40 protein-coding genes, 2 tRNA genes and 2 pseudogenes (1 of these 44 running past the window's edge) are annotated in these 57,671 nt (G+C 59.6%); 17 read left to right on the forward strand and 27 right to left on the reverse strand.

From position 1 onward, the window contains the following. Nucleotides 1-300: 300 nt before the first annotated feature. Together treZ and treS are read right to left on the reverse strand one after the other, a co-directional pair. A complete protein-coding gene (gene treZ / locus WG78_RS06730; protein WP_083458831.1) occupies nucleotides 301-2,232 on the reverse strand; it encodes a malto-oligosyltrehalose trehalohydrolase in 1,932 nt (643 codons plus the stop codon). 45 nt (nucleotides 2,233-2,277) lie between these two features. After that, the gene (gene treS, locus WG78_RS06735) at nucleotides 2,278-5,667 is read right to left on the reverse strand and encodes a maltose alpha-D-glucosyltransferase (protein ID WP_053937049.1); all 3,390 of its coding nucleotides are present in this window, start codon (nucleotides 5,665-5,667) and stop codon (nucleotides 2,278-2,280) included. Between the two features lie 288 nt (nucleotides 5,668-5,955). Here treS and WG78_RS06740 point away from each other — a divergent pair, with 288 nt between their 5' ends. Continuing rightward, a complete protein-coding gene (locus WG78_RS06740) occupies nucleotides 5,956-6,732 on the forward strand; it encodes a mechanosensitive ion channel family protein (RefSeq protein ID WP_053937050.1) in 777 nt (258 codons plus the stop codon). A 38-nt stretch (nucleotides 6,733-6,770) separates the two neighbouring features. On the opposite strand, the pseudogene WG78_RS23240 reads toward WG78_RS06740, so the two are convergent. The 9 genes and pseudogenes from WG78_RS23240 to ppsA all read right to left on the reverse strand — a co-directional run. Beyond that, nucleotides 6,771-7,424 (reverse strand): annotated as a pseudogene (locus WG78_RS23240) (fimbrial biogenesis chaperone); the annotation flags it as partial. Beyond that, a complete protein-coding gene (locus WG78_RS06750; RefSeq protein ID WP_053937052.1) occupies nucleotides 7,421-8,728 on the reverse strand; it encodes a fimbrial protein in 1,308 nt (435 codons plus the stop codon). The gene WG78_RS06750 and the pseudogene WG78_RS23240, both read right to left, overlap by 4 nt. Continuing rightward, a complete protein-coding gene (locus WG78_RS06755) occupies nucleotides 8,725-11,166 on the reverse strand; it encodes a fimbria/pilus outer membrane usher protein (protein ID WP_053937053.1) in 2,442 nt (813 codons plus the stop codon). Before WG78_RS06755 ends, WG78_RS06750 begins: the two co-directional genes overlap by 4 nt. Continuing rightward, entirely contained in the window at nucleotides 11,117-11,890 is a 774-nt protein-coding gene (locus WG78_RS06760) for a fimbrial biogenesis chaperone (RefSeq protein ID WP_083458834.1), read from the reverse strand. Before WG78_RS06760 ends, WG78_RS06755 begins: the two co-directional genes overlap by 50 nt. Continuing rightward, nucleotides 11,871-12,398, reverse strand: coding sequence for a fimbrial protein (locus tag WG78_RS06765; RefSeq protein WP_053937163.1), 528 nt, complete (start codon nucleotides 12,396-12,398; stop codon nucleotides 11,871-11,873). The genes WG78_RS06760 and WG78_RS06765 overlap by 20 nt, the downstream gene beginning before the upstream one ends. A 292-nt stretch (nucleotides 12,399-12,690) precedes the next feature. Beyond that, a pseudogene (locus WG78_RS06770) lies at nucleotides 12,691-14,729 on the reverse strand (S46 family peptidase). Nucleotides 14,730-14,900: 171 nt separating this feature from the next. Next, a complete protein-coding gene (gene typA / locus WG78_RS06775; RefSeq protein ID WP_053937055.1) occupies nucleotides 14,901-16,715 on the reverse strand; it encodes a translational GTPase TypA in 1,815 nt (604 codons plus the stop codon). A 231-nt stretch (nucleotides 16,716-16,946) separates the two neighbouring features. Continuing rightward, nucleotides 16,947-18,149: an aspartate aminotransferase family protein gene (locus tag WG78_RS06780; RefSeq protein ID WP_053937056.1), complete on the reverse strand. Its 1,203-nt coding sequence runs from the start codon at nucleotides 18,147-18,149 to the stop codon at nucleotides 16,947-16,949. 117 nt (nucleotides 18,150-18,266) lie between these two features. After that, nucleotides 18,267-20,693 carry a phosphoenolpyruvate synthase gene (gene ppsA / locus WG78_RS06785; protein ID WP_083458835.1) on the reverse strand — a complete coding sequence of 809 codons (2,427 nt, stop codon included), beginning with the start codon at nucleotides 20,691-20,693 and terminating at the stop codon, nucleotides 18,267-18,269. Between the two features lie 363 nt (nucleotides 20,694-21,056). On the opposite strand from ppsA, the gene ppsR (WG78_RS06790) reads away from it, so the two are divergent. From ppsR (WG78_RS06790) to WG78_RS06835, 10 genes are all read left to right on the forward strand, one after another. After that, nucleotides 21,057-21,875, forward strand: a complete 819-nt coding sequence (gene ppsR, locus WG78_RS06790) for a posphoenolpyruvate synthetase regulatory kinase/phosphorylase PpsR (RefSeq protein WP_053937057.1) — start codon at nucleotides 21,057-21,059, stop codon at nucleotides 21,873-21,875. Between the two features lie 35 nt (nucleotides 21,876-21,910). Then, on the forward strand, nucleotides 21,911-22,729 hold the full coding sequence (gene ppsR / locus WG78_RS06795; RefSeq protein ID WP_053937058.1) for a posphoenolpyruvate synthetase regulatory kinase/phosphorylase PpsR: 819 nt from the start codon (nucleotides 21,911-21,913) through the stop codon (nucleotides 22,727-22,729). A 125-nt stretch (nucleotides 22,730-22,854) separates the two neighbouring features. Beyond that, nucleotides 22,855-23,592 (forward strand): septum site-determining protein MinC, encoded by a 738-nt coding sequence (minC, locus tag WG78_RS06800; protein ID WP_053937059.1) that lies wholly within the window; start codon nucleotides 22,855-22,857, stop codon nucleotides 23,590-23,592. Between the two features lie 45 nt (nucleotides 23,593-23,637). Beyond that, entirely contained in the window at nucleotides 23,638-24,447 is an 810-nt protein-coding gene (gene minD / locus WG78_RS06805) for a septum site-determining protein MinD (protein WP_053937060.1), read from the forward strand. A 3-nt stretch (nucleotides 24,448-24,450) separates the two neighbouring features. Then, nucleotides 24,451-24,711 carry a cell division topological specificity factor MinE gene (gene minE / locus WG78_RS06810; RefSeq protein WP_053937061.1) on the forward strand — a complete coding sequence of 87 codons (261 nt, stop codon included), beginning with the start codon at nucleotides 24,451-24,453 and terminating at the stop codon, nucleotides 24,709-24,711. Between the two features lie 141 nt (nucleotides 24,712-24,852). Further along, complete coding sequence (map, locus tag WG78_RS06815) at nucleotides 24,853-25,662, forward strand: type I methionyl aminopeptidase (RefSeq protein ID WP_053937062.1); 810 nt, start codon at nucleotides 24,853-24,855, stop codon at nucleotides 25,660-25,662. Between the two features lie 10 nt (nucleotides 25,663-25,672). Further along, complete coding sequence (locus WG78_RS06820; protein WP_053937063.1) at nucleotides 25,673-28,243, forward strand: [protein-PII] uridylyltransferase; 2,571 nt, start codon at nucleotides 25,673-25,675, stop codon at nucleotides 28,241-28,243. 128 nt (nucleotides 28,244-28,371) lie between these two features. Continuing rightward, nucleotides 28,372-30,108: a sensor domain-containing diguanylate cyclase gene (locus WG78_RS06825; protein WP_053937064.1), complete on the forward strand. Its 1,737-nt coding sequence runs from the start codon at nucleotides 28,372-28,374 to the stop codon at nucleotides 30,106-30,108. 121 nt (nucleotides 30,109-30,229) lie between these two features. After that, complete coding sequence (gene lysA / locus WG78_RS06830; RefSeq protein WP_053937065.1) at nucleotides 30,230-31,465, forward strand: diaminopimelate decarboxylase; 1,236 nt, start codon at nucleotides 30,230-30,232, stop codon at nucleotides 31,463-31,465. Between the two features lie 220 nt (nucleotides 31,466-31,685). Next, nucleotides 31,686-32,672, forward strand: coding sequence for a Ca2+-dependent phosphoinositide-specific phospholipase C (locus tag WG78_RS06835; protein ID WP_053937066.1), 987 nt, complete (start codon nucleotides 31,686-31,688; stop codon nucleotides 32,670-32,672). Nucleotides 32,673-32,780: 108 nt separating this feature from the next. Here WG78_RS06835 and WG78_RS06840 read toward each other — a convergent pair whose 3' ends face one another. Further along, nucleotides 32,781-35,753 carry an autotransporter family protein gene (locus WG78_RS06840; protein ID WP_053937067.1) on the reverse strand — a complete coding sequence of 991 codons (2,973 nt, stop codon included), beginning with the start codon at nucleotides 35,751-35,753 and terminating at the stop codon, nucleotides 32,781-32,783. 227 nt (nucleotides 35,754-35,980) lie between these two features. Between WG78_RS06840 and mdtD the strand changes: the two genes are divergently transcribed. Both mdtD and WG78_RS06850 read left to right on the forward strand, forming a co-directional pair. Next, nucleotides 35,981-37,423 (forward strand): multidrug transporter subunit MdtD, encoded by a 1,443-nt coding sequence (gene mdtD / locus WG78_RS06845; protein WP_053937068.1) that lies wholly within the window; start codon nucleotides 35,981-35,983, stop codon nucleotides 37,421-37,423. A 42-nt stretch (nucleotides 37,424-37,465) separates the two neighbouring features. Beyond that, nucleotides 37,466-38,017, forward strand: a complete 552-nt coding sequence (locus WG78_RS06850) for a DJ-1 family glyoxalase III (RefSeq protein ID WP_053937069.1) — start codon at nucleotides 37,466-37,468, stop codon at nucleotides 38,015-38,017. Between the two features lie 13 nt (nucleotides 38,018-38,030). On the opposite strand, the gene WG78_RS06855 is transcribed toward WG78_RS06850, so the two are convergent. The 4 genes from WG78_RS06855 to WG78_RS06870 all read right to left on the reverse strand — a co-directional run bounded on the left by WG78_RS06855 (nucleotide 38,031) and on the right by WG78_RS06870 (nucleotide 42,624). Beyond that, a complete protein-coding gene (locus tag WG78_RS06855; RefSeq protein WP_053937070.1) occupies nucleotides 38,031-38,885 on the reverse strand; it encodes a CheR family methyltransferase in 855 nt (284 codons plus the stop codon). 98 nt (nucleotides 38,886-38,983) lie between these two features. Next, nucleotides 38,984-40,468 carry a 4-hydroxy-3-polyprenylbenzoate decarboxylase gene (ubiD, locus tag WG78_RS06860; RefSeq protein ID WP_053937071.1) on the reverse strand — a complete coding sequence of 495 codons (1,485 nt, stop codon included), beginning with the start codon at nucleotides 40,466-40,468 and terminating at the stop codon, nucleotides 38,984-38,986. Between the two features lie 126 nt (nucleotides 40,469-40,594). Continuing rightward, a complete protein-coding gene (locus tag WG78_RS06865; RefSeq protein WP_053937072.1) occupies nucleotides 40,595-41,512 on the reverse strand; it encodes a D-hexose-6-phosphate mutarotase in 918 nt (305 codons plus the stop codon). Nucleotides 41,513-41,682: 170 nt separating this feature from the next. Next, the gene (locus tag WG78_RS06870) at nucleotides 41,683-42,624 is read right to left on the reverse strand and encodes a dienelactone hydrolase family protein (protein ID WP_152969101.1); all 942 of its coding nucleotides are present in this window, start codon (nucleotides 42,622-42,624) and stop codon (nucleotides 41,683-41,685) included. A 257-nt stretch (nucleotides 42,625-42,881) separates the two neighbouring features. On the opposite strand from WG78_RS06870, the gene WG78_RS06875 reads away from it, so the two are divergent. Beyond that, nucleotides 42,882-43,682, forward strand: a complete 801-nt coding sequence (locus WG78_RS06875; protein ID WP_053937074.1) for an enoyl-CoA hydratase-related protein — start codon at nucleotides 42,882-42,884, stop codon at nucleotides 43,680-43,682. Here WG78_RS06875 and WG78_RS06880 read toward each other — a convergent pair. The 9 genes from WG78_RS06880 to tig all read right to left on the reverse strand — a co-directional run bounded on the left by WG78_RS06880 (nucleotide 43,663) and on the right by tig (nucleotide 52,714). Then, nucleotides 43,663-43,866: a hypothetical protein gene (locus WG78_RS06880; RefSeq protein ID WP_053937075.1), complete on the reverse strand. Its 204-nt coding sequence runs from the start codon at nucleotides 43,864-43,866 to the stop codon at nucleotides 43,663-43,665. The genes WG78_RS06875 and WG78_RS06880 overlap by 20 nt on opposite strands. A 243-nt stretch (nucleotides 43,867-44,109) precedes the next feature. Further along, the gene (locus WG78_RS06885; RefSeq protein ID WP_152969102.1) at nucleotides 44,110-45,936 is read right to left on the reverse strand and encodes a SurA N-terminal domain-containing protein; all 1,827 of its coding nucleotides are present in this window, start codon (nucleotides 45,934-45,936) and stop codon (nucleotides 44,110-44,112) included. A gap of 187 nt (nucleotides 45,937-46,123) precedes the next feature. Beyond that, nucleotides 46,124-46,200, reverse strand: a tRNA-Asp gene (locus tag WG78_RS06890). Between the two features lie 50 nt (nucleotides 46,201-46,250). Further along, nucleotides 46,251-46,327 (reverse strand) — tRNA-Val (locus WG78_RS06895). A gap of 41 nt (nucleotides 46,328-46,368) precedes the next feature. Then, nucleotides 46,369-46,641, reverse strand: a complete 273-nt coding sequence (locus WG78_RS06900) for an HU family DNA-binding protein (RefSeq protein WP_053937077.1) — start codon at nucleotides 46,639-46,641, stop codon at nucleotides 46,369-46,371. Between the two features lie 83 nt (nucleotides 46,642-46,724). Next, nucleotides 46,725-49,157 (reverse strand): endopeptidase La, encoded by a 2,433-nt coding sequence (gene lon / locus WG78_RS06905; protein ID WP_053937078.1) that lies wholly within the window; start codon nucleotides 49,155-49,157, stop codon nucleotides 46,725-46,727. Nucleotides 49,158-49,338: 181 nt separating this feature from the next. Continuing rightward, a complete protein-coding gene (clpX, locus tag WG78_RS06910; RefSeq protein ID WP_053937079.1) occupies nucleotides 49,339-50,628 on the reverse strand; it encodes an ATP-dependent Clp protease ATP-binding subunit ClpX in 1,290 nt (429 codons plus the stop codon). Nucleotides 50,629-50,708: 80 nt separating this feature from the next. Continuing rightward, nucleotides 50,709-51,335: an ATP-dependent Clp endopeptidase proteolytic subunit ClpP gene (clpP, locus tag WG78_RS06915; RefSeq protein ID WP_053937080.1), complete on the reverse strand. Its 627-nt coding sequence runs from the start codon at nucleotides 51,333-51,335 to the stop codon at nucleotides 50,709-50,711. Nucleotides 51,336-51,403: 68 nt separating this feature from the next. After that, nucleotides 51,404-52,714: a trigger factor gene (gene tig / locus WG78_RS06920; protein WP_053937165.1), complete on the reverse strand. Its 1,311-nt coding sequence runs from the start codon at nucleotides 52,712-52,714 to the stop codon at nucleotides 51,404-51,406. A 581-nt stretch (nucleotides 52,715-53,295) separates the two neighbouring features. Here tig and WG78_RS06925 point away from each other — a divergent pair. Then, nucleotides 53,296-54,486: an acyltransferase family protein gene (locus WG78_RS06925; RefSeq protein ID WP_152969103.1), complete on the forward strand. Its 1,191-nt coding sequence runs from the start codon at nucleotides 53,296-53,298 to the stop codon at nucleotides 54,484-54,486. Nucleotides 54,487-54,675: 189 nt separating this feature from the next. Then, nucleotides 54,676-55,179, forward strand: coding sequence for a GNAT family N-acetyltransferase (locus WG78_RS06930; protein ID WP_053937082.1), 504 nt, complete (start codon nucleotides 54,676-54,678; stop codon nucleotides 55,177-55,179). An 84-nt stretch (nucleotides 55,180-55,263) separates the two neighbouring features. On the opposite strand, the gene WG78_RS06935 is transcribed toward WG78_RS06930, so the two are convergent. Further along, nucleotides 55,264-55,983, reverse strand: a complete 720-nt coding sequence (locus WG78_RS06935; RefSeq protein WP_053937083.1) for an SDR family oxidoreductase — start codon at nucleotides 55,981-55,983, stop codon at nucleotides 55,264-55,266. A 106-nt stretch (nucleotides 55,984-56,089) separates the two neighbouring features. Between WG78_RS06935 and WG78_RS06940 the strand changes: the two genes are divergently transcribed. Further along, nucleotides 56,090-57,019, forward strand: a complete 930-nt coding sequence (locus WG78_RS06940) for a LysR family transcriptional regulator (RefSeq protein ID WP_053937084.1) — start codon at nucleotides 56,090-56,092, stop codon at nucleotides 57,017-57,019. Here the strand turns inward: WG78_RS06940 and WG78_RS06945 are convergent. Beyond that, nucleotides 56,990-57,671 carry the 3' portion of a cation diffusion facilitator family transporter gene (locus WG78_RS06945; protein WP_083458838.1) on the reverse strand. Its footprint extends 14 nt past the window's final position, so 682 of the gene's 696 nt are visible here — the last part of the coding sequence; its start codon lies off the right edge, out of view; the stop codon is at nucleotides 56,990-56,992. The genes WG78_RS06940 and WG78_RS06945 overlap by 30 nt on opposite strands.

Raw genomic sequence — 57,671 nt, forward strand, 5'->3', positions numbered from 1 at the left:
GGTGGGTCGGGACCCACCCTTCAAAGCCAATTGCCACAGACTGGGGTCTTGGCATACCACTCTGAATGGTGGGTCTTGACCCACCCTATCTCGCCACCCAGCGCCAGCACCGTGGTTGCGGCCATCACATACGGTGGGTCGAGACCCACCATCCAAAGCCAATTGCTACAGACTGCGGTCCTGGCATACCACTCTGGCTGGTGGGTCTTGACTCACCCTATGCACTCTGGCTGGTGGGTCTTGACCTCCCCTATGCACTCTGGCTGGTGGGACTCGGCGTCCCGTCCAGGCCCGCCCTGTCTAGCCACCCACCACCGGCACCATGGTCGGCAGTTCCAGCGGCAATTCGGCGCTTTCGTGTGCGCGCGACACCTGCGCCGTCGGCACATCCTCAATCCACGCCACGCAGCTGTTGCCCGGCAGTTCGCCCGTGCTGGCGCTATTGCTGGCGCCTGTGGGCGTTTCGTACAGCATGCGGTTGATGTCGAGCTGGCCGGTGGCGCGCGATGCCCAATCCGGCGCTTGCGTCAGCGCCAGTGGCGCGTCGTCAAAATTGGCGAACAGCGTCAGCGTGCGTTGATCAGCCAGCTTCCATTGCGCCACCAGCGCCTTGTCCGACAATGCCGCTGCTTGCGTAGCGCGTGCGCCGTCCAGCGCCGGCGCGATGGCGTGCTGGCGGATGGCCAATAGCTCGCGCGTCAGATCCAGCCAGGCCGTGGCCTCTTCATCATCCAGCGGCGGCATGCCCGGTTCGGAATCGGTAAAGGTTTGCGGCTCATTGGGGTCCGGAATTTGCGCGCGTTTCTGCTCATCCTTGAAGGCGGCAAAGTGAGCAAACTCTCTGCGCCGCCCGTTACGCACCGCTTCGGCCAGCTCGCCGTGGTGGTCAGTAAAAAACAGGAACGGCTGTTTGCTGCCCCACTCTTCGCCCATAAACAGCAGCGGTATTTGCGGGCACAGCAATTGCAGCACCCGCGCCGCGCGCAATTTTTGTGGAGAAGTCAGCACCGTCAGGCGTTCGCCCATGGCGCGATTGCCGATCTGGTCGTGGTTTTGCAAAAAGAAGATAAACGCGGTCGGTGGCAGTAAACCGCTGCGTGCGCCGCGATGTTCGCCCTCGCGCAAGGGCCACGGTTCGCCTTGCCAGGCAAAGCCTTCGCCCATGCAACGCACCAGATGCTGAATCGGCGTGCGGCCGTCGGGCGTGTGCGCAAAGGCGGAGTAATAGCCTTCGTCTTCGCCGGTCAGCAACACGTGCAGCGCGTTATGCGCATCGTCGTTCCATTGCGCGTCATAGCGCGGATCGTTGGCGATATCGTGACTGCCCTGGCGCAGCAATTCGGCCGAGTTCTGTTCGTTTTCCAGCATCAGATGCACGTGGCGATCGGGCGCGACGCCCGCGCGGATATTGCGCGCCAGATCGGCCAGCCAGGCGTCGTCGGCAATGGCGTGCACGGCATCAAAACGCAGGCCGTCAAAGTGGAAATCGTTAAGCCAGTACAAGGCGTTTTCCAGCCAGAACTGCCCCACTTGTGCCTGGCGGAAATCGATCGCCTGGCCCCAGGGCGTATGCGGGCCGTCGACAAAGAAGGTTGAGGCATACGCATGCAAAAAGTTACCGTCCGGGCCGAAGTGGTTGTACACCACGTCCAGAAACACCTGGATGCCCAGGCCATGCGCCGTATCGATCAGCTGATGCAGTTCGTCCGGCGTGCCCAAGGCTTCATGCACGGCAAACGGCAGCACGCCGTCATAACCCCAGTTGCGATTGCCCGGCGTAGCGGCAATCGGCATCAGTTCGATGGCGGTGATGCCCAGCGCGGCCAGTTCGGCCAGCCGATGGCGCACGCCATTAAAGCCGCCCGAGGTGCCCACATGCAGCTCGTAAATCACTGTCTCGGCCCAGGGCCGGCCCAACCAGGCCGGATGTGGATTGGTCCACGCTTGCGCATCGGTGACCACGCTCCAGCCGTGCGGGCCACCCTGCTGCAGGCGCGAGGCCGGGTCGGGCAGGATGCGCTCGGGCTGTTTAAAGCCGTAACGCGTGCCCGGCTCGGCGTGCGTGGTCAGTTCAAACCAGCCATCGCCCGAGGGCGTCATCGGCTGCGGATCTTGCTGGTAAATAGCCAGTTGCAGTTCGGTTAGATCAGGCGCCCACAACCGAAAACGGGTCTGGCCGTCGCCGATATAACGAGCGCCCCAGTTCGGGCTGTCGGAAACGGATTCGTTCATGCATTCCTCGCAGGGTTTCAATGGTTTGGATAGAAAGTGGCAAGCTCATGGATTGGCCTTTTCGCGCAGGCTGAGCACGCGGTCGGCCAACTGGCCAAGGCGGCGCAAGATGGCTGGGGCCAACTGGATATCGTGCAGCACCGTAATCGCCAGGCTGCGTGCGGCGGCTTCCAGCATCAGCAGATCCAGCACGCCTTCGGTCAGCGCGCGGTCGATTTCGCCGCTGTCACCGTCCCACGCTTCCAGCCATGCGGTCAGCGCAGCCACGCGCAAGGTGCTGCGCACCATCTCGATCAGCCGTTGGCGCTCGGCATGCGGCGTGGGCATGGTGTGCGCCGGATCTTGCGACGCGGTGTCCAGCGCCATGTCCAGCGATTCCAGCAGCCCCGCCACATCGCGCATCGGCGTGGTCTTGATGCGTTTCAGCTCGGGCTCGTTGGCGCCAAAGCCGCCAAACAACACGTCGTTGAGCGCCATCAGCACATTGTCGAAGCTCATCGCGCCATGGATACGCTGCAGCCGTGAGCCGACCGCACGCGTGGCGATCACTTTGCCGGCGTCTTGCAGATCGAGTTGCAGCGCGCTCAGGTTGTCGAGGCGCGCTTGCGCGTCTTCGGGCAATTGATTGCGCAGCAAGGCCAGCGCATCCAGCGCTTCACGCAGCCGCACGTGTGCCCGGTCGGCCCACGCCGTGGTGTCTTCCGTTGTGGCCGGACGTGGGGCAAAGGCTTCGTCGCTGGTATTGGCGGCAAACAGTTTGTGCATTTCGCCCAGATGCAAACCGGCGGCGCGCACTGGTGGCGTCAGGTTGTCGAGCAAATCAACAAACCAGTCGCTTTGTTCCAGCGCCGGGCGTTGTGCGGCCGAGGCATCGGCGGCGGCGGCCACCGACAACAGGTCGTTAAGACTGCGGTTGAGGTTATCGACAATCCATGTGCTGGCGCGGCCCTGGTTGCGCACAAAGCGATGCATGACCAGCAGCGTGTTTTCGTCGCCATTGGCGTCCACGCGAATGCAGTGGCCCAGCCAGTGCGGGATGCGCTCAAAGTTTTGCTCGGCCAGATAGCGCAGCAATTCGGTTTCTTCGTGGATGCCGTGTTCGATCAGCCGGTCCATCTTGATGACGGCCAGATCGTCCACCACCAACAGTCCGCGCATGTCCTGCACTTCCACCCAACGCACCTGGGCATCTTCGGGCAGCGTCAGATCAGGCGTGGGGTCGGGGGTTTCAAAGCGCAGATGGCCGCCGTCGGGTAGAGGGATTTCACGATGGTCGGCAAAGGCTTTGACGAGGCCGCGCGCAAACGAATCGATGCCCACGGCGTCGGTCAGATAACCCAGCTGGCGGCCACGGCGCACGCGGAACAGCGCGCGTTGTTCCACCAGCGCCGGCATGCCCTGCTGCTCCCAGTAAATACCCAGCGGCAGCAACCACGAGCCAGTTTGCTGGCCGTCGCTGACTTCGATTTCGCACAGATAAGTGCCCAGGCCGCCCGGTTCGGTGGGGCGCTCGTCGATGCGTGCCATATAGGCCAGGCGCACGGGCAAGCGTTGCGAGCCCGGATACCAGCGCCGCACGGTCAGATACGCGGGCAGTACTTCGCGTTCCAGTTGCGCGCGATGGCCATCCTGGTCGCTGAGCAGCGTTTCCAGCGTTTGCACCGTATTGCGCACCACCAGCGTGGTCAGTTCGGGCATCGGCGGTTCGGCCACCTGGCTCCATGCCGGACGCTGCGCTACTTCCGAGATTTCGAGCCAGTAAAAGCCGTACGGCGGCAAGGTCAGCGTATACAAACCGCTGCCGATTTCGGGGAACGGCGCACCGCCCATCAATTCCAGCGGAATGCGCCCGGCGTAATCGGGAATATCCAGCTCGACCGCCTGTGCGGTGCGCGCCAGGTTGGCCACGCACAGCAACGGCGCTTCGCCCGGCATCTCACGCAGGTACGCCAGAATGCGGCGGTTGCCGGTATGCAGAAAGTTGATGGTGCCGCGGCCAAACGCGTGGTGGCGTCGGCGCACGGCGATCATGCGGCGCATGCTGTTGAGCAGCGAATGGCCATCGCGGATTTGCGCCTCGACGTTGACAGATTCATAGCCGTACAAGGTGCCCATCACGGCGGGCAGCACCAGTTGTTCGGGGTCGGCCAGCGAAAAGCCGCCATTACGGTCAGGCGACCATTGCATCGGCGTACGCACGCCATCGCGATCGCCCAGATGGATGTTGTCGCCCATGCCGATTTCATCGCCGTAATAAATCACCGGCGTACCTGGCATCGACAGCAACAGGCTGTTCATCAACTCGATGCGGCGGCGGTCACGTTCCATCAGCGGCGCGAGGCGGCGGCGGATGCCCAGGTTAAGCCGGGCGCGGCGGTCGGCGGCGTAGGTTTGCCACAGATAATCGCGCTCGGCGTCGGTGACCATTTCCAACGTCAGTTCATCGTGGTTGCGCAGGAAAATCGCCCACTGACAGTTGTCGGGAATATTGGGTGTCTGGCGCAGGATATCGGTAATCGGAAAGCGGTCTTCACGCGCGATGGCCATATACATGCGGGGCATCAGCGGAAAGTGGAACGCCATATTGCATTCGTCGCCATTGCCAAAGTATTGCTGCATGTCTTCGGGCCAGGCATTGGCTTCGGCCAGCAACATGCGGCCGGGATAATGCTCGTCCATAAACGCGCGCAGTTTTTTCAGCACGGCGTGGGTTTCGGGCAAATGCTCGTTGAGCGTGCCTTCGCGTTCGATCAGGTACGACACGGCATCAAGGCGGAAGCCATCCACGCCCATATCCAGCCAGAAACGCACCACGCGCAAGACGGCTTCCATCACGCGCGGGTTATCAAAGTTCAGATCGGGCTGGTGGGCAAAAAAACGGTGCCAGTAGTACTGGTTGGCCACCGGGTCCCAGGTCCAGTTGGATTTTTCGGTATCCGAAAAGATGATGCGGGTGCCGGCGTATTTCTGGTCGGTGTCGCTCCACACATAAAAATCACGCCAACGGCTATGACGCGGCGCCTGGCGCGCGCGCTGGAACCAGGCGTGCTGGTCGGAGGTGTGGTTGAGCACCAGATCGGTAATCACGCGCAATTTGCGCGCATGCGCCTGCGCCATGAATTCACGCGCGTCGGCCAGCGTGCCGTAGTCGGGATGCACGCCTTTGTAATCCGACACGTCGTAACCGTCGTCCTTGCGCGGCGACGGGTAGAACGGCAGCAGCCAGATCGCATCCACGCCCAGCGAGGCAATGTAATCGAGCTTGGAAATCAAACCTTTAAAGTCGCCGATGCCGTCATTGTTGGCATCCATAAACGACTTGACGTGCACCTGATAAATGATGGCGTCGCGATACCACAGCGTGTCGTTGCCGCCCTCGGCTGGCGGCCATTCCGCCGGGCGCACTGCGTGCTTGCCGCGTGTGTTGTTAGCCATAAATCACCTCCGCAAGGTGACAAACCAGAGAGGCAGAATCGACGCTGTACAAGATATATCCCTCGCGTTGCTTATGGTTGGTCCTACAGCGGGTTCAGTCGCAGGCCGCGGGCCACTGGGGTGCGGCTTACGTACATTGATTTGATCCGCGCACGCCCTGGCGCACTTACCGCTGTTGCTGACCTCATCAGGATAGACAAACCGGCGCGTAAAGCTGCCAGCCAATACGCCATTGCGCGTAGGCCGTGCCCTTCTTTTTGCTCAAGCCTTACCTGATGGAGTAACCCGATGGAGCGATTTCATACTGCGTATGACTGGATAGTGACCAACCTGATGGAATTTGGCGTCAACGTTGGCGTGGCCCTGTTGATATTGGTCATTGGCTGGTGGTTGTCCAACCGCGTTAACGCGTGGCTGAACCGGTCGCTGGCGCGCACCCACGCCGACGCCACCATCCGGCCGGTGCTGGCCAATGTGTTGATGTGGGCAGTGCGGGTGGTGGCGCTGGCGGCGGCGCTGGAACGCTTTGGCGTGCGCACGGCCAGCATCATCGCCGCGCTGGGTGCGGCCGGTCTGGCGATTGGCCTGGCGTTGCAAGGCACGCTGCAGAACATTGCGGCCGGTTTCATGATTCTGCTGCTGCGGCCGTTTCGCGTGGGTGACTACATTGAAGGCGTGGGTAATGCCATCGCCGGGACGGTGGTTGAGATCAACCTGTTCCACACCCGCCTGACGCGCGTCGATGGCGCGGGCATGTTTGTGCCCAATAGCCAGCTGTGGAGCAATGCAGTCAGCAATTACACGGTAAACGGCACGCGTCGCATTGAAACCAGCGTGGCGGTGCCAACGGCGGAGGTGGATCGCACCATCCAGAATCTGCAAGGCCTTGTATCGCACGACGATCATATCCTGCATGACCCCGCGCCGCAGGTGCTGGTCAGCGAGCTGACCGAAACCGGCGCGCGCATTACGGTGACGGCGTGGGCCAATACCGACCATTTTGCCGAGGCGAAAGCGGCCTTACTGGCGCGCGTGCACCCGGTACTGGAAACCGAGCCGGCTTGATCCAGCGGTGGCAAGGGATGCCACAGGCCGTCGTCGTCCAGATAACCGCCACTGAGACGGCCCGGCTGCAGCGGCAACCAGTGCGTGCTGCCGGGCGCCAACAGCACATCGGTCTGGCCCTGCTCCGGGCTGCCTACGCCCACCAGCTGCAAATGAAAGGGGGTCGGGTTGGCGAGCAGCAGTCCGCCGGCCTGCCATCGATGCTGCAACTGCTTGATTGCGTGGTTCGCCGCAGGCAACCCGGCAGGCCGATACAACACCTTGAGTTGCAAGCGCGTGGCCAGTTCGATCCCGGCCGGGCTGGTATCGCCATGTGGAGCGATGGCGTTGAGGTTAAGCCAGTACAGGCTTTCTACGTTCGGCCCGGCTGGGGCCACGCCCGATTCGTTTAGCGTGGGCACCAGCCGTAGATTGATGATTTGGCCCGGCGCTAACCGGAACAGCGCGGGCACCGGCATCACGGGCGCGATGGCGTTTTCCGGCGTGCCATCGGGTGCGCCCCGGTCTACCCACGCTTCGATCAACAGAGGCCAGGTTTCAGCATTGGCCACCTGCAGGGTCATGCTGGCTGCGCCCACCGTGTAGACCAGGCGGGTACGGCTGATGACCAGCCCCGCCGCAGGCGTATGTGCGGCGGCACTGGCGACCAGCGCACTGAGCAGCAGGTGGCGCAACCAGCGCGGCCGGATCATTGCACTTTTACCAGCACATAGGCGCGCGTGCGCACCCGGCCCGCTTGCGGCGTCTGCCCGGGCAGGCGCATTAGCGTGGCGGTAAAGCTGCGGCGATAGCGCCGGGTGGCCCCCAGGTTTTCTTGCTGCACGGCGTCATCAAGCACCGGATACCAACCGCTGCCACCCACCGCATCGCTGGCCAGCAGTTGCAGCGGCCGCCCGCGCGTATCGGACAGGCGGATGCCCACGCCAGTGGCAATATCGGCGGCGCTGCCATAGCCATCCGACAGCAGAAACTGCCGGGTATCCACGCCGGGGATATTGAGTAGCGCCGCAGGCAAAAAGCCCAGCGCAGATTGTCCCTGCACGGTACCGCTGGCAAACGGGAGCATGCCGTTCAAGGACACCGCGCCATGGTTGCAGACCAGTTGCACGTCCCCCGACACTGAACGCGTGCCGCCTGCAGCCAGGCTGGCGGTACTGATCGGCGCAAACAGCAGCGGATGGCCTTGCGTGCTGACGGTGCACGAGGCCGAACGGCGTATCGTGACATTGCCCCATAACCCGATAGCGCCCGGCCAATCCAGAGGCCAGCCCGCGCGATTGCTTGCGGCCAGATCGCCCGCGCGTAGCCCCGCACCGATGCCGCCACCCTGAAACGCCAGATTGCCATTCGGCAAGCTGGATGGCCAGGCGCCGGGGCCGGACCAGCCTCCTGTTTCGGGGCCACGCAGGGCTTCGACCTGAATCGCGCTGAAATGCTTGACCTTGACCAGCAAATAACCCGCGCCGTCGCGCTCCACCGTTAACGGGCGGCGCTGCCAGAAATGGCTGAAATACTGGCCGCTGGCGATGTTGAGCATGCGCAGCAGCATGCCGGTCAACGCGGTTTGGTACGCCCGGGGCAAGCCCACGGTGGCGCCGGCTTCGATCTGGCCAGTGATCTCGTCCTGAGCGTGGGTGGCATAAAACTCGTACAACTTGCCTTCTTCATCCGGCGTGCAGCGATACAGCACCTGGTCCGGATCGAGCATGGGCTGCGCCATCTGGCCCAGCGTGATCACCCCCGACCCCAGCAGCGTACCGATCGGCTGCATCACGCCCTCTTCCAGATTGATAACGGCGGGTAAGCCACTGGCGCCCTGTGCCGAAAATGCGCCGGTCCAGCTCCCGACGCGGCCATAGGCGGGGTCGACATAGCTGAGTGCACTGGGCGCGGGCAACTGCGTGTAACTGACGCGAGCACATTCGGCGAGTGCCGTATGCGCGAGCAGTACCGCGATTGCGCTCAGCAGCAGGCGCGCGTAGCGCAAGACCATCATCGGGCGGCCGCTCCGGTGGCCATGCGGCAGAGTGTGGCGGACGGCATCCCGGCGCGACTGGCCTCGCTGCTCGCGGCGGGCAACTGGACCCGACAACGCGCGCCCGGCTGGTCACCCCACTGCACGCTCAGTTCTGTCACGTCTTCGGCGACGCGCGCATACAACTGGCTTTGCTGCCCCACCAGGCCCAGCAGCTGAGCATCCGGACCGTAGACATCCGCGCCAAACGGCAGCGGCTGTCCATCATCGCGCGCCAGTCGCAGCAACACGGCGCGGCCGCGCCGGGTTTTGAAGCGCAACCGCGGCACCGCGCCTGCATAGGGCGCAACCCGTTGCTGGCTGGACAGCAATTCGGTGGCCGCATCCAGCGCTTGCGTACCCAGCGTGACGTCGTTGTAGCGATACGGTTGCAGGGCCGTGATCAGCGCGTACCCTGCACCGTCGATGGTGGCACCAGAACCATCCCGCACATCTGCTCCGGCCGCGCCCGGCGCTTCGACCAGGCCAAAGGTGTCAGACAACCACGGCCCGGTGGTTACGCCTCCGGCATGCGCCACCACTGCACCGCGCGCGCTCAGCCCGGCCTGCCGATGTGACTTGCCCAGCGCCGCGCTGGCGCCAAGCGTCACGGCGGCCAGATTCTGCTGCAGGCTGACATCCAGCGCCGTATTGCCCTGCCGGGCCTGGGTTGCGGCGATACCATAACTGGCGCGCGTGCCCAGCGTACCGCTGAGCGTGGTTTGCAACTGGCTGATGGTGGACATATCGCTGCCGCTCTGGCGCGTGAGACTGGCCCCAACCGTGCGCTGCTCACCCCAGTTGCCCGAGACCGAGAGCAACGCGGTGTTCCCTTGCGTGCCACGCATCCCGGACTGAGCCGAGCGGCGCTGCCGCGACAACATGGCGGTCAGGCTCAAGCCGGACACCGCCACGCTGTAGCTGAGCTGATAATCCTGGGTGGGCGCTTCATCGCCGCGTCGCAACAGCGCCGAAACATACAACTGACCCCAGCGCCCCAAGGGCTGGTTGCCAGTCACACCCAGTTGCCGGGTCGCGCCGGTACATCTATCGGCGTAGGTCCTGATGCTGGCTGTCAAATCCAGACAACCGGGCGATCTTTGCAGCCATTCAAGGCCCACGTTGGTGTCGGCGCCAGCAAGACGCTGGCTCCAGCGGCCTGCCCACTGCCAGCTGGCGCTGTGCCCGCGCGAGCGCGCCAGCAGCACATCGAAACCAAACGCGCCGAGTGCGGTGGCGAGTACTACGCCGCCCGCGCCCGCAGCGTAACCGCTCGCGCCGCGCACACCCGCGTTTGCCGTCAGCATATTGTTGATACCGGCTTGCCAGTCCAGCTGCGCCAGCGCCGTGTTCGGCACATCGGCAACTCGCCCTGCTGCCCACGCCACCCGCTGCTGGCCGGGCCGCAAGGACTGCGGCAATGCCACGTACGGCATCGTAAAGCGCTGCACCTGGCCATCGGCTTCGGCCACTTCCACCCCCAAATCACCGTTGATGCCCGCGGGGTATAAATCGTCAATGACGAAGGCGCCAGGCGATACCGTGGTCTGGTACAGCAAGACGTCGCCCTGGCGGATGCTGACGCGCGCGTTGCTGGTGGCAACGCCGCGCACCACGGGCGCATAGCCGCGCAATCCATCGGGCAACATCCGGTCATCGGTAACCATCTGCACGCCGCGCACCATAACGCTGCCAAACAGATGGCCAGGCGTGGGCGCATCACCCACCAGCAACTGGCTCCGCCACGCCGGTAAAGGCCGCTGTAACCAGGTGCGGTCGGCGTGCCAGCGCACGCCACCGCTATTGCCCGCAGCGTTAAAGCTGGACTGCTGGCGTAGCTGCCACAATCCGGCGTTGGCTCCGGTTTGTACCGTTGCAAATAGCGAAGGCGCATTGTTTTGAGCGGACTGCGCCCACCATGCGCTGGCGTCATAGTTGGCAAATAACACCGGCACGCCGGCATCCAGTTCAGCCAGCGACACGGCGCCGGTATGCTGCCGCGCCAACAGCGCCTGGGGGACGGCCAGATCGAGCCGGAGCCGCGCGCTATCAAACTTTGCCGTCGCGCCAGGCGCCCAATCGGCCAGCGGACGGCAGGCTGCGGACGGCATCGCCGCAGCCGACAATTGCACGCCCGCCGCGTGCAGCAAGTCGGCGGACAGGCATGGCGCAATTTCATCGTCCGGCATCAACTGAAAAACCACCGCCGCGCGCTGCACAAAGCGCCGTTCGATAAATACATCGACTTCGTACACGCCGGGTGCAGCCCGGTCGGTTTTGGCAAAGCGCGCCAGGCCACCGCGCGGAATGGACTTGCCGACCAGCATGTCTTCATCAAACTCGATACTTTGTTCCGCAAGCACGACGGCGCTATTTGCCATCAGCGCGCTCAGCATCAGGCTGCTCAGCCAGCGCGGCATTAAGGGTAGTTTCTGCCTGGGTAATGCCGCCATAATCGTTGATCAAGGAAAATTGCAAAGGCAGCGGCAACGCTGAAACGGGTAAAGCCCAGGTCCAGCTGCGGCTGGCACCCGGAGCGACCATATCCAGTTCGATTTCGCGCGATTGGCCGGCAATCTGCACCCGCGCCCGCGCCAGTGAGGCAAACCATGGGCCCGGATTAGTCACGATCAATTGATCAGGTGCCCGAAAAGAAAACACCAGTTTTTTGATCAGGTCTGCAGGCTTGCCCACTAATCCCGGCGGTCGATAAAACAATTTAAGCCGGTCGCGTACGATAACCTTCAATTGATTGCTGGCAGCAACATCCGCATTACGCGGCGGCAATTGCACCATATTCAAATAAAAGATTGATTCTTTATCTTGCGGCAATTGGTTTGCATTACCGGAAAACAGGATGCGTACGCTTTGCCCCGATTCAGGCTCTATCCGGAATAGAACCGGCGTAATAATAAAAGGCGCATCGGCTTGCTCTGGCGTGGAAAGCGGGTTATCGATATCGGCCCATAGCTGCACCACGTAGGGCGTATCACCGCTATTGCTCACCTGCACCGTGTGGCCCGCTGCCCCTCCCGGATAAATGACACGCGTGTTGGGCAGGGTTACCCCACTCCAAACCGGCATGGCGGCGGCACACGTCAGCGCCGCCATGCCGAACAGCGCATTACTTATACGAAATCGCATACTGCACGCTGCCCGCAACGCTACCGGCGCCTGCTACGGCGTCGGCCACATACTCAACCGCGTATTTGCGGGTAGCGCTGGTGGCGCCGACGGCCACCTGAACGCCCGTTTCGCCCTGGCCTGCCAGATTGACCACCCTATAAGCATTGACGGGATCCACAATCTGCAGGCTAACGCCCGTGGCGTCGCCCGTATTGGACATGCGACCCGCCGCGTTGGGGGTGGTGGCGATAAATACGGTCTTGATATCCAGCGCTGTGGTGGCCACCGTACAACCGCTCACCTCCATAGAGAACTCAGTACGGCCTGCGGTCATATTGGCGGCGGTGAGTTTGGAAATAGGCGTGGTCGGCAACAGCACGATCGGCATGGTTTTGTTGCCGTTGATCGTCACCTGGCAGGTTTGATTGGTGACTTCACCCTGAAATTGCAGGGTGTTATCACTCAATGCAAAAGCGGCGGCGGGTACAGTAATGGCGGTACAGATAAGCAGGCGTTGAATGAACATGATGGCATCCATAAAGGCTGACAATAAATATCCGGCGAAATCGACCCATTAAAATCGAAAGCAACCGGACTTTTGTTTTCAAGTGCGAGGCACAATTTACGCAAATTAATGCCAACCCTGGATGAGACTAATCGCAAACAAATACGCTATGCCTAAAAAAGCGATCACCATTTTATATATACGCCGAAATTGGTGACGGCAATTAATCCGCCACAGCAATTAGCGGGTGTATATCGCGCAATAAAAAGCCGCCCACAAGGGGCGGCCGGTGTATATCTGCCGTCAATAAAGCTTAATGCGGCGTCGCGCCGGTGCGCATTTCGTTAGCCAGATCGGTGGCGTGATAAACGCGGTCCAGCGCCTGCAGGATGGCCCCGCTGTGCACTGCCACCGAGCGGTTCAGTACCGGATCGTAATAGAACGCGCCGCCCAGGCTATGGATGTTGCCATCAAAAATCAGGCCCACGATCTGGCCTTGCTGGTTGATGACCGGGCTGCCGGAGTTGCCACCAATGATGTCGTTGGTGGTCACAAAATCAAACTTCTGCTGCAGATCAAGCTGCGCTTTGGCGGCCAGCCACGTGCCAGGCAACGCAAACGGTTCGGCGCCGGTGTGACGCTCGAATGCGCCCGCAAAGGTGGTAAACGGCGTGACCGGGGTGCCGCGCTCATCCCAGCCCTTCACCTCGCCATAAGACAAGCGCAGCGTGAAGGTGGCGTCGGGATACACGCTGCTGCCCAGTTGGGCAAACGTGCTTGTGCGATCAATTCGGCATTCTTTTGTTCGACTGCTTCCACGTCCTGTTCGTAACGCTGACGCACCGCACGGGCCGCCGGATCGATCTGGCGCGCCAACTGAATCATCGGATCTTGCGACGCCGCCACCGCAGCCGCGCCACCCTGCCACAAGGCCTGACGCAGCGCGATGTCGCCCAGCCGCGTGCCATCAATCACGCGCGTGGCCACCTGGCGCGGCGATTGTTTGCCCAGCACGGATTTCACAAAGGCGTCATCCGGCCCCAGCAGCTCGCGCATGCGGGTGAGCGATGCGGTGAGCTTGGTCTTTTCGAAATCAGGGTAGATAGGCGCGCTGGAAAACAGCTTTTGCTCACGCTGCGGCAGGTCGGATTCGTGGAATTCCCGCAGCCGTTCGGTATTGGGTTTGGCGCGTTCCGCCGCGCCCCGCACCAGCGTACGCGCGATATCGAAATACTCGCTGTCAAAGCCACCGCCCATTTCCTTGACCACATAATCGGGCTCGATCTGCGTGTAGACGGTCTGCGCCCTCGCGATGGCATCCCATGCGCCGCCGGCCTTGTCTTTCAGTGCCGGGGTGGCGGCAACAAAGGCGCGCAGCGAGGCTTCATCCTGTTGCTTTTGCGCCATCACCTTTGGATCTTGCAACGCTTGCAGCTGGCCGAACATGGCTTTGTAGCTGTTCTCGATATAGAACAGATCGGTATGCGCCACGCGCGCCTGTTCTGCGCCTTCGGTACTGTATTGCCGCAACATGCCGCGCTCTCCCGCCAGCTCCAGCAGGCGGTGCTGCAGGCGGATATCGCGCAGATTGGCCAGTTGGGCCATGGTCAGCAAGCGGCGCGTGGTGCCGGGATGGCCGGTTACAAACGTCAGTTCGCCTGCTTTGGCGCCGTCGGCGCTGAGCGGAAAATAATCGCGGGCCTGTGCGGGCTTGCCGTTCTCGTAAACGCGCATTACCGACATATCCAGCGCGTAGCGCGGAAAATTAAAGTTGTCCGGGTCGCCGCCAAAAAAGCCGATCGCCGCTTCGGGCACAAACACCAGGCGCACATCCTGGAAGCGATGGTATTGATAAAGGTGATATTGCCCGCCGTGGTACAGATCAACCACATCGCAGCGCTGCGTGTCTTTGGCGGTGCCGACACACGCCTGGGTAAGCTGCGCTTTGACCGCGTCTTGCGCTTTCTTGAACGCATTGCCATCCAGCCCTTGCGTAGCGGCTTTGACCTGCTGCGTCACATCGGTAATTTTTTCGAGCCGATTGATCTCGATCTCGGGGCAACGCACTTCGTGCGCCAGGTCGTGCGCCAGAAAGCCCAGTTCGACAAAGTCTTGTCTGGCCGTCGAAAGTTGTTCCACGCAAGACACGGCGCAATGGTGATTGCTTAACACTAGGCCATTCGGCGAAACAAACGACGCTGAACAGCCGTTGGCAATGCGCGCGGACGCATGCATCACCTTGTCCACCCAGGCCGCATCGGGGCTGAAGCCATATTGCTGTTTGATCTGCGCGGCGGGCAGATTGTCCAGCGTCCACATCCCTTCCGCTGCACAGGCAAGCGTGGGCCACATTGCTACTGCCAATAACCACTGACGCACGTTTTGCTCTCCAGGTCTGATTGTTATGCACCTGGAATAATAACAAGCCCATCCGACCACCCGGATAGACACAGACAATAAAAAACCGGGCACAAGGCCCGGTTTTTTGTACAAGCAATCCGCTCAATCGACGAGCGGCGCGCTTTAAGCGCCTGCCTTGTTGGCACGACGACGGTCGTGTTCTTGCAGATGGCGTTTGCGGACGCGGATCGATTGCGGGGTGATTTCGACCAGTTCGTCATCATCGATAAACTCGACGGCTGATTCCAGCGTCAGCTTGATCGGGGTGGTCAGACGCACGGCTTCATCAGTACCCGAAGCGCGCACGTTGGTCAGCTGCTTGCCCTTGATCGGGTTAACGACCAGGTCGTTATCGCGGCTGTGAATACCAATCACCATGCCTTCGTACAGCTTGTCGCCCGGGCTGACGAACATACGGCCACGGTCTTCCAGCTTCCACAGCGCATAGGCAACGGCTTCACCGTTATCTTGCGAGATCAGCACGCCATTGTGACGGCCCGGCAGGTCAGCCTTGACCGGCGCGTAGTCATCAAACACGTGGCTCATCAGGCCGGTACCGCGGGTCATGGTCATGAAATCAGACTGGAAGCCGATCAGGCCACGTGCCGGAATGTGATATTCCAGACGGGTACGACCGCGGCCATCCGATTCCATATTGGTCAGTTCGCCACGGCGACGACCGATTTCTTCCATGATGCCGCCCTGGTGTTCATCTTCCAGGTCGATGGTCAGGTTTTCGTACGGCTCGCACTTCTCGCCGTTCACATCCTTGTACACCACGCGCGGCTTGGCGACGGCCATTTCAAAGCCTTCGCGGCGCATGCTTTCCAGCAGAATGGTCAAGTGCAGTTCGCCACGGCCCGAAACGCGGAAAATATCAGCATCGGCCGTGTCTTCAACGCGCAGCGCAACGTTGGTCAGCAGTTCTTTGTTCAGACGGTCGCGGATCTGGCGGCTGGTGACGAACTTGCCTTCCGTACCGGCCAGCGGCGACGTATTCACCATAAAGTCCATGGTCAGGGTCGGCTCATCGACGCCCAAGACCGGCAAACCAACCGGGTTTTCGCGATCACAGATGGTGACGCCGATACCGATTTCGTCCAGACCCGAGATGATGATGATGTCGCCCGCCTCAGCGCCTTCAACCGGCACGCGTTCCAGACCCTGGAAGCCCAGCACCTGGTTGATACGGCCCGACGAAACTTGTTCTTCGTGGTTCATCACCACCACTTGCTGGCCCGGCTTGATGCGGCCGTTCAGCACGCGACCCACGCCAAGGCGGCCGGTGTAGGTGGAGTAATCCAGTGCGGCGATCTGCAGTTGCAGCGCGGCGTCCGGGTCACCCGCAGGCGTCGGCACGTGCTTGAGCACGGTTTCGAACAGCGGACGCATGTTGTCGGATTGTTCATCCAGCTCAAGCTTGGCAAAGCCGTTCAGGCCGGATGCGTAAATGATCGGGAAATCGAGTTGTTCGTCGCTGGCGCCCAGCTTGTCGAACAGATCGAAAGTCTGGTCCACCACCCAGTCAGGACGCGCGCCCGGACGGTCTACCTTGTTGATCACGACGATGGGGCGCAGGCCCAAGGCCAGGGCTTTCTTGGTGACGAAGCGCGTTTGCGGCATCGGGCCTTCAACGGCATCGACCAGCAGCAGTACGCCGTCAACCATACCCAGCACGCGCTCGACTTCACCGCCGAAATCCGCGTGGCCGGGGGTGTCGACGATGTTGATGTGCACGCCTTCGTATTCGATTGCCGTGTTCTTGGCCAGAATCGTGATGCCACGTTCTTTTTCCAGATCGTTGCTATCCATCACCCGCTCGTCAACCTGTTGGTTTTCGCGGAAGGTGCCGGATTGGCGCAGAAGTTGATCGACCAGCGTGGTTTTACCGTGGTCGACGTGGGCAATAATTGCGATATTACGGATGGCGCGCGTCATGGGTGGGTTTGGCTAACAGTCTGAAAAGCCGAGGATTGTACCACGGGTCGATGACAATGCGTTTTCCGTTCTGATATCTGTACCGATTGGTCTGGGCAATGCCAGTTGGCGCACGCCTCAATCCGGCTTAAGCGCTTGAGCGCGCAGCCATTTCGACCGCATCGCTGGTGCGCACAAATAAAAATGCCGACCCGAGAAGGTCGGCATTCTCAGAACCAAAGCACTGCGGCGTTACGCCACCAACCGCGCAAACGCCTTTTCCACACGAGCCAGGCCAGCGTCGATTTCGTCGTCGCTGATCACCAGCGATGGCGCGAAGCGCACCACGTCCGGGCCGGCGGCGAGCACCAGTACGCCTTCTTCGGCGGCGGCGTTCAGCACATCGCGGCTGCGGCCCGCGTATTCGGCTTTCAGCTGCACGCCAATCAGCAGACCCATGCCGCGAATTTCAGCCACGACCGGGTATTTATCGGCAATGGCTTGCAGGCCGGCGCGGATGCGTTCGGATTTTGCTTTTACGCCGCTCAGGGTTTCCGGGCGTGTGATGATGCTGATGGCGGTGCCAGCGACGGCGGTGGCCAGCGGATTGCCGCCATAAGTGGTGCCGTGCGTACCGGCCACCAGATGTTTGGCCACTTTCTCGGTGGTCAGCATCGCGCCAATCGGAAAACCGCCGCCCAAGCCCTTGGCCGTGGAAAGAATGTCCGGCACCACGCCGAAATCCATATAGGCGTACAGGCTGCCGGTACGGCCGTTGCCGCTTTGCACTTCATCAAAAATCAGCAGCGCGTTGAACTTGTCGCACAGCGCGCGCACGCCTTGCAGGAATTCTTGCGTGGCCGGGGTAACGCCGCCTTCGCCCTGGATCGGTTCGATGATGACGCACGCGGTGTCGTCGTCGATCAGCGCTTCCAGCGACGCCAGGTCGTTGTATTTAAAGTGTTCGATGCCAGCGGGCTTGGGGCCAAAGCCGTCGGAATACTTGGGCTGGCCGCCCACGCTGACGGTAAAGAAAGTGCGGCCGTGGAACGAATTGAGCGCGGACAGCACTTTGTTTTTACGCTCACCGTACTTCTCGATGCTGGCGCGACGCGCCAGCTTCAGCGCGGCTTCGTTGGCTTCCGCGCCCGAATTGCAGAAGAACACGCGCTCGGCAAAGGTGTGCTCCACCAGCGTCTTCGCCAGCGCCAGCGCCGGTTCGTTGGTGAATACATTCGAGATGTGCCACAGCTTGTTGCCTTGCTCGGTGAGCGCGGCCACCAGTTCCGGATGGCAATGGCCCAGCGAATTGACGGCAATGCCACCGCCGAAATCGATGTATTCCTTACCGGCCTGATCCCAGACCCGGCTACCCGCGCCGCGTACCGGCACGATTGCGGCAGGCGCGTAATTGGGAACCATATATTGATCATAATCGGCGCGGCTGAACGGCATCGCTGTTCCTTTACAAGCTGAGGGGGACGAAACCGGCATTCTAGCAGGCTTCGTCCAAATCAAAACGCCGCCAGCACCTGATCGGTGCGGGCGGCGTGCAGGCGCCATCTGTTACGGTCAGATCGTCACTTGCTGCCCGGCCAGCAGCAACCAGGTTTCGACCACGGTGTCGGGGTTCAGCGAAATGGTTTCGATGCCCTCACCCACCAGCCATTGCGCCAGATCGGGGTGATCAGACGGGCCCTGGCCGCAAATGCCGACGTATTTGCCGCGCGCTTTGCAGGCTTTGATGGCCATGCTCAACATCGCTTTCACCGCGTCATTGCGCTCATCAAACGACGCGGATACCGGCCCGCCCGAATCGCGATCAATGCCCAGGGTCAATTGCGTCATATCGTTGGAGCCAATCGAGAAGCCATCAAAATGATCGAGAAAGCGATCCGCCAATACCGCATTGGACGGAATCTCGCACATCATGATTACGCGCAGATTGTTTTCGCCGCGTTTCAATCCATTCTGCGCCAGCAATTCGATCACCTTTTCCGCCTCGGCAACGGTGCGCACAAACGGGATCATCACTTCGACGTTATCCAGCCCCATCACGTCGCGCACTTTCTTCACCGCGCGGCATTCCAGCTCAAAGCAATCACGGAACGACGGATCGATATAGCGCGAGGCGCCACGGAAACCCAGCATCGGGTTTTCTTCATGCGGTTCGTATTGCGGGCCGCCAATCAGATTGGCGTATTCGTTCGATTTAAAGTCGGACAAACGCACGATTACTTTACGCGGCCAGAATGCTGCCGCAAGGGTGGCAATGCCCTCAGCAATCTTGTCGACATAGAAATCAACCGCCGAGCGATAGCCAGCAATGCGTTCTTCCACCTGCGCTTTCAATTCCGGCTGCAGATTGGGATAAGCCAGCAGCGCCTTCGGATGCACGCCGATCATGCGGTTAATAATAAATTCCAGCCGCGCCAGGCCCACACCTTCATTGGGCAATTGGCAGAATTCAAATGCCAGATCGGGATTACCCACATTCATCATCAGCTTGACCGGCGATTCGGGCATTTTCTCCAGCGAAACATCCACCCGTTCAAACCGCAGCAAGCCCTGATACACGTTGCCGGTATCGCCCTCGGCACACGACACGGTCACTTCATCGCCTTCGCGCAATACGTGAGTGGCGTCGCCGCAGCCCACAACCGCGGGGATGCCAAGTTCACGCGCGATGATGGCGGCGTGGCAGGTGCGGCCGCCGCGATTGGTGACAATGGCGGCTGCGCGCTTCATCACCGGCTCCCAATCGGGGTCGGTCATATCCGAGACCAGAACATCGCCAGGCGCAACGCGATCCATTTCGGATACGTCTTTAATAATGCGCACCTTGCCCGAACCAATTTTCTGGCCAATGGCGCGGCCTTCAGTCAATACCGTGCTGCGTTCGTGCAAACGGAAGCGGCTTAATTTATCCGCCGCGCTTTCTTGCGATTTAACCGTTTCCGGGCGCGCTTGCAGGATATACAGCTTGCCATCGACGCCATCCCGACCCCATTCAATATCCATGGGACGGCCATAATGTTGCTCAATGGTGACGGCATAGCCGGCCAGCTCTTCCACCTCGGCATCGGTTAAAGAAAACTGGCGGCGCTCGGCTAAAGGCACGTCCACCGTACGCACCGATTTACCGGCCACGGTTTCGGTATCGAATTCCATCTTGATGGCTTTGCCGCCCAGATGTTTGCGCACAATGGCCGGACGCCCCGCTTTCAATGTGGGCTTGTGCACATAGAATTCATCGGGATTCACCGCGCCCTGCACCACCGTTTCGCCCAAGCCATACGACGCGGTCACAAACACCACCTGATCAAAACCGGTTTCGGTATCAATCGAGAACATCACACCCGCCGCGCCCAGATCAGAACGCACCATGCGTTGCACACCAGCCGACAGCGCCACCAGTTTGTGATCAAAGCCTTTATGCACGCGATAAGCGATGGCGCGATCGTTATATAAAGAGGCAAATACCTCTTTGATGGCGTGCAGGATGTTGGCAAAGCCGCGGATATTCAAAAACGTTTCTTGCTGGCCGGCAAACGAGGCATCCGGCAAATCTTCCGCCGTGGCCGAAGAGCGCACGGCGACCGTGGCGTCGTCGCCCAATAAGGCGTAATGCGCGGCAATTTCGTTTTCCAGTTCCGGCGGAAATGGCGTGGCTACAATCCATTCACGGATTTGCTTGCCGACGACGGCCAGCGCTTTGACGTCATCCACATCCAGCCCTTGCAACGCCGCGTCGATACGGCCCGCCAGGTTTTCGTGCGCCAGAAATTGCCGATACGCATCGGCTGTGGTGGCAAAGCCGCCAGGTACGCGCACACCCTGATTGGCCAGTTGCGAAATCATCTCCCCCAGCGAGGCGTTTTTGCCGCCGACCTGGTCGACCTGATGCATGCGCAGATGCACAAAATCGATCACGCGGGCGTGGGGGTCGGGCGCGGTTGCGGTGGGTTGCGATGCGGCGGGGTGCTCAGCGACGTTCATGGCGTACCTCGTCAAAAAATGTTGCGTTGCAAAACAGGTTGGACCCATTCTAGGCTGACACTTGCTAGCGCATAGTGGCGAAATCCATTACAGGAAAATCCCGCATGGGGAAAGCCGCAACAGCGCTGTATGACTTTGATTTTGCGTTTGATTCTGCATTTAAAACAGCGCCATGGGTACTCCTCCCGAGCACTGGAAACGACGTAAGCAAACTAATCACATTCTGCGAATTTGCTTGCCGTAATGCGGCCATGTGATAAAACGATGAGCTACAGGATTACGCCAATGACGAACCGGATTGCGATCCCGAGAATGATTTGTTTTGCCTGTGCCATTGCGTGACCAAACCGGAGAACGTTGTACATGCCGCGCACCGCCTTTTTTGTGTCTGATCGCACCGGCATTACCGCCGAAATGCTTGGGCATTCTTTGCTGACCCAGTTTGACGACGTTAATTTCCGCCGCATTACCCTGCCGTATATCGACAACCGGGATAAAGCCGAAGAAACCGCCACGCTGATCCGGCAACAGGCGGCGGCCGATCAATGCCGGCCGATTGTGTTTTCCACGATGGTGGATGCCACGCTGCGCAAGATCATTCACGTGGAAGAGGCGCTGACGCTGGATTTTTTCCAGATCTTTATTGATCCGCTGGAACGCGAATTGGGCCGCGAGTCATCGCACATCCAGGGCAAATCGCACGGCATCAGCAATTTTGAGGAATACAAAGCGCGCATCGATGCCGTCAACTTTACGATCAGCCACGACGACGGCGTCATGCCGCGCGATCTGAACGAAGCCGACATTATCCTGATTGGCGTATCACGCTCCGCCAAAACCCCCACGTGTTTATATCTGGCGCTGCAATACGGTATTAAAGCGGCCAATTACCCGCTGACGCCTGAAGACTTTGGCGCGCACACGCTGCCGCGTCTGCTATTGCCCTATCGCACCAAATTGTTTGGCCTGACCATCGATCCGGAACGACTGTCGCAAATCCGCGAAGAACGCAAACCAGGCAGCAAATATGCGCAGTTTGATAATTGCCAGTTTGAAGTCAACGAGGCCGAAGCCTTGATGCGCCACGTGGGCGTGCCGTATCTCAGCTCAACCACGCGCTCCATTGAAGAACTGGCCACCAGCATCATGCATCGCGCCGGTCTGGTGCGCCGCACCTTTTAAAGTATTGCTCGCCTACCCTCAGGGATTTGCCGCCTATGCCCCGCACTGCGTTTATTGTTTCCGGCCGCACCGCCATTACCGCAGAAATGTTGGCGCATAGCCTGATTACGCAGTTTGAAGACGTAACCATCCGCCGCATTGTGCTGCCCTATATCGACACGCCCGAAAAAGCCGAGCAAGCCGTGGCGCAAATCCGCGCGCAAGCACTAACGGACCAATGCAGGCCGCTGGTATTCAGCACATTTATCAATGCCCATCTGCGCCAGCTGTTTGATATTCCCGAAGCGCTCATGATGGATTTCTTTGAATCCTTTATCGGCCCGCTGGAACAGGAATTACAGCGCCCGTCCGGCCATACCGCGGGCAAAGTACATGGCATCGCCAATTTTGAAGAATATAAAAACCGCATTGATGCGGTTAATTTCACCACTGCGCATGACGATGGCGGCATGGCCAAAAACCTGCAGGATGCCGATGTAATTCTGGTGGGCGTATCGCGTTCGGGCAAAACGCCCACCTGCCTGTATCTGGCGCTGCAATACGGCATTAAAGCGGCCAATTATCCGTTTACGCCGGAAGACTTTGCGCAACACGCCCTGCCCAAGCCGCTATTGCCATTCCGGCACAAATTGTTTGGTATCACCATCGAGCCAGAACGGCTGGCGCAAATCCGCTTTTCGCGTAAGCCAGACAGCCACTATTGCAAGCTGGAAACCTGCCAGGACGAAGTGGCGCAGGCCGAAACGCTGATGCTCGCTGAGAATATTCCGTACCTGAACACCACGCGACTTTCGATCGAAGAGCTGTCGACCACCATCATGCTCAAGGCCGGGCTGAAGCGGCGTTGTTATTAGGCGCGCGAGGGCTCAAAAAACCCCGGCAAAATCTTTCAACATTTGACAACCGCAGCTTTCCGACTACAGCCAGCGCGGGTTAAACTCTCGCCTTCGTTTCCTTCGCCCCTTGCCGCCGCTTACACATGTCCAACGCCCGCTCTGATGTCTCCGCTTTCGAATTTAAAAGTAGCGGGTTAAAACTGCTGACCTTTGTGCCAGCCACGCTGGACGTCGCCGTGCTGGACGCCGCGCTGCAACAGCGCCTGGGTGGCCGCGAGCATATGTTAAGCAACGAGCAGGTAGCGCTCGATTTCAACCAGTTGCCGCAAACGCCCACCGCGGCGGAAGTCAGTGCCTTGATGGCCGTGCTGCGCAATTACGCGCTCAAGCCGGTAATGGCGCTGGGTGGCAACGACGCGCAACAAGCCGCCGCGCAAGAAGCCGGCTTGTTGTTGCTGGATGAAGAAACGCGGGTGGCCGCCGCTGCCGCAACGCCCGCACCGGCCCCCGCACCCGTCGCCGCGCCTGAGGCCGCCCCGGTGCGCGCGCCCGCCATGGTGATTACCCGCCCGGTACGTACCGGCCAGCAGGTTTATGCCAAGGGCAGCGATCTGGTGGTGTTGGCACTGGTGTCCAATGGCGCCGAAGTGATCGCCGATGGCCATATCCACGTGTATGCGCCGTTACGCGGCCGTGCCCTGGCTGGCGCACGCGGCGATACCAGCGCAAGAATTTTTACCACCAGCCTGGAAGCCGAGCTGGTGTCGATCGCCGGGGTGTATCGCACGCTGGACGAATCATTGCCGGCGTCGGTCAAATCAAAACCGGCGCAGGTTTTTCTGGATCAAGACAATCTGGTTATAGAAGCACTGGCGCTTTAAGCGTCCAGGCCAACACCAACACTGCAGAGATAAAAGGGATTATTCGTGGCCAAAATCATTGTTGTCACTTCCGGCAAAGGTGGCGTGGGCAAGACCACCACCAGCGCCAGTTTTGCCTCCGGCCTGGCATTGCGCGGCTTTAAAACTGCCGTGATCGATTTTGACGTGGGTTTGCGTAACCTCGATCTGATCATGGGTTGCGAACGCCGCGTGGTGTATGACTTCGTCAACGTCATTCAGGGCGAAGCCACGCTGCGCCAGGCGCTGATCAAGGACAAGAACAGCGACAACCTGTTTATCCTGCCCGCCTCGCAAACGCGCGATAAAGACGCGCTGTCCAAAGAAGGCGTGCAAAAAGTGCTGGAAGAACTGGCGGCCGATGGTTTTGATTACATCGTCTGTGACAGTCCGGCTGGCATCGAAACCGGCGCTTTCCTGGCGCTGTATTTCGCTGATGAAGCCGTGGTAGTTACTAACCCGGAAGTCTCGTCGGTGCGCGATTCGGATCGCATTATTGGCATTCTGGATGCCAAATCGAAGAAAGCCGAAGAAGGCGGCCAGGTTAAAACGCATTTGCTGGTTACGCGTTATTCGCCCAAGCGGGTGGATAGCGGCGAAATGCTGTCGCTGGACGACGTACAACATCTGCTGCGCATTTCGCTGATTGGCGTGGTGCCGGAATCCGAAGTAGTGCTGCAGGCGTCCAACGCGGGCGCGCCGGCGATTCATTCCGCTGGCACCGATGTGTCCGAGGCGTACAAGGACGTGGTGGCCCGTTTCCTGGGTGAAGAAAAACCGCTGCGCTTTATTGAAGCGCCGAAGCAGCCGTTCTGGAAACGGCTGTTCGGAGGCTAAACCATGTCTATCCTCAGCTATTTCTTTGGCGAAAAGAAAAAAAGCGCCAGCGTGGCGCGCGAGCGTTTGCAGATTATTCTGGCGCACGAACGCGCCGGTCGTGACGCACCCGATTATTTGCCGCAACTGCAACGCGAGTTGATTGAAGTCATCTCCAAATACGTGGCGATCAATCCGGACGACATCAAAGTGCAGCTCGACAAGAAAGACGATTTCGAGGTACTCGAAGTCAACATCGTGTTGCCCGAGCACGCGCGGCGCTAGAATAACGGCATTGTTTCTCATCACAATGCAGCACAAAGAGAGGCCCGTCCTCTCTTTGTGCTTTTTACGCGCCGTCCCCATATGCTTTTGTTAACGCATGTTTAATTGCAGCAATGCCAGGACGGGCGAGGAAAAATCAATATGTCAGTCACCATCAAGAACGCCGAGGACATCGCCAGGATGCGCGTGGCCGGCCGCCTGGCCGCCGAAGTCCTTGATTACATTACCCCGTTTGTCAAACCGGGCGTCACCACCGAAGAACTGGACCGGCTGTGCCATGAATACATGGTAAACGTGCAAGGCACGATTCCTGCGCCGCTCAATTATCAGCCGCCGGGTTATACGCCCTACCCCAAGGCCGTTTGCACTTCGATCAATAACGTGGTGTGCCACGGCATTCCCAATGACAAACCATTGAAGAATGGCGATGCGCTCAATATCGACGTGACCGTCATCAAAGACGGTTATCACGGCGACACCAGCCGCATGTTTATGGTGGGCGACAAGGTGCCACCGCATGCGCAGCGCTTGTCGCAAGTGACCTTTGATTGCATGTGGATCGGCATCGAGCAAGTCAAGCCGGGCGCGACGCTAGGCGATATTGGCGAAGCCATTCAGCGCTATGCCGAGAAAGCCGGTTATTCGGTGGTGCGCGAATTCTGTGGCCACGGCATCGGCACGCGGTTTCATGAAGATCCGCAAGTGGTGCATTACGGCAAAGCCGGCACCGGCATGGCGCTGGAAGCCGGCATGATCTTTACCATCGAGCCGATGATTAACGCTGGCAAACGCGAAATCCGCGCCATGCCCGATGGCTGGACCATCGTCACGCGTGATCGCTCGCTGTCGGCGCAGTGGGAACACACGGTGCTGGTCACCGAAACCGGCTACGAGGTGCTGACGCGCTCGGCTGGCGTGCAAGACAAACCATCGCAATATTTGCTGGGATAAGCACATCGATATGAGCGAACTGCGATCCGTTGGCCAGATCCGCGAACATCACGCTGCGCAAAAAGCCGCGTTGCGTGAGCGCTTTAGTTGTCCGCAGCGCGCCGCGCCGCTATTGCGCGCCCTGGCGCAATTAACCGATCGCACTTTGCAGGAATTGTGGCAGCGCCACGACTTTGCCGACGACACCTTGCTGGTGGCCGTGGGCGGCTATGGTCGTGGTGAATTGTTTCCGCATTCCGATATTGATTTGCTGATTCTGCTGCCCGACCAACCCTCCGCCGCCGCGCTGGAAAAGCTGGAAATCTTTGTCGGCGAATTATGGGATATCGGGCTGGAAGTGGGCCACAGCGTGCGCACCATGGCCGATTGCCTGAGCGAAGCGGAAAAAGACATCACCGTGCAAACCGCATTGCTGGAATGCCGCTGTTTGTCCGGCGACCCGGCGCGCTTTGCGCAATTCCGTGAAGCGGTTTACCAGCATATCGACCCCAAAGAGTTTTTTGACGCCAAATTGCTGGAGCAACAAGCACGCTACGGCAAGTTTGAAAACGCCACCTACAAGCTCGAACCCAATCTGAAAGAAGCCCCGGGCGGCTTACGCGACCTGCATCTGATTGGCTGGATTGCCGGTGCGTTGGGTCTGGGCCACGACTGGCGCAAGCTGGCCGCGATGGGCATGCTCACCCGGGAAGAAAGTCAGAGCCTGCGCCACGCCGAGCGCGTGCTGCGCACCATCCGCATCCAGTTGCACTGGATCGCCCGGCGCCGCGAAGACCGCATTCTGTGGGATTACCAGCATCAACTGGCGAGTGATTTCAAGCTGGTGGACAACGAACGCCAGCGCGCCAGCGAGCAATTGATGGCGCAGTACTATCTGGCCGCGCGCGTGGTGGGGCAATTGACGCCGTTGCTGGTCCAGGCGCTGCGCTCGCGCATCTATTCGCAAATCGGCACCGACATTACGCCGCTGAACGAGCGCTTTCAGTTGCGCGGTTCGTCGCTGGAAATTGCTGCGCCCGATGTCTTTGAAAAACACCCCTCGGCGATGCTCGAATTGTTTTTGCTATACGAGCAACAGCCTTACGCCACCGATATCGCCCCCGAGACGCTGCGCGCGCTATGGCATGCCCGTTCGCTGATCGACGACGACTTCCGCGCCGATCCGGCCAACAAAGCGATGTTTATCGATTTGTTCCGCCAGCCGCGCGGCCTGACACACAGCCTGCGTGCGATGAACCGCTACGGCGTGCTGGGCCGCTATCTGCCGCGCTTTGGCGAGATCGTCGGGCGCATGCAGCACGACTTGTTCCACGTTTATACGGTGGACGAACACACACTGATGGTGTTGCGTAATCTGCGCCGCTTTGCCATGCCGGCGTTTACACACGAATACCCGTTCTGTTCGCGCCTGACCGAAGAATTTGAACGCCCGGAAGCGTTGTACCTCAGCGCGCTGTTCCACGATATCGGCAAGGGCCGCGGTGGCGATCACTCCACGCTGGGCGAAGCGATCGCCGAAAAATTCTGTGCCGAGCATCCGCTGCACCCCGATGATCGCGCGCTGATTCCGTGGCTGGTGCAGCAACATCTGGTGATGTCGCAAGTGGCGCAGAAGCAGGACGTGTATGACCCCGACGTCATCGCCGATTTCGCCAAACGGGTGGGCGACCAGCGTCGGCTGACCGCTTTGTATCTGCTGACCGTGGCCGATATCCGCGGCACCAGCCCCAAGGTATGGAATGCGTGGAAAGCCAAGTTGCTGGAAGACTTGTTCAAAGCCACCCAACGCTATCTGAATAGCCAGAACATCGGCGTGCGGTCGTGGGTGGAAGAACGCCAGGAAGAAGCGCTGCGCTTACTGCGCCTGTACGGCCTGCGCCCCGATGCGCATGAGGCTTTCTGGAAACAACTGGATACCGTCTACTTTCTGCGCAACGAAGCGCGCGAGATTGCCTGGCACACCCGGCAGTTGTTTACGCGACTGAACACCGACGAGCCCATTGTGCGTGCGCGCTTGTCCGAGACCGGCGAAGGCTTGCAGGTGCTGGTGTACACCAAAGATGTGCCTGACTTGTTTGCGCGGATTTGCGCTTTCTTCGAGAAAGCGGGCTACAGCATTTTTGATGCGCACATCCAGACCACGCGCCATGGTTACGCGCTGGACAGCTTTTATGTGTATATCCAGGACCACGCCGGGCAAAGCTATCGCGACCTGATCGGCTATGTTGAATACGAACTGGCCACGCAGATTGCGCAAAATGCGCCGTTGCGCGGCCCGGGGCGTAGCCGTATTTCGCGCCAGCAAAAGCATTTCCCGATCCGGCCCGGTGTATCCATCCGCCCGGACGAGCGCGGTGGGCGTTATTCAATCGTCGAAATCGTGGCAGGTGATCGCGCCGGTTTGCTGTCGGCGATTGCGTCGATTCTGGCCACGCACCGTCTCGAAATCCACGCCGCCAAGATCATGACCTTGGGCGAACGCGCCGAAGATAACTTTGTGGTGTCGGGCAATGTGCTGGGCGACGAACGCGCGGTGCGGCAGATTGAGGGTGAAATTCTGCAGGCGCTACAAGCGGCGTAATACGGTGCTGGCGTGATGGCGTTGGCGCGCGGTGTGGCGTGGTAAGCGCACTCTGCGTGCCGACCATGCAGAGCGCCACGCCGCCGATTACAATCATTTTCTCAAAATAGCTTCTGGCCCGAGGTTGCATGCCGCGCAAGAACCTGCGTTCTGTGTTGATGGTTGCCTTTGCCGCGGTCTCCGCCATCATGGCGCTGAGCCTGTCGCTGGTGCTGGGCCATCTGGCCACCGAGCGCCAGCGCGAAGATATCGGCGAGGCCATCAGCGAACTGGCCGGTCAATTACGCGACCAGCTGGATCGCGGCATGAACCAGCGCGTGCGCGATATCCAGATCATCGCCGCCTTGCGCCAGGTGCGCGATCCGTCCACCAGCAAAAACGACAACCGCGCCGTGCTGGACAAGCTGGCGCAAACCTTTCCCAATTACGCCTTTATCGGCATGGCCAGCCCTGACGGCATCGTGCAATACGCCACGCACGGCTTGCTGGAAGGCAAAAGCGTGGCCGAGCGGCCGTGGTTTCAGGCGGGCAAGCGCGATCTGTTTACCGGCGACATCCACGAAGCCAAATTGCTGGCCAAATTGCTCAGCCCGCAAGCCAATGGCGAACCGCTGCGCTTTGTCGACGTCGCCACGCCCGTGTTTGATTTGAATGGCCAGTTTCTGGGCGTGCTGGGCGCGCATCTGTCGTGGGCGTGGGCGCGCGGGCTGGAACAAAACGTGTTTACGCCCGCCCGGCGCAACCAGGGCATCGAAACCTTCGTGCTTAATCGGTCCGGTGAAATCATCCTCGCCCCGCCCGGCGTTGACCCCGCCACCGTGAAACTGCCGCGCAATCTGCCCACGGCCGAAGCAGCGGGCGAGCCGGTGACGTGGCCCGATGGCAACGACTATTTAACCTCTCTGGTGCTGACGCATGGCGAGCAGAACTTTGCGGGCTTGGGCTGGAAAATCGTGGTGCGCCAACCTACGCGTATCGCCTTTGCGCCGGTGCGTAGTCTGCAACTGACCATTCTGGTGGTGGGTGCGATAGGCGCATTGGTATTTGCGCTGCTGGGCGCCTGGCTGGCCGAAGCGATTGCGCGGCCGATGTTGCGGCTGGCTGAAGCGGCCGAACGTTTGCAACAAGGCGAAAGCGGCCTCGAAATTCCGCTGGAAAACCAGTACAGCGAATCGGCGCGACTCTCCGCCTCGCTGCGCCATCTGGTGGCGGGTCTGAATGACGAACGCAGCAAACTGGCCACGCTGAACCAGGCGCTGGAAGAACAGGTGCACGCGCGCACCGATATGCTCGACCGCGCCAATATGCATTTGCTGTCCACGCTGGAAGAACGCGCCAGCATGGTCAAACAGCTGGAAGAACTGGCCAGCACCGACAGCCTGACCGGTCTGCTGAACCGCCGTGCATTCTGGCTGCGCGCCGATATGGAATACAAACGTGCCGCGCGCTCAGGCACTCCGCTGTCGTTGGTGATGTTCGATATCGACCATTTCAAGCGCATTAACGATGCCTACGGCCACGACGTGGGCGATGAGGCCTTGCGACAACTGGCCAATGTGGTGTCGGCCAGCCTGCGCGAAATCGATCTGGTGGCGCGCATGGGCGGCGAAGAATTCGCCCTGTTATTGCCCGAAACCGCCGTCGAGGGCGCGCAGCTGGTGGCCGAACGTTTGCGTGAGCAAGTCGCGCAAATTCGCGTGCCGGTGGCCACCGGTGGTGTGGTCAGTTTTACTGCCAGCTTTGGCATCAGCGCGTGGCCGCAAGAACTGGGGCTGGATCACGCGCTGATCCGTGCCGACCAGGCGCTGTATAACGCCAAAAACGGCGGCCGCGACCAGGTGCGCATTTACGAAGCACAGAGCTAGCCGCACTGGCCCCCGTCAGCGCGGCCGCGGGCTATCAGGCCCGCGCAGGGCGGTTTCGTGTGTAAAATGCCCGACGGACATTACACAACACCATATAAATCAGCCATCTGGACTCGACTTCATGAAGCCCCTTAACGGCCCTCTCCTCGCCCGTATCGCCGCGCAAGTCGGCACGCCTTGTTATGTGTACGATGCCGCCGTAATCCGCGCGCGCATTGCCGAACTCAAACAATTTGACGTGATCCGCTTTGCCCAGAAAGCCAATTCCAATACCCATTTGCTGCGCTTGTTAAAAGCCGAAGGCGTGATGGTGGATTCGGTTTCGCTTGGCGAACTGGAGCGCGCTCTGGCTGCGGGTTACAACGTGGGCGGAGAACCGAGCCCGGTGGTGTTTACCGCCGATATTCTCGACCGTGCCACGCTGGCGCGCGTGGTGGAACTGAAAGTGCCGGTTAACGCCGGTTCGCCCGACATGTTGAAGCAGTTGGGCGAAGTCAGCCCCGGCCATCGCGTGTGGCTGCGCATCAACCCGGGCTTCGGCCACGGCCACAGCCGCAAAACCAATACCGGTGGCGAATTCAGCAAACACGGCATCTGGTTTGAACAACTGGGCGCGGCCATCGAGCTGGTCAAGCAGTACCGACTGGATCTGGTGGGCCTGCATATGCATATTGGCTCGGGCGTGGATTACAGCCATTTAAACCGCGTGTGCGACGCCATGGTCGAGCAAGTGCGCCAGTCCGGCCACGATATCCGCGCCATTTCTACCGGTGGCGGTTTATCAATTCCGTATCGCGCCGATGACGAGACGCGCGTCGACACCGCGCATTACTTTGCCGTGTGGGATGCCGCGCGCAAACAGATCGAGGCCATCGTCGGGCATAAAGTGCATCTGGAAATCGAGCCGGGTCGCTTTATCGTGGCCGAAGCGGGCAAGCTGCTGGCCGAAGTGCGCGCCGCCAAAACCGCAGGCAGCATGCATTACACACTGGTGGACGCCGGCTTTAACGATCTGATGCGCCCGGCCATGTACGGCGCTTATCACGAGATCAGCTTTGTGCATGCCGATGGTAGCGAGATTGCTGGCGAACCCATCTCCACCGTCGTCGCGGGCCCGTTGTGCGAATCGGGCGATGTGTTTACGCAAAAAGCCGATGGCATTCTCGATCCGCATGTCTTGCCGCAAGCGCAAGTGGGCGATCTGGCGGTGTTCCACGACGCGGGCGCTTATGGCGCTTCGATGTCGTCCAATTACAATTCGCGCCCCTTGGTGCCCGAAGTGATGGTGGATGGCGAACAATTCAAAATCATTCGCCGGCGCCAGACACTGGCCGAATTGCTGGCACTGGAAGATTGAGTGCGCCATTGCCGCGTTGATTAAACAAGGACGTCTACGGACGTCCTTTTTTTTATTGTCGTCGCGTACCCGTCACGTAACACACTGCAACGATAACTTCATTTCCGCTGCCGGATTTCCGTCATATCGCGCTCGCATGCTCGCGCTGCAACGTGCTGGGGCCGTCTGCCAACGGCCCTGCCGCGTCCGCACCTTCTTATAAATTGACGGAGTGCAGGATATGAAGCGAAACAAGCGGGTTAATCTCAGCAAAGCCATCGCCATCGCGCTATTGCTCAACCCTTTATTTGCTACCGCGCCGGCCATGGCCGCCGATGCCAATGCGGCATTTATTGCGCCAACGGTGTGGAATACGCCGTTGAATAAAATCGCCCAGGTGGCCTGCCATAATTGTTATCAAAAACAATATGTCGGCGTATTCAAATCGGTATTCGAGAGTGTGCGTACCATCGAGGTCGATTTTTGGGATCAGCAGGATGCGGTTTCGGGTGGCTCCGCCAAACACTGGTTTGTGCGCCACGATGCGGGCACCCTATTCCAGTCTGGCAATGACAATAATTGCACGGGCGACGGCAGCGGCAAAAACGATCTGGCCGCTTGCCTTAACGATATCAAGGCGTGGAGCGATGCCAATGCCGGGCATTTTCCTATCACCGTCATTCTGGATAAAAAACAAGGCTGGTCCAAAGCCAGTTCGCAACGCACGCCGGCCGATCTGGATGAACTGGTGGGCAATATCTTTGGCAATGCGCTGTTTACCCCGGCTGATTTAGCCAATTACGTCGGCAGCAGTAAAGCATTGCAAACCGATATCGCGGGCAAAACCTGGCCGACGCCCAATGTATTGGCGGGCAAGATTCTGCTGGTGCTTAATCACACCGAAAACCAGCGCTTGTCCGAATACGCTGAAGCGCGTGGCGCCAATGCCAAAATCTTTATCTCGCCAGTAACGAATGGCCAGAATGATATCAATGGCACGGTCAGCGGCATGTCGGCGCAGGCGTCCGCCTGGGTGGCGATGAACAATATGAGCAACGGCGACAAAGCGTGGGCAGTGCAAACCAATGCGGCCGGGCATCTGGGCCGGGTTTATGGCGATGATGGCGTTTCGTTTACCCAACATATCGGCGAGCAGATTCATTTATCGGCGTATTACGATTTTGCCAGCAATAAAGACGGCAATGGCTATCGTATCCGGCCGTTTTAAACAACTGGATGAGCATGACCGCCCGCGTTGAGCCGGGCTCAATAAAAAAACCCCGGCCAAATAAATGGCCGGGGTTTTTTATCGGGATTGCCCGTTTGGGCGGATCGATCAAAAGCGATATTTAAGCCCCGCATTGGCCGCATTTGCCGCCACATTGCCGGTTTTAACAATGCCCTGGTAATTGAGATACACATCCAGCGCCGCGCCCAGCGGATATTGAATGCCGATGCCTGCGGTGACCAGGCCGCGCTCGGTTTCAGTACCGGGAATCACAAAGCGCGTGCCATCTTGCGACGCCACCGTCATTGCACGCGACGCGCTGCCGGTTTCATAGGCGTAATCCAGACTGGCTTGCAATTGCGCCTTGCGGCTACCCTCGCCGGCAGCGTAGTTAATGGCGATGCCGGCAAACGGCTGCATGCTGTGCAGCGTGGCCGCTTGCACATTCAGGTTCTGGCTGGTGGGGCCGCTCTCGCTAAAGGCCTGGCCGTGGTACAGCGCATAGCGTGCGCCCAGCCGCGGCGTCAGCGTCCACGCGGCGGTTAAGGCGGAAGGCAAACCGGCTTGCAGCGCGCCGCCCAAGGTATAGGCATGAGCGTCGGCGGTGGCATTGCCCAGCGTGGCAAACTGGCGCGTGCTGGATAACCAGCTGTAGCCCGCGCCCAGCGTGCCCGCCAGTTGCACGCCGCTGGCGGTATCGGTTTGCGCGTAGCCCGTCAGCGCCAGCGTATCGATCTTGCCGCTATTGCCGGTGTCGTTTTCTTCGACGCGTGAATGGCCGTAGCTGATGGCGTCGCCCAGCGTCCAGCCGCCTTTTTGCGTATCCGCGCCCGCGATCAGACCAAAGTGCTCATCCTTGTAGCCGGGCGCGCCGCTATTGGCATCGGTGCGCACGTTCTGACCTTCGGCCTGCATCCAGCCGTTCACTTCACCCGGTGCGCCCGATGCATGGCGCGCTTGTAGCACGGCATCGGCCAATCGTTGGGTTTGCAGCAAGCTGGATGAGGCCATTGCGCCGAACAGATTGGCGTTGGTGGGGGCGATGACCACCGGCGTCGGCGCTGGGGCCGGGCTGGGCGCAGGGCTGGGGGTTGGCGTGGGGGCCGGCGTCGGTGTCGCCGTCGCCGCGCCTTGCAGCACCAGGTTTACGCCCGTGCCACTGACCGCCACGCTTTGCGTCATGCCGGTCGGCACATTGCTGCTGACATTCGCAAAGCTGCCGCTCACGCTGTTGGCGCTGAGCACGTTAAACGTACTTGCGGTGTAGGTGCCCGGGCCGTACAGCAATTGCAGCGTGCCGCCCAGGTTGGCGGCGCCGTTGACCTTCAGTTGGGATGCGCCGCTGGGGCTGACATCAATCAGCAAGGTACCGCTGGCGCTCTGGCTATAGTTGCCGTTGATGGTCAGCGTGCCGATCGAACCGCCGGGCCGCACGATGCCTGCGTTGATGACATTGCCCACCACGCTACCGTGGCCGCCCAGTGTGCCGTCCGCGGCCACTTGCACATTCCCGGCGAGCACCGCGCTGGCATGGCTGGCATCGCCAATCTGCAGCACGCCGCCGCTGACGCTGGTCAGGCCGGCGATCTGGGTGTTGCCATCCAGAATGGTGGTGCCGGCGCCCACGCTCAGGCTGGCAAAGCGACTGATGTTATCCGCATAAACAAACGAATTGCCTGCGCCCGGCACGATGCTGAGCGTGCTGTTGCCACTGCCGCCATCCAGATCGCCACTGATGCTGGCTGCGCCGCCCACAATCTGCAGGCTGCTGTCGCTGCTGCCAAAGTCCACCGCTTTGCCGGTGCCATCGGCTTTGATCACGCCCGCATTGATCAGATGCGTGGTTTGCGCACCGGCCGCCACCACCGCCGCGCTGCCGCCGCCTTCCAGCGTACCGCCGGCCTGGTTGTTGATGGTGACGGTAAAGCCGCTGTTGGCGCCGGTCATGGCGATGGCGGAATCGGTCTGACCTTTGATCAAACCGCTGTTGGTGATCGTGGTATCGGCATAAATGCCCTGTACCGGAATAGTGGCGCTGGTGATTGGGTCTTTATCGAGGCCCGCCAGGGTAATGCCGCGACCGATGCCGCCGTTGATGTTGTCGCCTTCGATGGTGCCGCTGTTGACGATGCTGCCGCCGCCCACGGTCACACCCTCGCTGACATCGCCATTGGCCTGGGTGGATTTGATGATGCCGCTGTTGGTCAGGTTGACCAGGCCGTCTACATCCACGCCATCACCATCCGCCGCCAGGCCGTTGCCGGTAATGCTGCCCGCGTTGTTGATGGTGACGACTTCCAGCGCGTTAACGCCATCCACGTTAATGCCGGAGCCATTGGCCCCGGTGATTACGCCGCCCGCCTGGTTAACGATGCTGAGCGCGAACGCGCCCGTACTGGTGCTGGCGTCGGGGCCACCGGTAATGCCATGCCGCGCGCCTTCCACCGTGCCGCTATTGCTAATGCTGATGCCGCTGTTGGTTTGCGCATCAATGCCATCGGTGCCACTGGTGCTGCCCGCGTTGCGCGTCGATTTGATCAGGCCCTCGTTGATCACCACGCCGTTAACGCCGGGGCGCACCGCATCGGCTTCATTGGCGGTGATGATGCCGGTGGCGTAATTGTGCAGCTGGTTAACGCCGGTGGTGATGGCGGCAAAGTCGATAGCTTGCGAGCCCCCGGCCGAGTTGTTGGTCGAGGTCAGCGTGCCGTAGTTATTAAAATAGATATTGCTGTTGGCTTTGTTCATCTGGATCACGTCGCCATCAAACGCACTGATGAGGGCACCCGCCAGATTGTTGACGGTGAGTGTCAAGCCGCCGGTGTTATCGCGGATGCCGCGGCCCGTGCCGGTCTGGGTGATGCTGCCGCTGTTGGTGATGGTGGCATTGCCGGTTACGGTGACGGCCACGGTGGCTCCACCCAGCGTTAGCGTTCCGCCTTGCTCCACCACGCCGGTCTGGCCCGCCGCCAAAGCCTGCGCTGTGCCTAGCGTTTGCCCCGTGAGGACATCAAACGAGCCAGCGGCCAGCGCCGCATTTTCTACCGTCAGTACACCCAACAACACGATCAGTTTTTTCATTATGTGTGGCCTGTAAGCTCCGCGTGGAAGGGCGGAAGTCTGCAAGGCCGTTATGACGCCCGCATTACAGCGTTACACGCACGCTACAGTGCGGCGCGCTGACGTGACACGCGATACATCGCGCCAATACGGAACACGCGGTCGCGCGCCTGGTCCGTTTGATAGTCGCTGGCTTTGGCTGCGCCCGCTAAGATCAATCCACCACCCTTAACAACAACAGGATCGCCATGCCCGCCGAAATGGATGCGCGTACCGCCCGCTTGCTGCCCTGGATCGTCGCCATCGCGTTTTTCATGCAGATGTTAGACGGAACCATACTTAACACCGCCCTGCCCGCCATGGCCGCCAGCCTTAACGAAAGCCCGCTGCGCATGCAGTCCGTGGTCATTGCCTATTTGTTGACGGTGGCTTTGTTGATACCGGCCTCAGGCTGGATTGCCGACCGCTTTGGCACGCGCCGCGTGTTTTTTAGCGCGATCTTGCTGTTTAGCCTGGGCTCTCTGTTCTGTGCGCAAGCGCCGACGCTGACCACGCTGGTATTGGCGCGCATTGTGCAAGGCCTGGGCGGGGCGCTGATGGTGCCGGTGGGACGGCTGGTGATCTTGCGTGCCTATCCGCGCGCCCGGCTAGTGGAAGTGCTGAGCTTTGTGACTTTGCCGGGCATGGTGGGGCCACTGGTGGGGCCGACGCTAGGCGGCTGGTTGGTGGAATACGCGTCGTGGCACTGGATTTTTCTGATCAATATTCCGGTGGGCATTGTCGGCTGTGCCGCCACCTGGAAGTTTATGCCCGACTTACGCGCCGCGCCGGGTGCAATGTCGCGTTTCGATAGCATGGGCTTTGTATTCTTTGGTGCGGCGATGGTGCTGATCTCGGTGGCGCTGGAAGGTCTGGGCGAACTGCATCTGGCGCACGCGCGCGTGATGCTGTTGTTGATGGCCGGGCTGGCGTGCCTAGCGGCCTATTGGCTACATGCGGCGCGCAACGAACATCCCATTTTCCGGCTGCAGTTGTTCCACACGCATACCTACGCGGTGGGCATCCTGGGCAATCTGTTTGCACGCCTGGGCAGCGGCGCAATGCCATTCTTGATGCCGCTGTTGTTGCAGGTGGGACTGGCCTATTCGCCCTCGAAAGCGGGCATGACCATGATCCCGGTGGCGGCATCGGCCATGTTTGCCAAAGCCATTGCCAAACCCCTGATCGAGCGCCTGGGTTATCGCCTGCTGCTAACCGGCAATACGCTGTTGCTGGGCTGTCTGATGATCAGCTTTGCCACCATCAGCAGCGACACCGCCTACCCGATGTTGCTGCTGCATCTGGCGATTTTTGGCGCGGTCAATTCGATGCAGTTTACGGCGATGAATACCGTTACCTTGATTGACCTGAGCGACGTGGATGCCAGTTCCGGCAACAGTTTATTGTCGGTGGTGATGCAACTGTCGGTCAGCCTGGGCGTGGCGGCCGCTGCAGCGCTGCTGGCGGGCTTTGCCAATGAATATGTGCACCCAACCCAGCCGCAGCTGCTGCAATCGTTCCACTACACCTTTATGTGCGTCGGCGTGATGGCGATGCTGGCGGCGGGCATCTTTCTGCAATTGCCGCCCACATCGGGCAAAGTGCAAACCGAAGTGCCGCCACCGGGCCAGCAGGTGGGCGATCATCTTTAGGCGGGCGGTATGCCGCGCCCGCCCATATCCAGGAGAACCAGCATGACTCAGGTCCACGTTTACGCCGCCGCAGGTTTTGAAGAAGTTGAACTGGTGACCACCGTCGACATCCTGCGGCGCGCCGAAATCGAAACGCTGCTGGTATCGCTGAACGAAGACCTGGCGGTGACCGGATCGCACCAGATGACGCTGCAGGTGGATCTGACTTTTGCCGAGGCCGCCGTGGAAACGCCCACCTTGATTGTGTTGCCCGGTGGCCCGGGCGCGAATGTGATGTTGCAGCACGCGCCTTTGCAACAGCGTTTGCGCGAGCAGATTGCGGCCAGTCGGCCGGTAGCGGCCATTTGCGCCGCGCCCAAGGTGTTGGCCAAGGCTGGTTTGTTGCAGGGCAAAAAGGCGACGTGTTTTCCGGGCTTTGAATCGTTGCTGGCCGAAGCGGGCGCCATCGTCTCGCCGTATAACGTGGTCAGCGACGGGCTGATTACCACATCGCGCGGCGCGGGCACGGCGGCTTTGTTTGCGCTGGAGCTGGTGCGGCTGCTGGGCAAAGACAACGCGGCCCATCAAGTGGGCCGCGCGATGCTGTATCTGTGAGGATTGCTGCGGTTTAGCGCGCGTACGGATTGGTCGGCGCGGCCGCGGCAGGCTTGCTCAACTCGTAAACAGTCTTGCTGCGCAATTTAAAGTATTCGGCGGCGTGATACAGATTCTCGGAATGGCCGACAAACAACAGCCCATTGTTTTTCAGCAACGGCGCAAACCGGCGCAGGATATTAAGCTGCGTTGGTTTATCGAAATAAATCATCACATTGCGGCAGAAAATGGCATCAAACGGGCCGCGCACTGACCAGTTGGTTTCCACCAGATTGAGCTTGCGGAACACGATCATGTCGCGCAGTTCCTGCTTGGCCTGATAGTTGCCATCGGGCAAGCGATCAAAAAAGCGGCGTACGCGCGCGCTATCCATCTTTTCGACTTCGTCACCGTTGTAGATGCCGCGTTTGGCGGTTTCCAGCACGTTGGTATCGAGATCGGTGGCGATGATCTTGACCGGCGGGCGCAGGCTGTCCAGTGCTTCGCAGGCGGTGATTGCAATCGAATACGGCTCTTCACCGGTGCTGGAGGCTGAGCACCACACGTTGAGCACACCTGCGCTGCGATTGGCCTTCAAATGCTCGGCCAGCATCGGAAAATGATGTGATTCGCGGAAAAACGACGTCAGGTTGGTGGTCAGCGAATTGGTAAACAGCTCGAATTCCTTGCTGTCGCCACGTTCCAGCACCGCCAGGTATTCATTGAACGAGCGCAAACCCAGTGCGCGTAAACGCTTGGCCAGGCGGCCGTACACCATGTCGTGCTTGGCCGGCGTCAGCGCGATACCGGCATAGTTGTAGATCATCTTGCGGACTTTCTCGAAGTCCTGTTCGGTGAAAACGAACTCGCGCTGCGAAGCATTCAGCATGTTGTGGGCACCTGGTCAGAATCCGCTTATCTACTCATTTGGCATAGGGTAGTGTCAAGCTGGTAGCGCGCCTGGGCTGCGGGCCCAAGCCGCGCTGACTAAAGCCCCAGCTGATCCCACATGGCGTCCACGCGAGCCACGGTGGCCGCGTCTTTATCGATGGTGCGGCCCCATTCGCGCGTGGTTTCTCCCGCCCATTTGTTGGTGGCATCGAGGCCCATCTTGCCGCCCAGGCCACTGATCGGCGAGGCAAAATCCAGATAATCGATCGGCGTGTTTTCCACCAGCGTGACATCGCGCACCGGGTCCATGCGCGTGGTGATGGCCCAGATCACCTCTTTCCAGTCGCGCGCATCGACGTCCTCGTCCACCACCACGATGAATTTGGTGTACATAAACTGGCGCAGGAACGACCACACGCCAAACAGAATGCGCTTGGCATGGCCCGGATATTGTTTGCGGATCGACACCACCGCCATGCGATAGCTGCAGCCTTCGGGCGGCAGATAAAAGTCGACGATTTCGGGAAACTGCTTTTGCAGGATCGGCACGAACACTTCATTCAACGCTACACCCAGCACGGCCGGCTCATCGGGCGGCTTGCCGGTGTAGGTGCTGTGATAGATCGGGTTGTCGCGTTGCGTGATGCGGTCGATGGTAAAGACCGGAAAATAATCCTGCTCGTTGTAGTAGCCGGTGTGATCACCATACGGGCCTTCGAGCGCGTGCTCAAAGCCACTGGGGTGATTGGCATCGGGGTTGATATGGCCTTCGAGCACAATCTCAGCCGATGCGGGCACTTGCAGATCGCTGCCGATGCATTTGACCAGCTCGGTCTTGCTGCCGCGTAACAAGCCGGCAAATTGATATTCGCTGAGGCTATCGGGCACCGGCGTGACCGCACCGAGGATGGTGGCCGGGTCGCACCCGAGCACCACCGCCACCGGATACGGCTGGCCGGGGTTGCGTCTGGCATGTTCGCGAAAATCCAGCGCACCGCCGCGATGCGCCAGCCAACGCATGATGACTTTGTTGCGGCCTATCACCTGCTGGCGATAGATGCCCAGGTTCTGCCGTTTTTTCTCGGGCCCCCGCGTGACCACCAGACCCCAGGTAATCAGCGGCGCCACATCGCCGGGCCAGCAATGCTGCACCGGGATCGCGGCCAGATCGACATCCGGGCCTTCAATCACGTTTTGCTGGCAAGCGCCCTTGCCCACTACTTTGGGCGCCATATTCAGCACCTGCTTCAACAGTGGCAGTTTGTCCCACGCGTCGCGCAGCCCTTTGGGCGGCTCCGGCTCTTTGAGGTAGGCCAGCGTCTTGCCGATCTCGCGCAGTGCGCTGACCTGATCCGCGCCCATGCCCAACGCCACCCGGCGCGGCGTGCCAAACAGATTGCCCAGCACCGGCATCGTGCTGCCGGGCACATTGTCGAACACGATGGCCGGGCCGCCCGCACGCAAGGTGCGATCGCAGATTTCGGTCATTTCGAGATAAGGCGAGACCGGCACGCTAACGTGCTTGAGTTCGCCCAGCTTCTCCAGTTGCGCCATAAAGTCGCGCAGATCGCGGTATTGCATGAGATTCCGTCGGACAAAGATGAGGTTTGATACGACCAACACCAGAGGATAGGCCCACCCTCGGCGCGCCGTAATGCAAAAGGCCGCGCGGCGTACCGGGCGGCCCTGCTGGCGGCTATTCTACGATCACTCTGCGCTGAGCGTCATGCCAACGTGATAGATATCGCCCGGTTGCAGCGTGGGCGAGTAATCCCACATATCGCCGCGTTCCACGCAGACGTAGCCGACATAATTGCCCGCGCCGATGTCCGCGATGCGCGCGGCGTTTTCCCATGGGTTCCACACCACGGCGCAATGCGTTTCGGCGCTTTCGATCACGATCTTGCCCTTGCCGGTGCTGATGGTTTGCACCTTGGGCACATCCAGATAGACGCGATCGGTGGGACCGGACAGTTGCAGTTCGCCCTCTTGCGCGATGCGCGGCTTGTCGGCGGGCAGCGTGTCGATGTATTCGGTGCCTTCCAGGCCGTGAATAACGGCTTTGCTGACGTCGGGCACGGCAAAATAGGTGTGCAGCGCAAACGAATGCAATTGCGGTTCCTGGCCCAGATGCTGCGCTTGCAGATCCAGATGCAGTGTGCTGCCCACGGTAATGGCCAGGCGGTACACAAAGGCGTGCGGCCACAACGCGCGCGAAGCGTCGTTGTCACGCAGTTCCAACACCACGCGCGTGCTGCCGTCGTCATTGGCGGCGGCTTCGATCACGCTCCAGTTTTCGTTGCGGGCAAAACCGTGCTTGGGCAGATCGTCATGCTCAGGATGGGCGCCAAACCACGGCATGCACAGCGGAATGCCGCCACGCACCGCTTCGCCGGCCTGCAAGACCAGTTTGGGCGACAGCCACAGCAGGTCGTCACCGCCTGCTGGCACAAACGACATCAAATGCGCGCCCTGCAACGCCACCACAGCCCGGCCTTGCGCGTTTTCAATGACCAATACAGGCAGACCCGCGCCATCGGCTTGCGGGTAAAGCTCGCGCGAGTCGCGCTGGCTGATACCAGGCACGGCGTTGATCAAAGCCGCTTCGGCAGGACTGAAAGACATGGCGATGTACTCCGGGATATGGGTTTGGAGGCGAATAATCCGCGCGCACCGGCTGCAAGGCAATGCACGGCGTCGCAACTGCGCAAGGCGGGCAATGATTTGCAGCGCGTGTCGTGATGGCCAAAGCATGCTGTCAGCAACGTCCGCCAGCATAGCAGATAGTCGCAGCGCTAGTGCTTGGGCACGGCGGCGGGCGTAGGGACACCACTGGGGCGCGAGGTACGTTGTTCGTACGGATACGTATGAAACGGGTCAAGCCAGCGTGAGCACCACTTGAACACCCGGCGATAGGCGTCATCGGTGGCCGACTGGTTAAAGCCGACCATCACACCGCCGCCAGGATGGGTATCGTTGGCAATATCTTTGCGCAAATGGACTTCGAGGCCAGGATCATCGAAGTCGTGATAGACATCGGGATAGCTGACCAGGCGAAAGGTATCCATGCCCGAACGCGTGACCAGATCGCGGCACGGTTCCACCGGCGTCCAGTCATCGGCCTCTCCCATCAGCATCAGCGTGGGCGCGGCGGGTTGATACGGTTGCGCGGTACGCAGAAATGAACCACAGCCCGGGTAGAAGGCGACGGCGGCGCGCACGCCGGGATTATCCCGATCCATCAGCGCCAGCACGGTGGTTGCGCCTTGCGACCAACCCAGTACGGCGATGCGACTACTATCGATTTCTTTGCGACTTTTAAGCCAGTTGACCGCGCGTTGCGCATCTTCGGCCCGGCGCGTTGAATTGAGTGCGCCCTTGCTGGACGCGGTACAGGTTTCGCGCACCCCGCGCGGGCCAAAGCTATCAACCATCAACACGCCGTAGCCCAGTTCTTGCAACAGGGCCGCCATATGCGCGGGCCGTGTGGCCAGCACGCCGGGCTTGGCCCACAAGCCGCCACAGCCATGCAGCAGCAACATGCCGGGCGCGTTGCCCGTGGCAGACGGCGGGGCCATCCATTCCGCGGGCAAGGTAATGCCGCCAGGGCCGGCGATCTCGACACGTGCAGCGTCTGCCGCGCCGGCACACGCCAACAGCACGGCGACTGCCGTCCATAACATCAGACGTTGCAAAAGAAACCGGTACAGCGTGGATAACAAGAAATAGGGCAACACGATATCCGCATTAATGAGTCTGGCCGCAGCACCTGCGCGCCATGCACAAACCGTTACTGCTTGAAACAGACACAGGATTGCGGCGCACTCTAACACAAATGAGCTTACGGGCCGAAGGTGCGTTTGCGCGCAGCCACACCGGCGCGCACCAAAACGATGCCAGCGGCATGCGGATTTATGTGCTAAATCAATGAGGTAGCCGCTGACCGCGTCGCAACACGTAGTGCCCGCGCACCCTGCCCCAGGAGAAAGGCAAGATGGCCGATACCCTCGAGATCAGTATCGATGCCAACGGCATCGCCCGCATTGCGTTGGCGCGGCCCGAGGCGGGCAATGCCATCAACGATGTCATGCTGGCCGAACTGACTGCGGCATTGGCCGGGCTTGGGCAAAACGAGGGCCTGCGCGTACTGATCCTCACCGCCCAAGGGGAGCGCTTTTGCAGCGGCATGGACATGACCTGGCTCAAGCGTGCCGACGTAATGGACGCGCCGGGCAATTTTGATGAGGCGTTGCGACTGGCGCGCTTGCTGCAATTACTGGACCGGATCCCTACCCCCACCATCGCCTGTGTGCATGGCAATGCCGAAGGCGTCGGCGTGGGACTAGTGGCCTGTTGCGATATGGTGGTGGCGGATCGCACTACGTCATTCTGTTTGCCGGAAACCCGGATGGGCGTGGCACCCGCGATCATCGCGCCTTATGTGGTGTCGCGCCTGGGCGTCGGGATGGCGCGGCGTTATATGCTGACCGGCGAAGCCATCAAAGCCGAACGCGCCGCGCAGGCCGGGTTGGTACACGAAGTGGTCGATACGCCGATACAGATGCGGGAATGCGTCAAAGACTGGGTGGAAGCATTGCTGAAGGCGGCGCCGCACGCGGTGGCGACGGCCAAACGCATGATCACCAATGTGGCTTATCGGCCGGTGGATGATGCGTTGATTTCGGATAGTGCGCACCGGATTGCGCATTTGCATACGCATCCGGAAGCAAGGGAAGGCATGGCGGCCACGTTGGAACAGCGGCCGCCGCACTGGTTCAGATCAAGCGATTCCTGAAGGCGGGATGCTGCTGGCGTTCGGTTGCAACGGCTTCGGCTACTGTCATCAAGCGCAGTGCAGGTTGCGGCGCATGCAGCAGCGGCGTGTGGGCGGTCTGTTGTTCTACCGGGTCACCCATCATCAGCGTGGTCGGTGCATCGGCCAATGTTGCGCCCGATTCCATTTCAAAATAGTTGACCATGATTGTTTCCTCGTGAGCGGGTAGTAAGGACTGCCTTACCGCATATATCGGCCTGTTCGTTCCAGATTTCAATAGTTTTCTGATACAGATCAAACCAGTGTTGCGTTTGAGCGGAACAACGGCAAATTCAGGAAATATCACTTACACACAGCAGCATGCCATAAAAAAAAGCGGCACAGTAAAGTGCCGCTTTTTTCTTACATCACGCCCCGCGCTTGCACGCGGGTCTGGATGCGCGCCGCGTTATTCCGACTTGGCCGCGCGAATTTCAACCTTTTGCTTTTTCTGCAGATTGGCCATGTAGCTGGCCATCTCGGCACCCGCGTAGGTCTGTTCCATACTTTGCGTCAGCTGCGCACGCATTTCCGGGGTCATGGCCGGAGCTGCAATGGCTTTTTCCACCTTGTACACCACAAAGCCCTGGGCCGGATCAGCACCGCCCACATACGCCGGCAGCTTCTTCACATCGACGTTGAACACGGCCTTGACCTGATCCGCCGGCACCGCCGGGTTGCCAAAGCGACCCAGTTGCGTGGGTTGTTCGGCCCATTTGATCTCAGCCGCTTCGCCCTTTTGCAGCGCGGCCAGCTTTTGTGCGCCGTCGGCAGCGGCCAGCTTCACGGCCTTCTCGTGCTTCAGCTTGCTTTCAATATCCGGGCTGGCCGTCGCCAGCGGCGGGACTTGCGCGGCCTTGTAGTCGATCACACGGGCGGAGACCAGCGTGCCCGGCTGCACTTCAATCGCTTCAGTGTTGTGCTTTTTCTTGAGCACATCATCGCTGAACAACGCTTCGGTCAGCTTGGGGTTGCTCAGCGCCGGGTCTTGCGCGCCTTGACGGGTTACCCAGCCGCTCTGCGCGGTTTGCAGTTTCAGCGCATCGGCAGCGGGCTTCAGACTGTCGGCTTGCTGATAAACCAGCTCGTTAAACTTGTCGAGGCTGGACTGATATTGCGTCTGCGCCTTTTCAGCCTTCACCTTGTCGGCCACTGCGGTCTTCACATCGGCCAGCGAGGTGGTGCGCGCGTCTTCCAGCATGATGATGTGATAACCAAACTGGCTTTCCACCACGTCGCTGATCTGGCCTTTACTGAGCTTGAATGCGGCATCGGCGAATGGCTTGACCATTGCATCAGCGGCAAACCAACCCAAATCGCCACCCTGGTCTTTGGAACCCGGGTCTTGCGACTCCGCTTTGGCCACGGCGGCAAATGAAGACGGATTGGCCTTCACTTGCTTGTCGATGGCCTCCGCCTTGGCTTTGGCGGCCTGCTTGTCAGCAGCGGACGCGTTGGGCTGTACCGCGATCAGGATGTGTGCGGCTTTGCGTTCATCCTTGGCCAGCTCGGCCTTGTGTGCGTCAAAGTACTTCTGGATTTCGGCATCGCTGACGGTTTGTTGCTGCGCCAGTTGCGCGGCCGACAACACCAGATATTCCACCCGTACCATTTCAGGCGCTTTCAGATCGACCTGGTGGGCGTCGTAATATTGTTTGATTTCGGCTGGAGTGACGCTGGCCTTGCCCAGATAGTCATCGGCTTTGAAAACCGAAGTAACCACTTCGCGCCGTTCGCCCATCAGGCGCGCTGCGTTTTCGATGACAGCGTTGGGCACCACCACCGAAGCTTGCCACGGCGCCATCAGTTGGCGGCCTGCCAGATCTTCGCCCACATCTTTCTGGAACTGCAGCGGTTGCATGCCGTTGGCCGACAGCACCTGTTCGTATTTGGTCTTGCTGAACTGGCCGTTGTCCTGGAATGCCGGGATTGCGGCAATCGCGGCGCGCAGTTGCTCGTCGCTTGGGGTCAACCGCAAATCGCGGGCTTCATTGAGCACCAGTTGACGTTCGATCAACGCGTTCAGCACGGTCGGCTTTTGCGCGCCCTGCTGGCGACGCATCGCATCTTCGACCTGTTGTTCGCTGATCGTGGTGTTGCCCACTTTGGCCAACCAGTCGCTGCCACCTTGCGAGGCCGCGTAACCGCTCCAGCCGAAGCTGACGATCAAGCCCAGCACAACCGCGCCCAGCAGGACCTCGACCATTCTTCGGTTCTTTTGCACCAGATCAAACATGAACAGATACACCTTCGTAAGTAGACTGGGGCGTTATCATGCCAGAAGCAATGCGCAGCGTCTGCTAGCAAAGCAGCACAACAACACCGTTGATACGGGAATTAACGGTCGAAGCCGGATTATGAGAATTTTCGCGAACGCGTAAAAACAAAAAGCCAGGCATAAAGCCTGGCTTTTTGTTGACATCTGGCGGAGCGGACGGGACTCGAACCCGCGACCCCCGGCGTGACAGGCCGGTATTCTAACCAACTGAACTACCGCTCCAGAAGAGTCGGCGATTATAACAGGTTTGTTGTAAAACTTGCAAATCACCTTGGTGGGTAGTAGTGGATTCGAACCACCGACCCCCTGCGTGTGAAGCAGGTGCTCTAACCAACTGAGCTAACCACCCCCGGTCTTACGCTGCAAGGTTTCCCTCAGCAGCAAAGACAATCATTGTACTGCATCTTTCAGCGATTTGCCAGCACGGAATTTCGGTTGCTTCGCAGCAGCGATTTCGATGGTCTGGCCGGTACGCGGATTGCGGCCGTTGCGTGCTTCACGCTCAGCCACGTAGAAAGTGCCGAAGCCAACGAGAGTCACTTCGTCGCCACCTTGCAGTGCCTTGGATACAGCTTCGATGGTTGCGTCCAGCGCTTTGCCAGCGGAAGCCTTCGACAGGCCTGCGGATTCGGCGATTGCGTCGATCAGTTCAGATTTGTTCACTTACGTCCCCTTTCATTCTGGTTGGATAGGTCCGGTCAGCCGATTGCCTGAGCTTTATAGCAAGCGGCAAAAACGCGTGTCAACTAGTGCTTGGTCGGCTGTGTGCCAGTTTCCACGCCGGGGCGATCTGCCGCTGGCGTATTGATCGCCTCCGTGCTCGCACCGTTTTCTGCTTCGGCATGCTCGGGCTGTCTTTCAAGCGCATGTCCCAGCACCTGATCAAACCATTTTACCGGATGAATGGCCAAACCGCGCTTAACGTTATCTGGAATTTCAGCCAGATCCTTAACATTTCCTTCAGGAATCAGCACGTGCTTGATGCCACCGCGGTGCGCCGCAAGCAGTTTTTCCTTCAGGCCGCCGATCGGTAACACCTCGCCGCGCAAGGTAATTTCGCCTGTCATGGCCACATCGCAACGCACCGGAATCTCTGTAAGGATAGAGGTCATTGCAGTAGCGATTGCGATACCCGCAGAAGGCCCATCTTTGGGGGTTGCCCCCTCCGGCAAGTGAATATGGATGTCGTGTTTTTGATAAAACTCGGGATCAATGCCCAATTGGGCCGCCCGCGTGCGCACAACAGACAGCGCCGCCTGGATCGATTCCTGCATCACATCACCCAGTTTACCGGTCTGGATCATCTTGCCTTTACCCGGCAATTTCACTGCTTCGATAGTTAACAATTCGCCGCCGACTTCAGTCCACGCCAAACCTGTGACCTGGCCCACCTGGTTCTGTTGCTCGGCCATACCGTAGTCGTAACGACGCACACCCAGATATTTGTCGAGGTTTTTGGCGTTAACCACTTGCTTGCGATCCGAAGGTTTAAGCAGCAGGTTTTTCACTACCTTGCGGCAGATCTTGGCAATCTCGCGGTCCAGGCTACGCACGCCCGCTTCACGCGTGTAATAACGCACGATGTCGCGCACGGCACTGTCATTCACCACCAGCTCGCCGTCTTTCAAACCGTTGGCCTTCACCTGCTTGGGCACCAGGTACTTGAGCGCAATGTTGACCTTTTCGTCTTCGGTGTAGCCCGACAGACGAATCACTTCCATCCGGTCCAGCAACGCCGGCGGGATGTTAAGCGTGTTGGCGGTGGCCACAAACATCACATCCGACAAGTCGTAATCGACTTCAAGGTAATGATCGTTAAACGAAGAATTCTGTTCTGGATCAAGCACTTCCAACAACGCAGAGGACGGATCGCCGCGGAAATCAGCTCCCATCTTGTCCACTTCATCCAGCAGGAACAACGGGTTTTTGACGCCAGCCTTGGTCATCGATTGCAGGATTTTGCCGGGCATCGAGCCAATATAAGTGCGGCGGTGGCCCCGGATTTCGGCTTCATCGCGCACGCCGCCCAATGCCATCCGCACAAATTTGCGATTGGTGGAACGGGCAATCGACTCGCCCAGCGAGGTCTTGCCCACGCCAGGAGGGCCAACCAGGCACAGGATCGGGCCCTTGAGTTTTTCGACGCGGCTTTGCACGGCAAGGTACTCAAGGATACGTTCTTTCACTTTTTCGAGACCGTAGTGCTCTGCGTCGAGCACTTCATCGGCAGCAGAAATGTCCTTGCTGATCTTGGTCTTTTTCTTCCACGGCAACGCCAGCATGGTGTCGATATAGTTGCGTACCACGGTGGCTTCGGCCGACATCGGCGACATCATGCGCAGCTTTTTCAGCTCGGCTTCGGCCTTTTCGCGCGCTTCCTTGGTCATGCCCGCGGCTTTGATGCGCTTTTCCAGATCGTCGAGATCAGCGTTTTCATCGAGCTCGCCCAGTTCTTTCTGGATGGCTTTAACCTGTTCGTTCAGGTAGTACTCGCGTTGGCTCTTTTCCATCTGGCGTTTAACGCGCCCACGGATGCGTTTTTCCACTTGCAGAATGTCCAACTCGGTTTCGAGCTGCTTCAGCAAATGTTCCATACGCTTTTTGACGTCGCCCATTTCCAGCACTACCTGCTTTTGCTCCAGCTTGAGCGGCAGATGAGCGGCGATGGTATCAGCCAGACGGCCAGCCGCTTCGATGCCAGACAGCGAGGTCAGCACTTCGGGCGGAATCTTTTTGTTGAGTTTGACGTACTGGTCAAACTGCGACAGCAAGGCGCGGCGCATGGCTTCGGCTTCGTGGCCTTCGTCATCGGCTGGCTCATGCGGCAAGGCTTCGGCGCTGAAATAACCGTCTTCGTCTTTCAGCGACAGCATATCGGCGCGCTGCAGGCCTTCCACCAGCACTTTGACCGTGCCATCCGGCAGTTTCAGCAACTGCAGTACGGTGGCGACAGTACCGACGGGATAGATGTCCGCCATAGCGGGTTCATCTTTCTGGGCATTCTTTTGTGCCACCAAAAGGATGTGGCGACCGCCTTCCATTGCAGCTTCCAGCGCGCGGATCGACTTGGGCCGACCGACGAACAGCGGGATAACCATATGCGGGAACACGACCACATCCCGCAACGGCAGCATGGGAAAGGACGCGACTTCAGGGGGCAATGCATGATTTTCTGACATCTTTGGGGCCCTGAGGTGGTTGGGGAATAAATCAATAATGTGGCTTGAGGCCACGAAATTCAACGTGCGCAGCCACTTTTGCGCCATCGGACGCTCAGTGGCGCGCGGCCGCTTTTCCGCTTGTCATCGCTATGTTGCTGGCAACATTGAAAAAAACCGGCATAAAGCCGGTTTTTGATGATTACGCTGCGGCAGGTTCAGCCGGGTCAGACGGTACACGTTGCGGCGCCGCGCCCTGAGTAATCACGTTTTCGTCCACGATCACTTTCGAAACGCCTTCCAGCGCCGGCAGTTCATACATGGTGTCGAGCAACGATGATTCCAGAATCGAGCGTAGACCACGCGCACCGGTTTTGCGTTCCATCGCCTTGCGGGCAATGGCGCTCAAACCGTCTGTTGTCACTTCCAGCGTCACGCCTTCCATGTCAAACAGTTTCTGATACTGCTTGACCAGCGCATTACGCGGCTCGGTCAGGATCGAAATCAGTGCGGCTTCGTCCAGCTCTTCCAACGTGGCGGTAATCGGCACACGACCCACAAATTCGGGGATCAGACCAAAGCGCACCAGATCGTCAGGCTCGACGTCGTGCAGCAGCGCGCCAATACCCGAGGTATTGTCTTTGCTGACCACGGTCGCACCAAAGCCCATCCCGCCCTTCTCAGAGCGATTACGGATGATCTTGTCCAGCCCTTCAAACGCGCCGCCAACAATAAACAGGATGTTGGTGGTGTCGACCTGCGGCATGTCGTGATTCGGATGCTTGCGACCACCATGCGGCGGTACCGAAGCTACCGTGCCTTCAATCAGCTTCAGCAATGCTTGCTGCACGCCTTCGCCCGACACGTCACGCGTAATCGACGGGTTTTCGCTCTTGCGGGCGATCTTGTCGATTTCATCGATATAAACGATGCCGCGTTGCGCCTTCTCGATGTCGTAATCGCATTGTTGCAGCAGCTTGGCGATGATGTGCTCAACGTCTTCACCCACATAACCAGCTTCGGTCAGCGTGGTGGCATCGGCGATCACAAACGGCACATCCAGCAACTTGGCCATGGTTTGCGCCAGCAACGTCTTGCCCGAGCCCGTCGGCCCGATCAGCAGGATGTTGGACTTGGACAATTCCACGTCGCGATGCTTGTCGGCCTTGGTCGACAGTCGCTTGTAGTGGTTGTACACGGCCACAGCCAGAATTTTCTTGGCGCGCTCTTGCCCGATCACGTACGAATCCAGCGTCTCGCGGATTTCGGTCGGCAACGGCAAGCGCTTGCCATCCGGCGTCTGTGTTTCTGCTACGGCGCCGATTTGCGCATTGCCTTCCTCTTTGAGGATGTCATTGCACAGCTCAATGCACTCGTTGCAAATAAACACTTGCGGACCGGCAATCAGCTTGGTCACTTCGTGCTGGCTCTTGCCGCAAAACGAGCAATAGAGCAGCTTTTCTTTGGATTTGTCTTTGGGTTTGTCAGCCATATCCCCCCCTCGCGCCGGAGCGGACCAGGAAAAAGAAAACCGCCAGCAGAACACTGGCGGCCACTATCTTAACATCAGTGTCAGGCCTTGCCTGCGCGTGACACCAGCACTTCGTCGATCAAGCCATATTTCGCCGACTCTTCAGCACTCATGAAGTTGTCGCGATCGGTATCACGTTCAATCGTTTCGATCGGCTGACCGGTATGGAAGGCCAGACGCTCATTCAGCGTACGCTTGGTCTTCAGCAGTTCACGCGCATGGATTTCAATGTCCGATGCCTGACCCGCCAGGCCACCAATCAGCGGCTGGTGAATCATGACACGCGAATTCGGCAGCGCAAAACGCTTGCCCTTCTCGCCCGCCGTCAACAAGAAGGCGCCCATGCTGGCCGCGAGGCCCACGCACAATGTCGAAACATTGGGCTTGATAAACTGCATGGTGTCGTAAATCGCCAGACCGGCCGTTACCGAACCACCAGGCGAATTGATATACAGCGAAATGTCCTTGTCCGGGTTTTCCGATTCAAGGAACAGCAATTGCGCAACGATCAGATTGGCACTTTGATCATTGACCGGGCCGACCAGGAAGACCACCCGCTCTTTCAGCAAGCGCGAATAAATATCGTACGAACGCTCGCCGCGCCCGCTTTGCTCGACCACCATGGGGATGTAGCCAAGGCCTTGCGGTTCAAAATCTGAGTGTTGCATGGTTTTCCTCACGAGAGTTGGATATCCGGTTACTGCTTCCGGATACCCAACGACGGCATCCGGACCGCTCAAGCCTGTTGTTGCTGGCCCATCAATTCTTCAAAGGACACCGGCTTCTCAACCGTCTTGCCCTTCGACTGCACGAAATCAACCACGTTGTCTTCCAGCGCCATCGATTCCGGGCCAGCCAGACGTTCGCGTTTTTCGTAGTACCACTGCACCACGTCGGTCGGATCTTCGTAGTTCTGAGCCAGATCTTCGATGATGGCCTTTACCTGTTCCGGCTTGGCTTCCAGACCGTTGGCTTTCACCACTTCGGCCAGCACCAGACCCAGATGCACGCGACGCTTGGCTTGCGCTTCAAACATTTGCGGCGAGAACGGTACCAACTTGGGATCAATGCCACGCTGTTTCAAGTCAGCCTGAGCAGATTCGGCCAGGCGACCGATTTCCAGACCCACCAGCGATTTTGGCAGCTCGACCGGCGATGCGTCGATCAGGGCGCTCATCACGCTTTCTTTGGCGCGGGCCTTCAGGCGGAAGCGCACTTCGCGCTCCAGGTTGGCTTTGACTTCTTCGCGCATCTTGGCGATGTCGCCATCCGCAATGCCCAGGGTCTTGGCAAATTCAGCGTCCACTTCAGGCAACTGCGCTTGCGCTACATTCTTGACGGTGATTTCAAAGGTGGCGGTTTTGCCAGCCACGTCTTTGCCATGATAGTCAGCCGGGAAGTTCACTTCCACGTTTTTGACTTCATCTTCTTTCATGCCGGTAATGCCAGCCTCGAACTCGGGCAGCATCTGACCTTTGCCCAGCACGAACGCGTAGTTTTCCGCGCTACCGCCTTCAAACGGCTCACCATCGATAGTGCCTTTGAAGTCGATGATCACGCGGTTTTCGGCTTCAGCCGGCGTGGTGATGCGCTCGTAGCGGGTGCGTTGACGACGCAGGATATCGACAGTCTTGTCGATTTCGGCATCGGAGATTTCCAGCGTCGGCTTTTCAACTTCAACGCCAGCCAGATCGCCCACGGTCACTTCCGGATACACCTCGAAAGTGGCGGCGAACTGGAAATCAGCGTCTTCAGCGCTGTCTTTCGGCTCGAAACGCGGGTAGCCCGCCACGCTGAGCTTCTGCTCTTGCACGGCATCCGCAAACGAACGCTCAACGGTTTCGCCCAGCACTTCTTCCTGAACGCGGAAACCGTATTGTTGCGACACGATGCTCATCGGGGCCTTGCCCGGACGGAAGCCGTCGATCTTGGCCGTCTTGCTCAGGCTTTTCAGGCGAGCGTTGACTTTAGAGGCAATCTGATCACGGGGAACGGAGAAGCTGAGACGGCGCTCGAGCCCGCTCAGGGTTTCCAGTTGTGCTTGCATTTGGTAATCCATCCTTCGCTTGTGACTCAGGCCGACAAGCCATGCTTGGGCCAGGCTGGGCCGGTATCAAAACCAGCCCCGTAATGTGAAGCGCGCGCGACAACACGAAACAGCGTCGCTCAGCATATTGCAGCTGGCGGCCGCCTTGCTCGCATCACCATCGCACGCCGCGGTAAATTTCGGCGCCCATTTAATCAGGGTCAGGCATACGAAAACTAGCCCGCTAGCATAACGGAAACAGCGCGGTTGTTACAACGACCGGCTGCAGCATCGGCATTGGTCGCCCTTCCGATGCGAGGCCCGGGCGTTGCCCTGGGTTGGTGGCGCTTATTGACGTTGCACTGCCGCGCTACAGACAGAAGAAATTACTTGACACTTACAAATTTCAATTGATTTGCAGTACCCATCCCGTTGAATTCACAGGGTTATGCTAACCACGGATTTGTTCCCCTCGCGTTAGCTGACAATATTGTCAGTTAACTATTGACGACACCGACGTTAATTACTTATTCTGTAATTGTGAAGATTGCCAGAATTCAGCGTGAGCTACACCTCCGCGCCGGGCGTCGCCCATCCTGCGCTTGCACACTCAAAAAACCATAAAACATCGTCAACCGACAGCCTGCGCGGCGTGCATCGTCGCTGCGGCGACTTTAATCGAGATTCGTCGGCACCGCCCCGAACCCCGAGGAGTAATGATGAACAAGCCAAAGTCTGCGCGCTTTGATCTGCTTGACGGCCTGCGCGGTGTCGTAGCGCTGGCCGTCGTCACCGACCACATTAGCCGGATTAACGGGCTAGTCTGGGCAGGTGGCGCCTGGATTGCAGTGGATATTTTCTATGTGCTTGCGGGCTTTGTGCTTGCCTATGGCTATGGACACAAAATCCTTGGCGGCATGAGCTTTCTGCAATTCGCCACCGTGCGCGTCATCCGGCTTGGGCCCATGTATTTCATCGCTTTGGCTGTGGGATTGCTCGGCACCTTGTTGGCCATGCCCCAGATCAGCGTTGAAGACATCAACCATCTATTAAAAGTGGTATCGCTCAATCTGGCCTGGCTACCGTATTTCTCCGTGGCGCCGTGGCCTCTGGGCCCGGGGCCCGCCATGGTGCATGCGCCCGTGTTCCCGCTTAACGCGCCCGCCTGGTCGATGTTTTTTCAGCTGTTTGCCAACTTTCTTTTCTTTTATTACCTACACCGGTTTCGTAAACACATCCCGCTGTGGATAGGCGTTACCGCCCTGCTGTTGTTTATCCTGGGTACGGTGATCACCCGGCAGACCAATCCTGGTTGGGACTCATCCAATTTCTTTCTGGGTTTCGGCCGCGTTACCGCCGAATTTTTCTGCGGCACCCTGATTTATTCGCTTGGCATCTACACCCGCAAATTTCCAGCGTGGATGCTGTGGCTGGTGGGCGGCATGCTGCTCGCGTGTTTTGTGTTCGGCAACAGCCGCGTATTGTTCGTGGCATCGATTTCCTTGATGCCCGCAACGCTGATCCTGATGTTTTCCGTGCAGATCGAAGGCTGGTTTAAACGCCTCTGTCAGAAATTGGGCGATATCTCATACCCGCTGTACATCATGCACATCCCGCTGTGGCAACTGCTCTACACGCAGATGAATGTGCAGATATTCAGCCCAGCGCTGCGCACCATCCTGTTTGGCGCGTTGTGCATTGCTGTTTCACTGGCCTTGGTCAGAGTAGACAACGTGGTCCGGAAATGGCTCACGACCCGGCTGACTTTCCGTAAAGCTGTGGTCGCTGCCTGATACCAGCCGCCACTTGAAGCCTCAAGCGACGAAGCCCCTGCGCCCACGGGCTTCGTTGTTTTGGCGCGGACGCCATGCTCATCCACGCGCCACGTAATCCGCTGCGGTTTGCACAGCATACTCAGCCCACGCCATACTGTGCCCCCCACCAGGGGCCACCGTGGAATGTTTATTTCTGGAGAAAACCGAATGTCTTATGTTGTCCGGCGCGCCGTTTCCGCCGACCATATTGCAATCAGCGAAATCGCAAAGCGCACTTTCGCACTTGCCTGCCCGCCTCAGACGCCAGCCACGGAAATCGCGACCTACATCGCACAGAATCTTCAGTCCGAAGATTTTCTAAGGATGAGTACGGACCCCAGCGTTTCATTGTGGGTGGCCTTGCACAAGGACGTTCCAATCGGCTTTAGCCTGATCAAGCACCAGCCAGAGCCGCTCCAGATCGCCCGCGCCGATGGCATCCCGGAGCTTTCAAAATGTTATGTACTGGTCGAGCATCACGGCGCCGGCGTCGCTAGCTTGCTTGTGCAACGCTCGCTGGAACAACTACACGGCCCGGTGCGGCTTACCGTCAGCGAAGCCAATGCCAGGGCCATCGCGTTTTATCAACGCAACGGCTTCGAAATCATTGGCGAGACCACGTTTCAGGTGGGCGATGATCTGCATCGCGACTGGGTGATGCGCCGCGGCTAAGTGCCTCAGCGGCTCAGGCGCTGGCTGCCTGATTCCACCGGCGCCTTGCAAGGCCCGCCCGCCTGGGCCTTGCCGCAGATCGCATCAAACCAGAACGCCACCACCATCAATCACCAGCGTCTGCCCGGTCGCAAACGGATTGGTCATCAGATACACATAGGCCTGCGCAACATCCGCAGCGGCTCCAATCTCCCCCACCAGCAAACGCGCACCCACTTCGCGATACAAAGCCTCCCGTTGCTCGGGTGGGATGTTTGACCACAGCGCGGTGCGGGTAAAGCCCGGGCTCACGATGTTGACACGCAGCGGCGCCAGCTCCACCGCGAGTGCTCGCGTAAACGCTTCCATCGCGCCGCAGATGCTTGACGCCACCGTCCACCCCTTCTGTGGCCGGGCGCTGGCGATCCCGCTGGTCAACACAATCGACCCGCCGTGCCGGATCTTCGGCGTCGCTGCCTTCACCGCCGCCATCGCGCCAAACACCCGCACCTCAAACGCCTGACGCGCGAGCTGGGCATCCGTATTGGCAAGCTCGCCCAACAACAGGCTTTCGCCCGCCGTATAAACCAGATGGTCGATCGCGCCCAGCGCGGCAAACAGATCATGCACTGACCCCGCGTCCGTCAGATCCGCCACATACCCGGTCCCCCCCAAGCCCAACGCGACGACGGCCGCATCCACGTTGTCTGCACGCGAAGATACCACCACCACAGTCGCCCCTTGCTCCAAGGCGGCCCGCGCCACCGCAAAGCCGATGCCCGACGTGCCACCCAGCACCACCACATTCTTGTCTTGCAAAGACATATTCACCCCCTTCAACCGAGCCACATGGCGCAGGGCAAAGTCTGATTGCATCGCAAAACTTGATAAACGATCATCCGCTAACGCGACCCCCAATCAGGATTTACGAATGGATCGCTTTGCCAGCATGTCGGTGTTTGTGCGCGTGGTGGAACGCGGCAGCTTTGCCGCCGCCGCCGAAGCCAGCGGAATGACCGCCACGATGGTCGGCAATCACGTGCGCGCGCTTGAACATTTGCTGGGCGCGACACTGATCAATCGCACCACGCGGCGGCAGCATCTCACCGACACCGGCCGCGGCTATTACGAACAATGCGTCAGCATTCTGGCGCAGCTGCAAGCCGCCGAAATCGACGCGCGTGATGCGCGAACGCGGCCGCGCGGACGTCTGCGCATCAGCGCGCCGGTCATCTACGGCACCTGCCGCATCGCGCCCGCGCTCGATACCTATCTGGCGCGCTATCCCGACGTGCAGGTGGAGTTGATCCTCAATGACCGCTGGGTAGATCTGATGCACGAAGGTTTCGACGCCGCAATCCGCGTCGGCGTACTGCCCGACTCCAATCTGATTGCACGGCCGCTGCAGCCCTCAGCGCGCGTGGTCTGCGCCGCGCCCACCTATCTGGCGCAGTATGGCACGCCCGCGGCGCCGCCAGATCTGCTGCACCATCAATGCCTTGCCTTCCGATTTAATGGCGGCCCCGAGCGCGACTGGCGCTTTAAAATGGCCGATGGCGCGGAGCAGAGGATCCATGTGCCCGGGCGGCTGGACATCAGTGAGGGCCACGCGCTGCGTGAGGCCGCGCTGGCGGGACTGGGCATCGCACGCTTGCCCGAGATGATGCTGGAGCACGACCTGGCCGCTGGCCGCCTGGTCCGGCTGTTCGCGGAACTGCCGACCTATACGTTTCCGGTGCATCTCGTGTATCTGCCCGAGCGCAAACTCAGCGCCAAGCTGGCCAGCTTTATCGAATTTGTGGTGTCGCGATTTGGGGAGGCGCAGAGATCCTCACTCACCCGCGCCCGGTCGGACGGGTGAAGTACGATGCAGCACGATTGTCGACGCCGCCGCGGCGGTCCGTGCGCGGCCAGAAGCGCGCCGCATTTCTCGCAAAGCGTCCCGCGATACCGAATAAGCCGACCTTAAAAAAATCGCCGCAATGGCCCCGCCCACCGCAATATCCGGCCAGCGCGAGGCAGATAGATACGTGGCCGCTGCCGCGAACAACACCCCCACATTAGCGATCAGATCATTACGCGAGCAGGCCCAGGTTGAACTCATATTCAGATTGTCAGCGCGATGACGGAACAACAATGCAAAGCAAATCAGATTGGCCGCCAGTGCCACTGCGCCCGTCAGACTCATGGTCACGGGATCCGGAACGACCGGGCTGAGCACCTTATGCAAGGCTTCGGCCAATACGCCCAACCCGAACAGCAGCATGAAGCCGCCCTTGGCCAGCGCCGCCCTTGCCTGCCAACGCGCCGATCGGTTCAACACAAACAGGCTGAAGCCGTACACCATCGCGTCGCCGAACATGTCGAGCGCGTCGGCAAGCAACGACGTGGAATGACTCCACCATCCGGCAACACCTTCCAGCACAAACATGGCGGCATTGATGCCCAGCACGGCCAGCAGAATGCGTCCGTGTTGGGCACGCAGGGCTGCAACCTCACAACTTTTTTCTTCG

This window comes from Amantichitinum ursilacus (assembly GCF_001294205.1).
In the GTDB taxonomy this organism is placed as follows: Bacteria; Pseudomonadota; Gammaproteobacteria; order Burkholderiales; family Chitinibacteraceae; genus Amantichitinum; species Amantichitinum ursilacus.

Excerpts from the sequence above, each read along its gene's own strand:
- treZ (WP_083458831.1), bottom strand. The coding sequence starts at position 2,232 with ATGAACGAATCCGTTTCCGACAGCCCGAACTGGGGCGCTCGTTATATC.
- treS (WP_053937049.1), bottom strand. The coding sequence starts at position 5,667 with ATGGCTAACAACACACGCGGCAAGCACGCAGTGCGCCCGGCGGAATGG.
- WG78_RS06740 (WP_053937050.1), top strand. The coding sequence starts at position 5,956 with ATGGAGCGATTTCATACTGCGTATGACTGGATAGTGACCAACCTGATG.
- WG78_RS06750 (WP_053937052.1), bottom strand. The coding sequence starts at position 8,728 with ATGATGGTCTTGCGCTACGCGCGCCTGCTGCTGAGCGCAATCGCGGTA.
- WG78_RS06755 (WP_053937053.1), bottom strand. The coding sequence starts at position 11,166 with ATGCCGCGCTGGCTGAGCAGCCTGATGCTGAGCGCGCTGATGGCAAAT.
- WG78_RS06760 (WP_083458834.1), bottom strand. The coding sequence starts at position 11,890 with ATGCGATTTCGTATAAGTAATGCGCTGTTCGGCATGGCGGCGCTGACG.
- WG78_RS06765 (WP_053937163.1), bottom strand. The coding sequence starts at position 12,398 with ATGTTCATTCAACGCCTGCTTATCTGTACCGCCATTACTGTACCCGCC.
- typA (WP_053937055.1), bottom strand. The coding sequence starts at position 16,715 with ATGACGCGCGCCATCCGTAATATCGCAATTATTGCCCACGTCGACCAC.
- WG78_RS06780 (WP_053937056.1), bottom strand. The coding sequence starts at position 18,149 with ATGCCGTTCAGCCGCGCCGATTATGATCAATATATGGTTCCCAATTAC.
- ppsA (WP_083458835.1), bottom strand. The coding sequence starts at position 20,693 with ATGAACGTCGCTGAGCACCCCGCCGCATCGCAACCCACCGCAACCGCG.
- ppsR (WP_053937057.1), top strand. The coding sequence starts at position 21,057 with ATGCCGCGCACCGCCTTTTTTGTGTCTGATCGCACCGGCATTACCGCC.
- ppsR (WP_053937058.1), top strand. The coding sequence starts at position 21,911 with ATGCCCCGCACTGCGTTTATTGTTTCCGGCCGCACCGCCATTACCGCA.
- minC (WP_053937059.1), top strand. The coding sequence starts at position 22,855 with ATGTCCAACGCCCGCTCTGATGTCTCCGCTTTCGAATTTAAAAGTAGC.
- minE (WP_053937061.1), top strand. The coding sequence starts at position 24,451 with ATGTCTATCCTCAGCTATTTCTTTGGCGAAAAGAAAAAAAGCGCCAGC.
- map (WP_053937062.1), top strand. The coding sequence starts at position 24,853 with ATGTCAGTCACCATCAAGAACGCCGAGGACATCGCCAGGATGCGCGTG.
- WG78_RS06820 (WP_053937063.1), top strand. The coding sequence starts at position 25,673 with ATGAGCGAACTGCGATCCGTTGGCCAGATCCGCGAACATCACGCTGCG.
- WG78_RS06825 (WP_053937064.1), top strand. The coding sequence starts at position 28,372 with ATGCCGCGCAAGAACCTGCGTTCTGTGTTGATGGTTGCCTTTGCCGCG.
- lysA (WP_053937065.1), top strand. The coding sequence starts at position 30,230 with ATGAAGCCCCTTAACGGCCCTCTCCTCGCCCGTATCGCCGCGCAAGTC.
- WG78_RS06835 (WP_053937066.1), top strand. The coding sequence starts at position 31,686 with ATGAAGCGAAACAAGCGGGTTAATCTCAGCAAAGCCATCGCCATCGCG.
- WG78_RS06840 (WP_053937067.1), bottom strand. The coding sequence starts at position 35,753 with ATGAAAAAACTGATCGTGTTGTTGGGTGTACTGACGGTAGAAAATGCG.
- mdtD (WP_053937068.1), top strand. The coding sequence starts at position 35,981 with ATGCCCGCCGAAATGGATGCGCGTACCGCCCGCTTGCTGCCCTGGATC.
- WG78_RS06850 (WP_053937069.1), top strand. The coding sequence starts at position 37,466 with ATGACTCAGGTCCACGTTTACGCCGCCGCAGGTTTTGAAGAAGTTGAA.
- WG78_RS06855 (WP_053937070.1), bottom strand. The coding sequence starts at position 38,885 with ATGCTGAATGCTTCGCAGCGCGAGTTCGTTTTCACCGAACAGGACTTC.
- ubiD (WP_053937071.1), bottom strand. The coding sequence starts at position 40,468 with ATGCAATACCGCGATCTGCGCGACTTTATGGCGCAACTGGAGAAGCTG.
- WG78_RS06865 (WP_053937072.1), bottom strand. The coding sequence starts at position 41,512 with ATGTCTTTCAGTCCTGCCGAAGCGGCTTTGATCAACGCCGTGCCTGGT.
- WG78_RS06875 (WP_053937074.1), top strand. The coding sequence starts at position 42,882 with ATGGCCGATACCCTCGAGATCAGTATCGATGCCAACGGCATCGCCCGC.
- WG78_RS06880 (WP_053937075.1), bottom strand. The coding sequence starts at position 43,866 with ATGGTCAACTATTTTGAAATGGAATCGGGCGCAACATTGGCCGATGCA.
- WG78_RS06885 (WP_152969102.1), bottom strand. The coding sequence starts at position 45,936 with ATGTTTGATCTGGTGCAAAAGAACCGAAGAATGGTCGAGGTCCTGCTG.
- lon (WP_053937078.1), bottom strand. The coding sequence starts at position 49,157 with ATGTCAGAAAATCATGCATTGCCCCCTGAAGTCGCGTCCTTTCCCATG.
- clpX (WP_053937079.1), bottom strand. The coding sequence starts at position 50,628 with ATGGCTGACAAACCCAAAGACAAATCCAAAGAAAAGCTGCTCTATTGC.
- clpP (WP_053937080.1), bottom strand. The coding sequence starts at position 51,335 with ATGCAACACTCAGATTTTGAACCGCAAGGCCTTGGCTACATCCCCATG.
- tig (WP_053937165.1), bottom strand. The coding sequence starts at position 52,714 with ATGCAAGCACAACTGGAAACCCTGAGCGGGCTCGAGCGCCGTCTCAGC.
- WG78_RS06930 (WP_053937082.1), top strand. The coding sequence starts at position 54,676 with ATGTCTTATGTTGTCCGGCGCGCCGTTTCCGCCGACCATATTGCAATC.
- WG78_RS06935 (WP_053937083.1), bottom strand. The coding sequence starts at position 55,983 with ATGTCTTTGCAAGACAAGAATGTGGTGGTGCTGGGTGGCACGTCGGGC.
- WG78_RS06940 (WP_053937084.1), top strand. The coding sequence starts at position 56,090 with ATGGATCGCTTTGCCAGCATGTCGGTGTTTGTGCGCGTGGTGGAACGC.